The following is a 57,671-nucleotide window of genomic DNA, read 5'->3' on the forward strand; positions in this document are numbered from 1 at the left end:
TCAGTCTGGTTCTGTAAGTGTGGCTCAAAACCGAATCATTCAGCAGGATAGGGGCTTTTTCATTCAGGAGGAAGTAAACTTCAATGATATGGTGATTGCCACGGCCGGAGTGCGCGGTGATAAATCCTCTAACAATGGAGATGTAAACAAACTCTACTACTATCCAAAAGGCGCGATCGCCATCAATCTGCACAATTTCGATTTCTGGAATGTGAATTTTCTTCAGCAGACTAAACTGAGAGCAGCGTATGGAGAAGCGGGTAATTTCGCCGTTTTCGGTGACAAATTTTCCGCTCTGAATGCTGTGAATATTGACGGTTCCGGTGGTTTGATTATCAGCAATCTGAAAGGCAACAGAGAAATTGCCCCTGAGCGACAATCTGAATTTGAAACGGGAATAGATTTCGGTCTGATGGATGGAAAAATCTCCATTGACGCTACCTATTATGTGAAGAAAGTGGACGACCTGCTGTTGAGGGCACAAATCCCATCCTCTACTGGTCAGACCACTGCGGTGGTTAATGCTGCCACTATGGAAAACCGAGGTGTGGAAATAGGATTGAATATGAACCTGATAAGAAGAGAAAATTTCTCATGGTCAAGCACCACTTCTTTTTGGAGAAACACCTCTGAAGTGACCAGATTAGATATTCCTTCCTATACGGTGGGTGGTTTTGCTGATTTTCTCGGTCAGTTTAGGATCAAGGAAGGGCACAGTCCTACGGAGATTATTGGTGTAGGTGCCAATCCGGATGAAGATGGTTTGGTGGTCTTTGGCGATCAGCAACCTGATTTTCAAATGTCTTTTTTGAATCAGGTGAATTATGGTCCTTTGGAGTTCTCCATGCTTTGGCATTGGAAGCAGGGGGGTGAAAACATCAACCTGACGGCTTTGCTTTCTGACCTTAGTGGCACCAGTCCGGACTTTGATAAGGTGGATTTGGACCCTGAAGGTGAGCTCGGAAATGGAGATTATCGATTGAGTCAGCTTGGTGCCAATACTGCACCATATATAGAAAATGCCAGCTACGTAAGGCTGCGTGAAGTGGCGCTGTATTACAAGTTGCCGGTATTGCAGGACTATGCCAAGTCAGTGAAGATTGGAGTTTCGGCCAATAATTTGCTCAACTTCTTTGAGTACCGAAGCTACGATCCGGAAGTTTCTAATTTCGGCGGTCAGGGTTTGTCTTCCGGCGTGGAGGTCACTCCTTTCCCCTCTTCCAAAAGGTACAATTTTCACCTAATTGTTAAATTCTGAGAATCATGAAAAATTTCAAATACATACTTTTAAGCCTTCTTTTCACAGGTGTGTTTTCTTGTGAAATAGAAGAGATATCAGATCCGAACAATCCTAGTCTGGTGGATATAGAAGCAGATGCTACCAAGTCTGACATCCTTTTGCTGATCACTGGTACAGAGGAGCTGATGCGTTCGGAGATTGGCTTTTACTATGACGTACTGGGCATTTTGGGAAGGGAGTACTACTTCTTCACCAATTCTGATCCGAGATATACAGGTGAGCTCCTAGGTAAAGGAGATGCAGTGTTGGATGATGCCGGGTTTTACGGTACCAGGCCCTATGCAGGCCGGTATAAGGTGATCAGAAATGCGAACATTCTGATGACAGCTATGGCGAATACCAGTGAGACACTGACAGAAGCGGAACGAAACGGAGTGAAAGGTTTTGCCAAGACTTGTCAGGCCTACTCTTATTTGCTCGCCCTCAACCTGCAGTATCAGGGAGGTATTAGGATCGATGTGGCTGATACAGAGAATCTGGGAGCTTTTGTGGGTTATGATGCGGCTCTGGGAGCCATTGCCCAATTATTGGATCAGGCTTATACCGATCTGAATGGTGCGGGTAGTGAATTCATGTTTTCATTGTCCAGTGGATTTGCCGGATTTGATGACCCTGCCACTTTCGGCGAGTTTAACCGGGCCATCAGAGCCAGAGTGGCCCTTTATGCCGGTGATGAGGCTGGAGCTTTGGATGCTTTGGGAGACTCCTTTATGGATTTGAATGGTGACCTTAATGCAGGCCCGAAACACTATTATTCAGTAGTGGGAACAGAAGAGATCAACCCGATCTTCCGTGCTCCGGATCAAAGTGAAGCATTGATAGCTCATCCATCTTTCGTTACCGATATCAGAGCCGGAGACACAAGAATGTCTAAGGTGACTGAGCGCACGGAGACTGCCGTACTGGATGGACTGAGTGGTGATTATGATGTGACTGTTTATCCTTCCAATGCTTCGCCTATTCCGATTATACGCAATGAAGAACTCATCCTGATCTATGCTGAAGCCAACATCGGAACAGATAACCTTGAGGCTATAGACGCCCTTGAAGTGATTCGTGATGCCCACGGCCTTGGTGCGTACACAGGTGGATTTACGGATACCGATGTTCGTAACGAACTACTTTACAATCGCCGTTATTCGTTGTTTGGCGAGGCGCACCGTTGGATTGATCTGCGCAGGTATGACATGCTTCAGACACTGCCCAAGGATAGGGCCGGAGACGATGTGTGGACACAGCTGCCAAGACCAGTGAGTGAGAAAGAATAGTATAAATGAAGTAGAGAAAAGGGGTGTTCACCAGAGCACCCCTTTTTTATTCACAGATCATGTATTCGGTGTATCCTATGCCGAGTTCTTTGGCTTTTTCCCAGTCCCGGGCTGCACCTTCCCGATTTTCCAACATACATTTTGCTGTTCCCCGGCTTACATAGGCTTCTGCAAAGTTGGGCTTTAGTGCCAGGGTTTTATCAAACTCCTCGATGGCTTTTTGGGCATTTTGATCAGAAAGAAAAATGTATCCTTTTTCATAATAGGCGTCTGCATAGTCAGGATTGAGACTAGTGGCCATATCGAGATCATTGATTGCGGATTTTTTCTCTCCCAGCAACGACCTACACACTCCACGCAGATAATAGATTTCGGCATTATCAGGATTATAAGCTGCAGCTTTGTTGAAGTCCAAAATAGCACCCTTATAGTCTTCCTCCAGGTACTTGTCGTATCCCGCATTGAGGTATTCCTCGGGGTCCTGGGCCAGGGATAGATGCGTCAAAAAAAGGAAAATGATCGTCAGTGCTTTCATATGTCAAAATTACCGAACGGCAGAAGCTGCTTAAAGTTCGAGGAAATCCCTATTTTTTGGAGTTGTGGGCTACTGCGATAGATTTCATGGCCCACTCAGTAAGTAATGTTCTGTCTTCCAGCACATCCAATGGTACCTCCCAATAGGGGAGTCCTTTACTTTTGCTGCCCATCGTGAAAGGTGTCATGCCTCTGGTTTTATAGTCAGCCAGGTTGTTTTCATCCACCTTGAGTCTAAAAATGCCCCCTCCGATCATTCCAAACATTCTGTCCTGGTGAAAGAAGCCTATGCCTCCAAACATGCGTTTGTGACTGATTTCGGGGATTCCGGAGAGCTGATCAAGAATAAAGTTGAGGTCAGATTCGCTGTATGCCATGAGTAAGGTTAGTTAAGGTGCTTTTCCATGATGACCAATTCAAAACTTTGAATCCGGATGACTTCATCATTCATTAGTTGGTAGCCCAATTGTTCATAGAAGGATTGCAAATGTTTATGGGGTCTCAGAAAGACGCGCCTGGCATTTTTGGATCGGGCAATGTTTTCAAGATTTTCGATGATCATACGGCCAATCCCTAATCCACGGTAGGATTTTATAACAGCAATTCGTGCCAACTGCCAGCCCGAGGCGGGTACCTCAGTTAACCGACCAGTACCTATCAGTTCTTTGTCGGCATACGCGAGCAAATGTATACTGGTGGCATCATCGGCATCATGGTCCAGGTGCGGAGGGATGCCCTGCTCTTTCACGAAAACCTCTGACCGGATTTTTAATGCCCGATCGAGATCATTCTTCTCTTCAGCTATGACCATTCTGAGCTTCATACTTAAAGGTACAAAGCTTTTAGCTTTTGATTTTAAGACTGTTGTTTCCAATCAAAATTGGCTCATTGAAGCGGCCGTCTTCGTCCCTGTTTTCCAGGTTGAGCACTCCTCTTGGACATACGGACGAGCAGACTCCACAGCCTACACAGCTGGAGCGAACGATGTTTTGTCCCCGCTGGGCATACCAGCGTACGTCTATGCCCATTTCACAGTAAGTGGAGCAATTGCCGCATGAGATGCACTGACCTCCATTGGTGGTGATTCGGAATTTAGATTTGAATCGCTGCACCAGACCCAGATAGGCGGCCAGAGGGCAGCCAAAACGACACCAGACCCTGTTGCCCATCAACGGGTAAAAGCCCGTGCCTATCACTCCGGAAAAGATAGACCCAATGGCGAATCCATAGGGTTTCCTCAGAAAAGTATAGGTATCCAGCCCCAGGAGTGTGTTGGATCCGGTAATGAACGTATACAACACCCCGATGGTCATAATGACTGCAAAGACAAGTACACCATGCACCAGCCAGCGTTCTATTTTCCACGCTTTGAGTGATTTGTCCGAAAGCTGCCGAAAGGAGTCGCCTGCGGTTTCGGCCAGACCCCCACAGCCGCATACCCAGGAGCAGTACCACCGCTTTCCGAAAAAGAATACAAAAACCGGGACGCCGATCACAAAAAGGGTGATCCCCCAGGCAAACATGAAGATGCCCAATCCGCCTGCTGACGTAAGCGTATTGATATGCCAGGCATCGAAGAAGTCATAATCCAATGGCCACATGTTTTTGAAATCAAAATAGGGCTGATTGAGACGCACCAGAATTTCGGGAAGGAGAAAAGCAATGGCCAGCTGGAAAAACATAACCGAACAGGTCCTAACGATCTGGTACTTGCTGTGGCGGTATTTGATGATCATGCGTATGCCCATGACTAGCACTGCGAAAGAGTAGAGAAATCCATAAAGAAACCACTGGCTCGACTCTCCACCCGGATTGATCAGCTTCTGTATGGGATCCACCAGAATGATCCAGTTGGTAACATAGGCAGGATAAAAGTACAGCGCGATGTAAAACAGGATGAGCAAGGACCCTATGAGTATGCCCATCCAGCCCCGGTTATTCAGTGCGTGGTGGAAGATCCCATTGTTTTTGATACCAGCAGGGCCAGCCAGGGTGACCTGGGGGAGGATAAACATCAATGCGCCCAGTGTACCTATCCCAAAGATTAAGGCGAGCAGCAATGAGGTGTGAGTGGTTATGAGTCCGCTGGTGGAGGCTCTGGTGAGCGCCCCGGCATAGTCATCGTAAATGATTTTATCCCATTTTTGCTGCACCCGGTTTTCATCATTCACGGTTTCAATGGCCCCATTGATGGCATTGACGAAGGGAATGCTAAAATGGTATGTTTGGCCGAAGAGCGGTTCAAAACTGGCTTTCAATAAGGCCTGGTGCTCCGGTTTCACTTTTTCTGCAAAGGTGTCCTCTGAGAGTCGGTAAGAAGACATAAAAAAGAGCGAGAGAAAAAGTCCAAATGAAAAGAGGAATAGAATGAGGCCTGTATATCTGATTGCTTTCATTTTAACTTAGGATTTTTTCTAGAAATGACTTCTTCCTCACGCTGACTCTGAGGTTGGGAAACTCTGCATTAAACTTTTGCTGGATATCACCTTCCCAATGGGTAAAAAACTCCGGATCAAAATTGGCTTTGGGTAGGTTTTCCATTACAAACTGAATGGATTTCTCTTTGCTGATCCACTCGTCCCAAACTTCATGTCGGTTTCTGATGCCAAAAATATTCACACCTTTCACCGCTTTGGTACCGGTTTCGAAAATGACCTTGATGCATTTCTTTTTATCACTGGCTTCCCAGTAGAAGGCGGTACAATCAGCCGGGCACTGCGGTGGTACCACCCCGTAGTTTTGATATTCTATGTCGAAAAACTTGGCCGAGTTGAACCATACTCCGGGCTGATAGCTGGTCTTGGTGCCAGTAATGGTTTGGGCTACGGTTTCACCCATCATTCTTCCAGCGTACCATACGGCTTCTATGGCCCGGCGATGGGGGAGCGGATGCTTTAGTTGTGCACAATCCCCAATAGCATACACGTCGGGGATATTGGTTTGCAGGAATTCATCCACCAAAATGCCTCTGTCCGTATCGATGGCAGCACCTTTGAAAAGACTGATGTTGGGGCTTACACCCACCGTGAGGCCTACAAACTGACAGTCTATTATTTCACCAGATTTAGTTTTTACACCTTTTACCTGGCCCTGACCATCGTCCAGTATTTCATCCAGTTCTGTTTCAGGTCTCAGGTCGATCCCCTGCTCAGCCAGGTGATGGTCTATGAGCATTGCTTCCTCCTGTGGGAGCATGTTGTCCCAAAAGTGCTTTTCCCGGATGAGGTAAGTGACTGGAATGTGCCGGGAGTGTAGCATCTCCGCCATTTCTACCCCGATGAGCCCACCACCCAGAATCACCGCATGTTTGATCCCTTTGGTGTTTTCCTCCATAAGGTCCAGATCCTGCTTACTGTAAAGCCCCTGGACCCCCTTTAGGTCCTGACCCGGCCAGCCGAATTTATTCGAGACACTTCCGGTAGCGATGATGAGCTTATCGTAGGTCATGGATTCGGCTGAGTCGAAGTGAAGGCTTTTCTGCTCAAAATCAATACTTGATACCCAGGCTTTTTTAAGATCAATCCGGTTTTTCACCCAAAACCAATCTTCATAGGGCTTGGTGTGCTCATACTTCATATGCCCCATGTAGATGTACATAAGGGCTGTGCGGCTAAAGAAGTGGTCCGTTTCACCGCTGATCACGGTGATTCGATCATCGCTCCGTTTTCTGATGTGCCGGGCTGCTGTAATGCCGGCTATGCCGTTACCAAGGATTACGATATGCTGCATAGTTGAGTGTGTTGCGGTCTAAAAGTACGCTGTTCGGTTGATGCCCGGATATATCTTCTCTATTATTAGCCGGCCTATGTCAATTTGTTGACACTTGACTTTGAACAAGTGCCACTATATCACGTATTGAAGATAAAACATTCGCAATGAGATACTTCCTGATATTGACTATTTGTATGAGTTTTTTTGAAGCTTCGGCACAAACTTTTTTTGATCGCGCAGATGCTTTTTTCTCACAATATGTGGACGAAGGGAATGTGAACTATGCCTTGATCAGGAAGGAGCCTCGTACACTGAATGCGCTGGTGAAAGAAATCGCTGAGTTGGATTTGTCTAATAAGCGTGTCACAGCGGATTACCTGAAATCATTTTATATCAATGCTTACAATATCCTGGTGATCAAGCAGGTGGTGGACCGGTATCCCATTGCTGGCCCACTGAAGGTGGAGGGATTTTTCAATGGAATTAAGCATACGGTGATGGGGCAGGAGATGACCCTGGACGAATTGGAGAAGGGCACGTTATATAAACAGTTTCCAGATCCACGGCTGCATTTTGTTTTGGTGTGTGCGGCTAAGGGTTGTCCCCCGCTGGCGAGTTATAGTTATAAACCAACAGGGCTCGACAGGCAGTTAACTACCAGAACCAGAGAGGTTTTGAACTTAGATTGGTTTGTTCGGGTTAATAATGGTAAGGTACAAGTCTCTCAGATTTTTGAATGGTATAAGGGAGACTTTGAGAAGGATGGAGAAAGTGTAAAGACCTTTATTAACCAATACAGGAAGCCAGCAATAGAAGAGAATATGAAGCTCGGATCATATGAGTATGACTGGGCGTTGAATGAGCAATAAAGACATTGGTGGGTTACTGATAAATAAGGTTAGGTTAGGTTTTAAAATCCCATCAATAAAGAAGCCCCGCACGGATCAGCGGGGCTTTAATTTTTTGTACGGACTCATTTCATATGGGCGGCCCAAAACTTACATCCGGGTATAAGCTTCATCGGCTAATCGATTGAAATCAGCCCAGCGAGCGTTATCATCATTAAAGACCTGGTCTTCCGGGTTCTTCTTAGGGTCGAGTCGTTTGGCTGCCGGGATCTGCTCCTCAGAATTTTCACGAATGTCGCTTACTTTGAGTACCTGCTCTATTTCAAAAAGAGACTTTTCATTCTTCTCGAAAAAATGAATTTTAGTGAGTTCCAGATCCACATCGATGTGGAAGTACTCTGGATACCACGCGCCATTGAGGTATTGATAGCGGAGCGTTTTGGTGATGTTGGGATTGCTCACGGTGAGCCCAAATGCCAGCAGCACCGGTTCAACAGCAAACGGAATGACAAACTTGCCAGTGTAATCAATAGAGGCAAATGCATCTGATTGCAGGTCAATATAAATTCGCCCTTTGGTTTTGAGGTGATCCACTGTTCCTTTGGATTGGAAGCTGATGACCAGGAGTTCCCTGCCCTGATAGATCACCGGGTCGTCAAACCGGTATTTAAATTTTTTGAACTGGGTGCTGTCCAGAAATGGCTCCAGTTTTTTACTCAGATCCATGGAGAGGATTTCGTCAGGCCCACTAAAGGTTCCTTCTATAATGCCTATACCACTTTCATCACCTGCCTCTATTTCCTCACCTTTTTTCTGAGCCCTGCGCTTTCTGCGGTCGTCCTTTTTGTCAAAAGTAGATTTCATGAATTGTACTTCCTGCGGATTTTCAGCAGTTTCATAGAGCACCAGTTGATATTGGTTGGGGATGGTGTCCTGATAAGATGTATAGTAGGACTTGAAGACCCCTTCGGTAAATGCCAGGTATCCGCCGTTTTCAAGAAATTTTTCGCGGTAGTAAGACATGGAGGAAAATGGTTCTTTGGGCAAGGATTTGCCCATGTTTTTGACCACTCGCCGGATATAATCCTCAGGTGAAAGTGGGCGAAACACTAATTCTGCCAGAGTGAGCGTAGCGGGCTTGAGGAGGATAGTTTCGGGTGAGTCACTGTCTCTCCGGACAGGCATAGCAGCAGAGGAATAGCCCATATAGCTGATTTGGACATCCTTACCCACACAGCTAGCCGGAATATTGAGCTCAAAGTACCCGTCATTGTTAGATACCGTGCCGATGGACGTGCCGGCAAAATTAATAGTGGCAAATGGCAATGGATCTTTGGTTTCAGCATCTTTTACCAGGCCCTTTACCATCTGTCCATTGGCTTCCAGCAGGGTGAAGAGTACAAGGGTCCAAAGCACGGTCAATCGTTTCATAGTCGGCAGAATATTTACTTCTGCTCTATGATGCACAAAACAGGCCTTAAGTTTCAGGTGTTGTAAAATAATTTTTCAGGCTAATACCTGAAAGTGTTTTTTGAGTCATTGAGTGACCAGTCGTAATCATAGGTGGCTATGTCGTGATTGTCGGGGATCTGGATGATTCTGTACTTATTGATAAAAGTCTTGACACTGCCGGCATCATTCACAAAGTCAGGCAGGTACCAGTCGAATACTTTAGAGACGAGCGTCCGGTCTTTGTAAATACGCACATACCAGCTGATATTGAGCACCTCACGGGTTTTGGTTTCTATTTGGGTCTCGAGCGAGTCAGGCATGTAAGCATAATCCGCTATGGGTGGGCACCCGATGGCCGCACAAACGAGCACAAAATGAAGCCTCGGGTCTGGGAATGCCGCGAAAAGAATTTCTTTTTCCAGTTCGTCCAATGTTACATTTCTTCCGGCTACCCGATAAGTTTTCTGATTGAAAAAACCCGGAATGGTCATCGGTCCGTCGGTTGGGTAGTTTTCCACAATTTGTTTGATCACCAGCAGGTTATAGGCATTGGTGTAAAAGGCCTTTTGTTCATCCAGTGTTTTACCAGCTATCCGGTAATTCCCAATCTGACGCACCAGACCATCAAGTGGCACCGGATTGTTTTTGAGGCTGTCATAATTGATCAGCCCACTGGATACATAGCTCTCAAAGAAAGCCTGAGCATCGCTGAAAAAATCTTTTGGCTGACCCAGTAAGCCGGAGGAACATAAAAGGAGAGCGGAGGCGATTAAGATTTTCATGTTTTATATTAAGAAATTATTCCCGTAAAAACTAAGGAAGAAACAATCCTAAAGACAGTTTTCAGCCTGAATATTAAGGCAATTGTCCTGTGAGTTACTTTCCGGAAGTACTTACGATCTTGGATAGGGATTTGGATGGAAAGCCTATCGGAAGTAGGTGAGTAACTCTCCGATGCTTGTGTAATGTTGGCTGCTTTCTGAGCTGCGAACAATCCACTCTCTTTGAGAACAGGAAATGGTCGTATGTGCCGATTGGGATATTTTGATTCCATTTCGTCTCAGGGCCTGGGTCGTCCAAAATAGCACATCTTCCGGCCCTTCCAGTGCTACTGAAGTTCCATTTTCAGGCATACCGATATGGATGGAGCCATGGATCATGTCGTATCCATAATCCTGTAGATAGAGGGTTTTTTCCAAAGTGCCATCCAGAATCAGGTCCTCGGGTGCACCCTGCTGTACGGGCTCATTAAAATTGAACAGCCACAACTTGTCTGAGAGTTGTGTACTGATCTGCATGTCATGAGTGGAGATCAAAATGCCCTTTCCCTTTTGTGCAATGTTGCGGAGCAGGGTCATCACTTCTATCTTATTATACAAGTCCAGGTGGGCGGCAGGTTCATCCAGAATGATCAGGTCTGTTTCCTGAGCCAGCGCCCTGGCGATCATCACTTTTTGCAACTGACCGTCGCTGAGCTCATAGAGCTTTTTGTCCGCCAGGTAATTGATGTGGGTTTCATTAATGGCCCAGTCGATCGCTTCTTTATCCTGGGCGCGGAGTACCCCCATCCAGTTGGAGTATGGGTGACGGCCAATGGCAATCAGCTCCAGCACAGAGATGTTGTGGGAGTATGGCTTTTCGGTCAGGACAATACTCAATCTTCTGGCCAGATCATTTGCGCTCAGATGCTCCAGTTGATCATTTTGATAATAGACTTCTCCCCCCAGCTTGGGGATAAGCCCCGAAATGGTTTTGACAAAGGTGGTTTTACCCACGCCATTTTGCCCCATGAGTGAGATGATCTCTCCCGGATTGATGCTCAGACTCACGTCTTTTTGCAACACCTTCGGAGGAGCTGACTTTTGTGAATAACCTATGGATAATGACCTGGTTTCCAGCAAGCTCATGATTGATAGGCGTAGTTGAGGTTCTTCTTTCTGAGTAAAATGTAAATCACAAATGGTGCGCCAAAAAGTGCAGTCACGGCATTGATCGGGAGGGTCGCCTCCATGCCAGGCAGCTGGGCGATAAAGTCAAAGATGAGCATAAGGGCAGACCCAAAGAGAATGATCAGGGGGGTGAGCAGCAGGTGGTTGGAAGTATTGAAAAGCATCCGGGTGAGGTGCGGTAGGGCCACACCGAAGAATGCGATTGGGCCGCAGAAGGCGGTAACTGTTCCCGCAAGGATGGCCGTATTGATGATAATCAGCAAACGGATTTTTTTAATGTTGAGCCCAAGGCTTATGGCGTAATTTTCCCCCAGAAGGAGGGTGTTTAAGGGTTTGGAAAGCAGCACCGAACCGAGGAGTCCTATGAGGATTACCGGGATAAAAACGTAGAGCTCGCTCCAACTCAGACTACCCAGACTACCAAATGACCAGATGACATAAGCCTGGATGTTTTCTGCCTGGCTGAAAAACTGTAAAATGCTGACCAAAGCGCCCGCTGCTGCACCAAACATCAAACCGATAATCAGCAGTGTGATGCTGTCTTTGAGTCGGGTGGCTGCCAGTGAGATGATGAGCAAAACCAGAAACGAGCCTGCCCCTGCAGAGGCCACCAGCAGCCAGCTTCGACCTATTCCGGAGAGCTCCAGAAACCCACCCAGATAAAACCCCAGAAAGATGGCAATGGCTACTCCCAGGCCGGCGCCCGAACTGATTCCGAGAATGTAGGGCCCGGCAAGTGGGTTGCGGAAGAGTGTTTGCATCTGGAGACCGCTCACACCAAGTGCACTTCCTACGAGCATGGCTGTAATGGCTTTTGGTAACCTGAAGTTGCTCAAAATCATATCCCAGGAAGCCTGGCCCGAACTGCCGCTGGTGATAAAACTAATAAGGCTTTCGAAGGGAATGGTGACGGATCCTAGGGCCACGTTGATCAGGAAGCAAAGTACCAGGGCTACAGCAAGGCCTATTAGCACTTTGGTCCATTTATTTTGCGAAGCCTCCAGGAATTGAGTGATCATGGTAGTTTTTGGAAATAGTAGGTATCGTAATCCGGTAGCAGCTCCGGATGCAAAATAAAAATCAAATCGGCCAATACTCTGTCTGGTCTGGTGTAGGCAGATTCAAAGAAATCATATCCACCAGTAGGCCCCAGTCGCTTATTGTAATTATACACTTCATCCACTTTGAATGCTCTGAAATGGGTATAGCGGGTATCCTGTCCCGCAAGCTCTTTTTTGGTGTTGAAGGTACTGGTTCCTATCCAGAAGTCTGCTTCACCGGCTTTTTCGAAGACAGACTCAAAGCTTATTTCCAACCACCCACTTGTGGAGTCATTTTCCCAAAGGTACCGCCCGCCAGCATCCCGGTAGAATTCCGCAGCCCAGTTTTGCCCCCCGGGCAAAAACCAGGTATCTCCATACATTACGCCACTGACTATGGTGGGCTGATTTTGAGTATTAGCAGCCAGAGTCTTCAAAGAATCATACCGCTGTACGATGCTGGTGAAAATGGAATCCGCTTCCTTTTCTTTACCAAAGAAGGCTCCAAAAAACTTGATCCACTCGGCCCTTCCAAGAGAAGAAGTTTCAAGGAAATCAGCATTGTAAAAGACCGGAATTCCCGACTCTTCTATTTTGTCAAGAGTAGTGGATTCGCTACCCATGTCAAAGGCAAAAACGGCATCTGGTGCAAGTGAAATCAGGAGCTCCAGGTTCATGCTGCCATCCGGCCCCAGGTCTGTGATTTTACCATCATTCACCAGTTTCCGGATGACCGGAGAGGTGATGTATTGGGTGCTGGGAAATCCAACAATCCGATCTTCAACACCTAGCATTTCCAGATAAGCCAGGTGGGTGGTGGAGGTAACCACTACACGCTGTGGTGGGGTATCCGGTGCGTAGGAGATGGGAGCAACTGCCCCCGGCCAGGGCTCCTTTACGATGATGGCATTCTCTTCCACGGCGAATTTTTTGGCAAATTTCACCTGAGTATTCAGTGCCCGTCCCGTTGACTGCTCTTTTTCTTGAGGAGGTGTGCAGCCAGCGATGATGAGTATTGCCAGAAAATAGAAGCGCGATCCTTTCATGTGTTCAAAATTGATTAAAAAAAATCAGACGGACGGGAATTACCGGAGAGATACTATATTTGCTCACGATTGTGGTTTCTGAATGCACCGCGTGCATCAGGATTAAAAGGGAATCTCGTGAAAAACGAGAGCTGTCCCCGCAACTGTAATTCCATTCAAAGGCTTGTCACATCTTGCCACTGTTCCGAACATCGGGATGGGAAGGCGACAAGTCAGGAAGAGCCAGGAGACCTGCCAAATCATGTTGAATAGTTCCAAGCTTCGGTGGAAAGCAGAGAAATTTGATAACCTTTTGGTTTACCATACTTCTTACTTTTTCCGATGGCTTTGAATTGAATTTGAAATTTAATTCATGGTCTCGAGAATATTAATGTATGTGCTGACGGGCACCATTTCCCTCTGGGCAATGGCACAGGAGGATACCGTGTATCTGGAGGAGCTGCCAGTAGTTGGTGATTCGTTTCAGCGCTTCACTACCGGCACAGGATACCGAAGCATTGCCCTCACCAATAGTTCTTCCTCTCTGGAGGAGGCCTTGTCAGACGAAAACTCCATTTACTTCAAATCTTACGGCAATCAGCAATTGTCCAGTATTTCTTTCAGAGGCACTTCGGCGAGTCAGACCAGTGTGCTTTGGCATGGTATTCCGGCTAATTATCCCACACTAGGCCAGATGGATTTTTCTCAATGGCCGGCGTGGCTGATGGAGAGGGTGGCTATTCAGCCGGGCAGTGGCGGAGCGCTTTATGGAGGTGGAGCCATTGGTGGGACAGTACTCATCGATTCTGAGATGAACCTGACCGAAAGCCCTTTGCTAGAGGGAAAAATGAGTGTTGGGAGCTTTGGATACCTCTTTACAGGAATTAGAAGTGCCTATGGTCAGGGCCAATGGAGGGGAGCTACTAAAATATTTCGAAGTTTTCTTCAGAATGATTTCCCTTATGAATACGCGGGAAAACAAGTGCGTCAAAAGAATGCTTCTGTGCTCAACTATGGAGTGCAGCAGCAACTGAGTTATGAGGTTAGTCCGAATCAGAAGGTGTCCCTCGATGCGCAGTATACTCGCAATGATCGGGAGGTACAGCCCTCCAAAGTGAGCCCAAATCTGCAGGATGAGCTTCAAACAGGGAACGTTAGGCTGGCGGCGGGTTATCAATTGGAGCTTCCCAAAGGCAGTCTTACCAGTACTCTGGCCTTTCTTCAAAATGACCAGCAGTATAATCAGGATGATCGCACTGTTTCCAATCAGTATTCGGCTTTGGTGGCGTATTGGGGAGAACTTTCGGAGGTTCTGGCTGTTCGTTTGGGCGGCAATACCAATTTTTTCACTGCCCGCTCAGACAACTATGTAAGCCATTTTGTTGATCGCCAGACAGCACTTTTTGGTTCGCTTGAGATCAAGCCAACCACCTGGTGGACGGGAACTATCAACTTGAGGCAGTCATTTTATCAGGAGAACCGCCCGTTTACACCCTCTTTCAATCAGAAATTTTCAGTCTTAAATACAGAAAAGAACCGGGTAGCCATCAATAGTCAGTTGGCCTGGGGATTTCGCTATCCTACACTCAATGATCTCCACTGGTCCCCTGGTGGCAACCCCGACTTGAAACCCGAGGAAAGTTTCAACCTGGAGGGTGGCGTAGGCTGGACACATACTTGGCCAGCTTTCTCTTCTAGTTTGGATTTGACAGCATTCAATACATGGTCCGACAACTGGATCATCTGGCTGCCAGATGGATCTGGCATCTGGTCCCCACGCAACTTCCGTGCAGTGGAAATTACGGGAATGGAGTTCAGCGCGAAGATGAGCGGAAAGTGGATCGGACTCCTTCATAAGGTTGGTTCAGCATATTCCTACACTCAGTCACAAAATAAGGAGGGAACCAATCGAGGGAAGCAACTGCCATATACCCCGCTTCACAACGCTCACTTGTCCTTGAAGACCAGCTCGGATAAGGGGTGGTTTGGGAAAGCAATGGGAGATTTTACGGGGAAGAGGTTTACCACCCTGGATAATACGGAAATCCAGTCTGTCGATGGATACCTGTTGATTGATGTTCATATGGGAAAGACGCTTGCGGTATCAGACACATTTGATCTTGAGGTAAGCGTTGTTGTCAAGAACGTCTTCGATCAGCCTTACGAAAATCTTATCAATCGGGCCATGCCCGGAAGAAATTATCAATTCAACCTTTTAATCAAATACAATTGAAAACAACCATGAAAAATTATTTAAAGTGCCTGCTATTGATGTTGCCTTTTATTTTGGCGTCATGTGAAGAGGATGCCGAACCTCAGGTGGTCGGTCAGTTTGATTCCGGAGTTTTTATCTCCAACGAAGGAAATTTTGGAGAAGGGGATGGCTCACTTTCGTTTATCAGCTCATCGGGGGTGGTGTCCAACAATCTCTTTTCCACTGTGAATGGTGGTGCTTTGGGTGATGTGGTGCAGTCGCTTCATGTAGGTGCTGACCAGCTTTTTGCGGTGGTAAACAATAGCAATAAGGTAGAAGCGATGACTTTGGATAGCCTGAAGTCTGCCTACACCATCACGGATGTATCCCTGCCCAGGTACATGGTTTCACACGATGGAGTGGGCTATGTCTCTGAGTGGGTTAGTTTTAGTGATCTGGGTAGGGTCACTCTTTTTGATTTGGAAACCGGAACGGTCGATAAGTCCATCACCACCGACTATGGGGCAGAGGGCCTGATCATCACCCAGGGGAGGCTTTTTGTTACCAATAATTTCACCACTACAGTCAGTGTGATCGACCTGTCCTCTGAGGAGGTGGTGGCTTCTATACAGGTGGGCAATAGCCCGGCTGGTATGGTGCTGGATGCTGATGGTGATGTGTGGGTAGTCTGCTCTGGTGGATATGATACCAACTATGCGCCGCTCAATGATGGGAAATTGGTAGAGCTGAACCCTGCATCATATGAGGTGAAATCAGAAACGGATTTGAATGCCAATTTATCAGGCAAAATAGCTGTTGCTCCATCCGGGCAAACCATCTATTACCTCATGGGCAATCAGGTCTATTCGTTGTCTACAGATGCTCCGGAAGCAGGGCAAGTGTGGAAAGAGGAAGCGGCAGCAGTATCTTTTTATGGGATTGGTGTGGATCAGTCCGGCAATGTATATGCGGCGGATGCCAAAGGGTTTGCCGAAAACGGGGAAGTGTTTGTCTATAATCCGGCAGGTGAATTACAAAACAAATACACCGTGGGGCGCGGACCCAATGGTTTTGCTTTTAACTAAACAATGAGTTCACTGCGTGGCGAACGCCCAGTTCGCCCGCAGCTACCTTTTTCGTTATTTGGGTGATTTTATCTTTCATGGCAGGGTCTCCGAAGAAATTAGTTTCTAATCTCGCACGAATGAGCTCATGCATCCATTTTACATTTTGAGCTTCTCTTTGTCTGGTTAGATATCCACTCTCGGTCGAAGTAGACATGTAGGTTTCTATGGTAGACCAAATTTCAAGGATGCCTTCATTTTTTATGGCAGAGCAGGTTTTTACAGGTACGGTCCAGCCAGATTCGTGAGGAGGAAACAGATGAAGGGCATTTTCATAGGCTTTTTTGGCCTGGTTGGCGGGTTTGAGGTTGTTTCCATCTGCCTTGTTGATCACCAATGCATCGGCCATCTCCATTATTCCCCGCTTGATGCCCTGCAGTTCATCTCCACCTCCAGCGATCATCAGAAGCAGAAAAAAATCCACCATATCCCTCACGGCAGTCTCTGATTGTCCCACACCCACGGTTTCTACCAGGATTACATCAAACCCCGCCGCCTCACAAAGCAGGATGGATTCGCGGGTTTTCTGAGCCACACCGCCCAATGAAGTGCCGGCAGGAGAGGGGCGTATAAAAGCATTGCTGTTTTGAGAGAGGTGAGTCATCCTGGTTTTATCTCCCAGGATACTTCCCTTAGTTAAAGAACTACTTGGATCAATGGATAAAACGGCAAGTTTTTTCCCGAGAGCGGTCAGGTGAGTGCCAAAAGATTCTATAAAAGTACTTTTCCCAACTCCCGGAACTCCGGTGATCCCAATCCGCACGCTTTTTCCCGTTTTATGAATCACCGAATCCAATAGTTTAGTGGCTAACTGCTGATCAGAGGCCAATTTGCTTTCTACGATCGTAATGGCCCGGCTTAGCATCATCCGATCCGATTGGTCGATTCCATGGGTAAGTTCGTCTAATGAAGGTCGCTTAATTGATCGATCTTTCATTGATTAGTTTAGGATTAGTTGAAAAATTGATTAATTTCAATAAAAAATTACATTTTACTTATATTACATTTGATGTGTGGCTGAATGCTTATTACTTGCGGGTAAAGTAAAATCTTTTTTATTCACCCGCTAAAAACAAAGTCATGTTTAGAAAATTCTGGCTGGACGTAATTTTAGGTACTGCTTTCATATTTGGTATGATGGGAGTATTTCAAAGTTTCACCGCATTTAAGGTCTTTGACGTATTTGACCCTATCGGGCAGGCATTTGGAGATATGGAGTTTACAGATATTGTATTCTCTCAGCTCAGAGATGATCCTGTGGGAGATGATCGGGTAGTTCTGGTCAATCTCAGTAACCTTCAACGAGGCGAAATTGGCATGATGCTGCAAATCATTAGCCAGCATAACCCGGCAGTTATTGGTATTGACTCCTTTTTTTATACACCTAAGGAAGATACTTTGGGTGATATGATGCTGATGGAAGGCATGGCCAGTGTGGAGCACCTGGTACTCGCCTCCAAACTATTGCCAGATCCAACAGACCCTACAAAGGACACTATTGAGTACTCCTGGGAGTTGTTCAACTCGTTTGCAGAACGAACAGCTTTTGTAAATCTGGTGACAGATGCGGAAGTTCAGGAAGATTTGAAAATGTGCCGGGAGTTTTACCCGAAGTTTGATATTGGTGGTGAGCAGCAGATTGCTTTTGCGGTGCAGTTGGCCAGTTATCTGGATTCTGCGGCAGCCGCTGACTTTTTGGCTCGTAACAATGAGACTGAGGTCATCAACTACCGCGGAAACGTGCTGGATTATGGAGCCACGAAGTTTGGTAATAAATATTTTGCATTGGACGTGCCGGATGTTTTTGGAGAAAACTTTGTCCCTGACATGATAGAAGGAAAGATTGTCATGTTTTGCTATCTGGGCAAGCACTTGGGTGACAGGGAGTCTTTTGAGGATAAATTCTATACGCCATTAAATCAAAAATATATAGGCAGGGCGTTCCCTGACATGTATGGAGGAGTGGTTCATGCCAATATCATCTCCATGATTTTGAACAGGGATTACATCAACTCCATGAGCGAGAACATGGGATATCTTTTTGCCATTTTGATCTGCTTTTTGAATGTGGCACTGTTTTCGCTCGTTTATAAAAAGATACCTAAGTGGTATGATGGGATTACCAAGCTTTTCCAGTTGTTAGAAATTGGAGTTTTGGTATTTGGGGTCATTTACATTTTGGAACTGTATAGTTTCAAAGCTGACATAGCCGTAGGAATGGTTGCGGTGGCTCTGGCGGGAGATGCGCTGGAGGTTTATTATGGTGTAGTGAAAAATTCATTCACCAAAGAAGGACGAAAATCATTATTTAAAGTCGATAAATTATAACTTTGCAGTATAACTTCAATAAACGCTATATGATTATGAGAAAGTTTATTTCTTATGCTTTTGTGGTTGCAATGATACTCTCGTGTGGTTCTGTGAGTGCACAGGATTACGCATTTAGAGTGCTTGCAAACAAAGGCACAAACCAAGTAAAAAAAGCAGGAGCTGGCCAGGCTGAGGTCCTGAAAACCGGAGCAAAACTGAGTTCAGGCGATGAAATTATCGCATCTGATGATGCATATATTGGTTTAATGCACAAATCCGGGAAAACTACGGAAATACGAGGTGCAGGGACCAAGAAGGTATCTGAACTGGAAAAAAATATCAATACAGGTAGCAGCAGTATTGCTAGCAGGTATGCCAGTTTTGTGATGAACAAGATGAATGAGGAGGAGAACACCAATAACAGATCACGACTGAATGCTACAGGAGCTGTGTCGCGGGCTACGGGTTCTGCAGCTATCAATGTGATGGCCCCAAGTCAGGCAGATCTTTTGGGTGATTTGGCGATCCTTAGATGGGATGCTCCAGAAGGATTTACTGAGGACGATTCTTACGTTGTGAAAATTGAGAACATATTCAACGAGGAGATTTACTCAGAGGAGACCAAGAAAACATCAGTAGCTCTTGATTTCTCAGACGAAGATTTGGCATATGACATGGGCCTATATCTTGTGAAAATCTACAAGAAAGGTGATGATGAGATCGCTTCAGGTGAAGTAGGAATTAAGAAAGTAAAATCAGGTGATAAAGTGGAAGTGCAGGAAAATCTTGCCAATCTGAAGAGCGAGGTTTCTGACGATTCTCCATTGAACAAGATCATCTATGCCTCTTTTTATGAGGAGAACGGATTGATTCTGGATGCTTTGACCAAATACGAGGAGGCCATCAAAATGTCTCCAGACATTGATGATTTTCAGGAGCTTTACCAAAACTTCCTGATCAAAAATGGTTTGGCAGAATAATAAGAGCTTTTAAGCAACATAAAAAAGGGGGCTGAATCTTAGATTCAGCCCCCTTTTTTGTCATCACCTCCTTACTTTAAAAGCTCGATGAGTATCTCAGAGGCAGCTTTGGCGATGACTGTGCCCGGGCCAAAGATAAACGAAACCCCATGAGCTCTCAGGTATGCGTGATCGTTCTCAGGAATGATCCCTCCGGCGATTACCAGGATATCACTTCTGCCGATTTTGCGAAGTTCTTCGACCAGTTGTGGAACGAGGGTCTTGTGTCCACCAGCCAGTGACGAAGCCCCCACCATGTGTACATCATTTTCAGCAGCTTGTTTGGCTACTTCCTGGGGAGTTTGGAACAGCGGGCCTATGTCCACGTCAAAGCCCAGATCAGCGAAGGCTGTGGCGATTACTTTGGCGCCCCGGTCATGGCCATCTTGTCCCATTTTAGCGACAAGAATCCTGGGCCTTCTGCCCTCTGCTTCATCAAACTGATCGGCAAGTTTTCTGGCCTGTAGGAAGTCTGGATTTTGTTTGATCTCTGAAGAATACACTCCTGAAATAGTTTGGTTTGTTGCCTGGTACCTGCCGAAAACTTCTTCCATGGCGATGGAAATTTCACCCAAAGTAGCTCGTTCTCTGGCAGCGTCCACAGCTAAAGCTAATAAATTACCCTGATTCGTTTTGGCGCACATGGCCAAAGCTTCCAGCGCGTTTTCTACTTTTTGATAATCACGCTTTCCCTTCACAGATTTCAAACGTTCTATCTGTGAGTTTCTGACCGCTTCATTATCAACCTCAAGAAGGTCTATGACTGTTTTTTCTTCAGTGGTGTACCTGTTTACGCCCACGATCACCTCTTGTCCGGCATCTATTCTGGCCTGTTTGCGAGCGGCTGCTTCCTCTATTTTCATTTTAGGGAACCCTTCTTCTATCGCCTTGGCCATTCCACCCATTTCTTCCACTTCCTGTATGATGGCCCAAGCTTCCTGAATCAGTTCATTCGTGAGTTTTTCTACCACCTCCGAACCTCCCCAGGGGTCTACTACCTGCGTGATGTTGATATCATTTTGCAGATACTTCTGTGTTTCCCTGGCAATGGCCGCAGAGTAGTCTGTTGGCAGCGCAATGGCCTCGTCCAGTGCGTTGGTGTGTAGGGATTGCGTGTGTCCAAACGCTGCTGCAAGCGCTTCTATGGCCGTTCGGCCAACGTTGTTGTATGGATCCTGCGCAGTGAGGCTGTATCCGGAGGTTTGGCTATGCGTTCTTAGCGCCATTGATTTAGGGTCTTTCGGGTCAAATTGTTTGACCAGCTTGGCCCACAGAATTCTTCCTGCCCGCATTTTGGCTATTTCATTGAAGAAGTTCATACCGATACCCCAGAAAAACGAAAGCCTCGGCGCCAGAGAATCGATAGGGATACCCGCTTCCAGACCTTTGCGAATGTATTCCAGTCCGTCTGCCAGGGTAAAGGCCAACTCCAGGGCGGCCGTGGCACCGGCCTCATGCATGTGGTAGCCACTAATGCTAATGGAATTGAACCTGGGCATGTTTTGCGATGTATATCGAAAGATGTCCGCAATGATGTGCATAGAAGGCGCCGGAGGATAGATATAGGTGTTGCGTACCATAAACTCCTTGAGAATGTCATTTTGGATGGTTCCGGTGAGCTGTGCCGGCTCAACACCTTGTTCCTCCGCTGCCACTATGTAGAAGGCCATAATTGGGATCACAGCTCCATTCATGGTCATAGAGACCGACATCTCATCCAATGGGATCTGATCGAACAGGATCTTCATGTCCTCCACAGTGTCAATGGCTACCCCGGCTTTGCCTACATCTCCAGATACCCTTGGGTGGTCACTGTCATAGCCTCGGTGAGTAGCCAGATCGAAGGCAATAGAAAGCCCTTTTTGACCGGCGGCCAGGTTTCTTCTGTAGAAAGCATTCGACTCTTCCGCAGTAGAAAACCCCGCATATTGGCGAATGGTCCACGGGCGTACTGCGTACATGGTGGCATAGGGTCCACGGAGAAAGGGAGGTACACCGGCACCAAATCCGACGTGCTCGGGTAGTTGCTCAGCAACTACCTTTTTTTGAGTTTGGATCAGTTCATCGAAAGAAATATTCCTGAAGTCTTCTTTGACCCCTTCCCAAATAATTCTGGAAAGACGGTCTGTGAGGTGGTCTATAAAGTAGGATCCGTTGGCGGCACTCTGGATCTCTTCCAGTTTGGACTCGTGCCGGATGAGGTTGCCGATGTTTCTGCTGATTCTGTGTGATGCGCCAGTAGCCCATTCCGGTTTTCCGGGATGAAATGAAATGCTATCCGCCCCCGCAATAATCGCAGCGAGCCCCTGTGTAGTTTGTTTCAATAGGTGATCACCTTCGTTTTGTCCCGGCAAAGGGAAGGCATGTATCGGTAAAGCATAGTTTTTGACGCCCAGTGTTTCAGCACATGCCTGAATGAGCAGCTTCAGAGCTCTGATGCGGGCTATTTCATGAAAAAAGTCTGGACCTATATTCACGGCCACCTGAAGGTTTTGCAGGTATTCCCTGGTGTTGGCACCGGATAATTCCTTTAATACGGAGCGGAGTAATGAGACAGAACTACCGATGATGGTATGGTCTTCATTCGTACCGATGAGTAGATGGTTTTTGAATGCGGGAGCTTCACACTTTACCCGTTGTCCAAAACCTTTGATTTCTGAAACGTTCACCGGAAGTATCTCCTGAGAGTGATTAATGAAACCAATGTAGCAATGATCGGTATGAATGCCCTCCAAAAGTAAATTCAGGTGCGGGAGTGAGGTGATCTCAAACAGCACGCCTTCACATCCGGACAGCAGTGCGGTTTTGGCCTGAGAATTGGCTTCTTTTTCAGTGATAACTTCAATCCGCTCAAATTGAGTCCAGGTCTTTCTTCCGTTAATATTGTGTAGATTGAAGGTCCTTAGATACTTCAGGTGGTCAGACGTGGAGGGGTCATAGTAAGCATTCAGAGGGAGATCACTTTCGGAATGCCACTTGAGAGCGTCATCTGGGTCTTTCCCTTTAAGCAGTTTGGTAGCTTCGGCATGCCAATCCGCGTAGCTGGTTTGGTTAAATTCTGTGAAGTTGGGCTTATGTTTATTCATGGGTGTTCAAAGGTACTTTTTATAACTTTGAAATAGTAGCACGATGGAGATACTTCAGAATAATTGGTTTGTATTTTTTAAAGAATATTTCCATCGAAGGGGTTAATTCTGTGAGTATTCAAGGATTTCAAAAAGTCAAGAGCAAATGTCATTTTTTTCTTAAAAATTTTATCCTCAATTTTGATGTCCCTCTTTTTTCGGGGAGTCTCTTTTTGGGTCTAATTTCCAAATAAAATATAAATCGCCGATGCATGTAGAAACATGGGAAAAATGCCTCCTGTTTATTAAGGAGCGCATTCCTGCTCAGAGTTTTTCCACATGGTTTGAACCTATTACTCCATTGAGTATGAATAATCAGGTTTTGACCATCCAAGTGCCCAGTCAGTTTTTTTATGAGTGGTTGGAGGAAAACTACGTGCACTTGCTCAAACAGGCGATTAAGTCAGAAATTGGAGAAGGCGGCAGATTGGAATATTCTGTTGTGGTGGATCGTGGAGATGAGCAGACCAAGCCGGTAACGGTGAATGTCTCCGGGGCTAGTCACAGCCAGAATAAGAATCGGGTGAATGGATATGATGCTTATAAAAACCCTGATTTTCATCAGGAGTTGAAGCGCAACTCCAACCTTAATCCTTCCTATCGATTTGAAAATTTCATTGAAGGTGATTGTAATCGATTGGCAAGATCTGCAGGTTATGCCGTGGCTCAAAAGCCGGGGATCACTTCATTTAACCCACTCATGTTTTATGGTGGGGTAGGACTGGGCAAAACGCATTTGGTGCAGGCCATAGGCAATGAGGTGATCAGCGCAGATAATTCTAAGAAAATTATCTATGTGGCGTCTGAGAAGTTTACCAATCAATTCATCGAGGCACTTAAGAACAACAATCTTCAGGACTTCATCAACTACTATAAGGAAGTAGATGTACTCATCCTGGATGACGTGCAGTTTCTGAAAGAAAAGGAGAAGACTCAGGAAATCTTCTTCCATATTTTCAATCATCTGCACCAGAGTGGCAAGCAGATTATCATGACCTCTGACTGTGCTCCTAAGGATCTCAAAGGACTACAGGAACGTCTGGTATCCAGGTTCAAATGGGGCCTTACGGCTGATCTTCAGGCACCGGATTTTGAGACCAGAATGGCCATTATACAGACCAAAATGCAGGCAGATGGGATTGATATCCCTGAGCAGGTGATAGAATATATTGCGTATACTGTAGATACCAACATCAGAGAGTTGGAAGGTGTGGTGATTTCGCTGATCGCTCATGCATCTCTCACCAAAAAAGAAATGGATCTGGAGCTGGCCAAGCAGATCCTCAAGAACATTGTCACCGATATAGATTCTGAGGTAGGGATAGACTACATCCAAAAGACGGTTTCTGATTATTTCAATGTGGCTCAGGATGACCTGAAAGCCAAAACAAGGAAGAAGGAGATTGTGATTGCACGTCAGGTGGCCATGTATTTCTCAAAAGACTACACCAATCACTCACTGAAGTCAATTGGCTACCATTTTGGAGGCCGTGATCACTCCACAGTCATCCACGCAGTGCAATCAGTGAATGATATGATTGACACCAACTCCAAGTTTAGGTTCTCTATTGACGAGCTCAAGAAGAAGCTCAAAATCAGAACAGCTGTAGCTTAAAAGAAGTAGGGGTAGTAGACGTTTCTGCCGTGCTTGTCAATGCCGGAAATGATTACCCTGCCCTTGATACGCTCCAAAATTTCTGAGAATTCCGCTGGACTTTCCACGGTTGTGTTGTTGATGTGGGTAATGATGAATCCCTCTGCGATTCCCAGCTTGGCGAAAATACCTGTCTTTTTGTAATCCACTACCTTCACTCCGCTTTTGATTCCCAATAGATCACGCTCTACTTTGGGCACGGATTCAAAGGTGGCATCCAGCCATTCTGAGGCGTACACATCCCTGCGGATAATACCTGTCGTACCTTCTCTGTTCGTAAGGGTCAGCTTCTTTTCTTTTTTGGTACCCTCGCGTTCTATGAGCACTTTGATCTCCTCTCCCGGATACATGTTGCCCATATACTCTTCCAGGAACGCCTTACTGTCTATCTTCCTACCATTAATTTCCCTGATGACATCACCTTTTTCGAGGTTGCCTTTGGCGGCAGCACCTTCGCGCTGTACGTTGGCCACAATGACCCCTGACAGGTCTTCCAGATTCATCTTAGTGGCAAGTTCACTGTTGATGTCAATGAATTCGGCTCCAATAAATGCCTTTTGTACCTCACCATAATTCTTAATGTCTTCAAATACCTTCTTGACAATATTGGAAGGAACCGCAAATCCATAGCCCGTATAAGAACCTGTCCGTGATAAAATAGCGGTATTGACCCCGATGAGGTTCCCCTGAGTATTGACAAGAGCGCCACCACTGTTTCCAGGGTTGATGGCGGCATCCGTTTGGATGAAGGATTCAATTGGAAATTTATCCCTCAGAATATTAATATTCCGGCCCTTGGCACTCACTATGCCGGCTGTCACAGTGGAGGTGAGGTTGAAGGGATTGCCCACTGCCAGCACCCATTCGCCTACGTTTACGTCATCCGAATTTCCAAATTTGATGGCAGGCAGATTTTGCTGATTGACCTTGATTACCGCCAGGTCTGTGCTGGGGTCGGTACCCATGAGCTTCCCGTCATAGGTTTTTTTGCCATGTACTACTTTGATTATGTCTGCATCATCCACCACGTGATTGTTGGTGATGATATATCCATCTTCGGAGAGGATCACACCCGACCCGCTACTGATCTGCTGAGAAGCACGTGGCTCAAAAAACCAATCCAACCAGCTCCCGGTGCGGTATTCATACTCGCTAAGGGTCTGGATAAACACGACGCTTGATTTGCTCTGCTCAGATGCAAATACAAAGTTATCTTCCGCATTGATCACCTCTGGTCGAATCTCAGAATACTGAGGCGTGAAGCCCAGATCGGGTGTTTCGTGATTGAGCGAGATCAGAGATGCATGCTCAGTGCTCAGAAAACCCTCCTTTTTCAGGAGCGTAAAGGTGAGCAGGCTTCCGATGATCCCCGACAAGATACTTACACAACCCACAATAACGATGGTCTTTTTCATGGCTTTTGAGTCTGATTTTTGCAATGCAATAACTACACTATAATATGTATTTGGTGGAAAAAAGTTTTGTTAAAAAACCTAAAAAAATCACCTGATTCAGTGAGGTTTGCTCAGAAGGGCAAGGAGGCACTGAAAGTAGTTTTTGGAATTTAGGATTTCGGAACTGCTTTAATTTACTTTGGTCTGGATATAAACAGATTATGGGTATACGATCAATACTGAGTAAGCCATTTGCCGCTTACATTGCCAGAGAGACTAAGAAATGGACGGGTTCTGCAGGGGCATTTCAGGACAAAATCCTGAAGGAAATAGTGACCAAAGCGCGGGACACCCAATTTGGCAAGGATCATGGGTTCGGAGAAATAGAAAGTTATGAGGATTTCAAAAAACAGGTTCCCATCCGAGATTACGAAGGACTTTCGCCTTATGTGAAAAAGATCCTGGCCGGTGAATCGGATGTCCTGTGGTCAGGCAAACCTGCTTACTTCGCCAAAACTTCCGGTACTACCAGCGGTACCAAGTACATCCCTATTACCAAAGATTCCATTCCCAATCACATCAATTCAGCCAGAAATGCACTGCTCTCCTATGTGCATGAGACCGGGAATGGTGGGTTCCTGGATGGCAAGCTCATCTTTCTTTCGGGTGCGCCCACGCTGGATCAAAAGGCGGGGATCAATACCGGACGCCTTTCGGGAATTGTGAATCACCACGTGCCTGGCTATTTGCGCACCAATCAGATGCCTTCTTATGAAACCAATTGTATGGAGGATTGGGAGAAAAAGGTGGATCAGATCGTAGAAGAGACCTTCGACCAGGATATGACCCTGATTTCGGGTATTCCCCCGTGGGTACAGATGTACTTTGATCGGCTCAAGGCCAAAACAGGAAAGCCCATCAAGGATATTTTCCCAAATTTTGAAATGTTCGTATACGGGGGCGTGAATTTTGAACCCTACAGAGCCAAACTTTTTGAAACCATCGGAAAAGAGATCCCTTCTATAGAAACATATCCGGCTTCCGAAGGGTTTATCGCCTATCAGGACAGTCAGAAGGAGCCGGGCTTGCTGCTTCTTGCCAATAGTGGGATCTTTTTTGAGTTTATTCCTGCCGATGAATACTTCAACGAAAACCCTACCCGCTTGAAAATTGATCAGATTGAGTTGGGGGTAAATTATGCACTCATACTCAATAGCAATGCTGGACTTTGGGGATATTCTATTGGCGATACTGTGAAGTTTATCAATAAGAACCCCTACCGACTTTTAGTAACCGGGCGCATCAAGCATTTCATCTCTGCGTTTGGTGAGCATGTGATTGGAGAGGAAGTGGAGCAGGCGATGAAAGCTACCTGCGCGCTATTCCCAGAGGTAGAGTTGGTGGAGTTTAGTGTGGCCCCCAATGTAACACCGGCGGAAGGCCTGCCCCTGCACGAGTGGTATGTGGAGTTTGCTACTCCTCCAAAGGACAAGCTGGGTTTTCAAAAAGAGTTAGATTTGCAACTTCGCAAAAGAAACACCTACTACGATGATCTGATTTCAGGATCAATTTTACGACCGCTGGAGGTGATTGACTTAAAGCAAAACGCATTTATAGAATATATGAGGTCTATAGGGAAGCTGGGAGGCCAGAATAAAGTGCCGAGGTTGTCAAACGACAGGCAGATAGCCGATGCGATGCAGCAGTTCAGAGGATAATGGGAGAGGAGCAAAAGAAAAGAGGAATTGCCATACTGGGGTCTACTGGCTCCATAGGAACTCAGACACTGGAGGTGATCGATCGTCACACGGACAAATTCGAAGTGGAGGTGCTTACCGCACAAAACAATGCGGACCTGCTCATCCGGCAGGCACTAAAATACAAGCCCAACACGGTAGTTATTGGTAATGAATCTCTTTACGATCAGGTTTTTGAGGCCCTGGATTCTGCCAATATCAAAGTGTATGCCGGTCAGAATGCGCTGGCAGATGTGGTGAAAATGGAGAGCATTGATATTGTCCTCACCGCATTGGTAGGCTACTCCGGGCTGGTGCCTACCATCAACGCCATCAAGGCAGGTAAGGACATTGCCCTTGCCAATAAAGAAACCCTGGTGGTGGCTGGTCAGCTGGTGACCAGACTGGCGATGGAGCACCGATGCAATATCCTGCCGGTAGACTCTGAGCACTCCGCCATTTTCCAATGCATTGTGGGGGAGTTGAATAACCCCATTGAAAAAATCATCCTGACCGCCTCGGGAGGGCCGTTTAGAGGTCAGGTGCGAGATCAGCTTCTGCAGATCAAAAAAGAACAAGCGCTCAAACATCCTAATTGGGATATGGGGGCTAAAATCACCATCGACTCAGCCACCCTCATGAACAAAGGGTTAGAGGTCATTGAGGCCAAATGGTTGTTTGGTGTGAAGCTAGATCAGATAGAGGTGGTGGTGCACCCTCAGAGCATTATTCATAGCATGGTGCAGTTTGAGGATGGTTCTATTAAAGCTCAACTTGGACTTCCCGATATGAGGTTGCCCATACAATATGCGCTGAGTTTCCCCGAGCGGTTCAAATCCGATTTTCCCCGGTTCGACTTTATAAATTACCCGGAACTCACATTTGAAAAACCCGACACCAAGACTTTTCGTAACTTACAGCTCGCCTTTGATGCCATTGATAAAGGAGGCAACACTCCCTGTATACTTAATGCGGCGAATGAAATAGCGGTGGCGGAATTTTTACAGGATAACATCGGTTTTTTAGAAATATCAGACGTCATAGCGGCTTGCATGCAAAAGGTGAGCTACATTAGCGAGCCTGAGTTAGACGATTATATTAATACAGACATAGAAACAAGGATCATAGCAAAAGAATTAATCAAATAGATGGAAGGTTTAATCATGACGGCTCAGCTTCTGCTGGGCTTATCAATTTTAGTTGGGTTGCACGAGTTGGGACATTTGTTGGCGGCCAAGGCATTTGGAATGCGGGTAGAAAAGTACTCTATCGGTTTTCCACCCAAAATATGGGGAAAGAAATTTGGTGAGACAGAGTATTCCATTGGGGCGATCCCATTGGGCGGTTTTGTGAAAATATCTGGTATGATCGATGAGTCACTCGATACCAAAACCCTGAGTGAGGAGCCTGAGCCATGGGAGTTTAGAGCCAAGCCGGCATGGCAGCGCCTGATAGTGATGCTCGGCGGTATTATAGTGAATGTAATCACCGGGATCGTTATTTTCATCGCACTTGTGTACTCCAATGGAGAAGATTTTCTTTCCAAAGAGGAGTTAAACAAGCATGGCATTGTGGCTTATGACCTTGGTCAGCAGCTCGGACTACAAACCGGAGACCGCATTCTTAATATCAATGGCAAGGATTACGAAACATTCAGTGACCTGAGGAGCCCCAATGTACTGTTGGGAACTGACGGATTTTACACAGTGGATCGTGGAGGTAAAACCATTACCATTCCTATTCCCAATGACTTTATTGATAAGTTTTCTGATAAAAAAGCGGCATTTTTCAGACCTAGAGAATCCTTTAGTGTAGGGCAGGTGCGAGAAGGTAGCAATGCTGATAAAGGAGGCCTGAAAGAAGGCGACCGGATCGTGGCAGTGGCTGGTGTGCCGGTAAAGTACTTTGATGAGTTCAAAACCGCCCTGGATTCCGTACCGGGTGGTCAGCTCAATGCTACTGTGCTACGAGATGGACAAGAATTGGCCCTGACGTTTGATATTGCCGAGGATGCTACCATTGGTTTCTACCCAAGCATGGAATTGAACTATTCACATCGTGATTTCACTTTTGGTGAGGCTGTCGTGAATGGCACCAGTCAGGCATTCAATGTGGTGTTTTATAATGTAAAAGCTTTCGGAAAGATGTTTTCGGGAGATGTATCTCCATCAAAATCACTTTCCGGACCGATAGGCATTGCTCAGTTTTTTGGGGGCACCTGGGATTGGAATAATTTCTGGAGGATCACAGGATTGATCTCCATGGTGTTGGCTTTTATGAACCTGCTTCCTATTCCAGCTTTGGACGGTGGACACGTGGTTTTCCTGACCTGGGAAATTGTAACTGGCAGGAAGCCTAGTGATAAGTTTTTGGAGAACGCTCAGAAAGTAGGAATGGTCTTGCTTTTGGGGCTGATGAGCTACGCCATCTTCAACGACGTATACAAACTGTTTTAAGAATCAACTTAATCTTCTGATGGAGGCTGAGGCGCCGGGCGGTAGATTTCAAACTCTACCCGCCGGTTGATGGCCTTGGCTTCTTCGTTGATCTCTTCCACGATGGGGCGGGAGCTCCCATACCCCTCCCAATCCACTCTTTCCGACGCTAGCCCGGCAAAATCCACCATGTAATCCCTGATGTTGCGTGCGCGTTCCTGAGACAGCCGCAAATTGTGCTCATCAGATCCGTAGGAGTCCGTGTGGCCCGATATTTTAAGCTTGAAGTCCGGGTTGTCGTAGAGGAAGTTCACGATCTTATTGAGGTCACTGTACATTTCCTTTTTCAGGGCAGACTTTCCGTTATCAAATTCTATGGATTCAAATTTCACACGGCTGGCCAGTGGCTCAGTCACTTTTTTGAGCTCCCGGGTGCCATCCAGAAAGAAAGAATCCTCGATTCTGAAAAAGTCATCCCCCTGTATCACCAGCAAGTAATTTCTCTGGTCAATCAGATCAAACTCGAAACTTCCATCTGGTCGCAAATACCGTGGGGCCACTTCCACACCCTCATCCAGATCTATGATGGATACGATGCCCCGAAAGGCTTTGCCCGTCAGTGAATCGGTCAAGGAACCTGTGACTTTGGTGGTGGCCAGAGGTTGTGCATTCATTGGTAGCGGGAATGAGTAGATGTCCTGCTTATTCAGGTCCCGGCTAATAGACCTGGCGTAGAAAAGCAGCTCTGATTTGGAGTCAATGGTAAAGTAGTATTCGCTCCCTTTTCCATTCACCAGCGGACCTATATTGTAAGGTTCAGACCAGTTGCCGCCTACCTGATAAGACTTGTAGATGTCGTATTCCCCGAAATTATACAGTTGTCCATTGGATCCAAAGTAAAGCACATTGTACACTGGATGATAAAAAGGACTTACATCATTGTTTCGGGTGTTGATTACGGGTCCCAGGTTTTTGGCAGAAGACCACTCTCCGTTTTTCATTTTGTAGGTATAGTAAATGTCTGACAAGCCGAATCCACCCAGCCGATCCGATGCAAAGTAGAGGGTATCTTCACTGTGTGAAAGCGAGGGGTGCGAATCCCAGCTCAGGCTATTGACACGGGTACCGAGGTTTTTCACTTCGCCCCAGGTGCTGTCTGACTGTAGCTTGGCTGAAAAGAGGTCACAATCTCCAAAGCAGTCCAGACAATCACACCTCGAAAAGTAGAGAGTTTTTCCATCACGGGTGAGAATGGCCGACCCTTCCTTATATCGGGAATTAATTTCCTTGAATTCCTCTGCCTTGCTCCATGAGCCATATTCATCTTTTCGGCTAAAAAAGAGATCTTCGTTGAATGTACGTCGAATGCTCAGGTCCAGGTCATTACGTTGCGATGTGAAGATTAGTACATCATTTTGTACATTCAGCGAAGGAGCATAGTCCGCCTTGGCACTGTTAATTTCCTGTCCCATATTGAGCAGAATACCCCTCGGGGGGCGCAGGGTATCGATCAACGTTCGGTATTCTACCAGTTCATAGTAGTAGTCCAGAGGTACATATTGGGCAGCTTCCTGGTCATTGAGAGAGTCATAGTAGAGCTCAATCTCCTTCATATTGATGCCGGAATGATGATGCCTCAATACCAGCCGATAAAGGTTTTTGGCCTCTTCATCATCCCCAAAAAGTTCTGTGAGTTTGGCCAGGCGCCAAATGAGCTTGGTGTCTTTGTAGAAATTTTGAATGCCAAATTTGCTTACATAAGCTTTGAGGGCTTTGTAGAGCCCTTCCCAATCTTCCTCCTGGTCCAGTTTGTTGATCCTTTTGAGCTGCTCAGCGTTATAATAGTCAGGTAGCTTATTGATGTTCTTAAAATCATAGATATTTAAGTGCACATCTTCTGGTACCGAGTCGGTACTGATACGCTTAGTGGTTATACGCTGGGCGTTTAACGGCGATGTGCCGTAAACGAGGATAAAGAATAAACAAAAAAGGCGGATTTTTTCCCCATTCATATAAGCATGTCTTTTCGACAGACTCTCAAACAAATCAGGTTAAAGATAATACCATTTCTGGCACAGTAGCTAATTTGGCACAGCTATTGACATTTGTCTACCTGATTCTTTTGAAAGTAGATTTTTGAGGTAGTTACTGCCATATTGACACGATATTTATGTTTGAAGATAATATTACCAACCGTTTATATTTTTCAGAGTTTTTAGAGGATGAATCAGGAGAGCTTATTCAGCTGGTGGCTGATGAGGACGGAGAGGAGATGACCGACGATAATTTGCCGGATGAGCTTCCTATTTTGCCTATTAAAAACACCGTACTGTTCCCCGGAGTGGTTTTGCCGATTACTGTTGGCAGGACGAAATCTATTCGTCTGGTGAAAAAGGCCTATAAAGGTGACCGGATCATAGGGGTGGTGGCACAAAACAATACCAAGAAAGAGGAGCCGGTTTTCAATGACCTTTATAAGATTGGCACAGTGGCCAAAATCCTGAAAATGCTGGTGCTTCCTGATGGGAATACGACGATCATTATACAGGGACAGCAGCGTTTCGAACTGGGAGAGCCTGTGAAGGAAGAACCATTTTTGAAAGCGACCTTCCGAATACTCAAGGAAAGTGACGAGATGAGCGAGGATGAAATTAACGCGATCACTTCATCACTGAAAGAAGCTGCCTATAAGGTACTGAAGCTGAATCCCGAGATTCCGAAAGAAGCTCAGGTGGCACTGGAGAATATCCAGAGTTATACATTTCTGACTCATTTTCTTTCGTCCAATATTAATGCTGAGGTGAGTGATAAACAGAAGCTGCTGGAAACCAACAATCCGAAGGAGCGTGCGGAGCTTTTGCTGAAATACATGCTGAAGGACATTCAGATGCTTGAGCTGAAGCATGAAATCGCCAGCAAGGTACATTCTGACATTGACCAACAGCAGCGGGATTATTATTTGCGACAGCAGATGAAAGTACTCCAGGATGAGTTGGGGCAGGATGGTCCTGATCAGGAGGTGAATGCTCTTAGGGACAAAGCAAAAGATAAGAAATGGCCTGATGAAGTCAAGAAGCATTTTTTGAAGGAACTGGATAAGATTGGTCGGATGAATCCGGCCGCAGCGGAGTATCCCGTGGCTATGAACTATGCTGAACTTCTGGTGGATCTGCCATGGGAGGAGGGCACTGAAGATAATTTTGACCTGAAAAATGCCAAGAAAATCCTGGATAAGGATCATTTTGGATTGGACAAAGTGAAGGAGAGGATCCTTGAATACCTGGCGGTGAGGAAACTAAAGAATGACCTCAAAGGGCCTATTTTGTGTCTCTATGGCCCTCCCGGTGTAGGTAAGACTTCTCTGGGCCGGTCTATAGCCGATGCTCTGGGCCGAAAGTATGTGCGCATGTCTCTGGGAGGAGTGCATGACGAGGCTGAAATCAGAGGACATAGAAAAACTTACATTGGCGCTATGCCAGGTAAGATCATTCAGAACATTAATAAAGCTAAAAGTTCTAATCCGGTATTTATATTGGATGAAATAGATAAGGTGAGCTCCGACTTTCGTGGAGATCCTTCTTCTGCCCTGCTGGAGGTATTGGATCCTGAGCAGAATAGCACGTTTAAGGATAACTATCTTGAAGTGGACTATGACCTGTCAAAAGTGCTTTTTATCGCCACGGCCAATTCTCTGGATACCATTCAGGCTCCGCTGCGTGACCGAATGGAAATCATCGATGTGACGGGGTATACCCTGGAAGAGAAGGTAGAGATCGCTAAAAAGCACCTCATCCCCAAGCAGCGAACAGAGCACGGTTTGAAAGCCAAGCAGATCACTTTTGACAAGTCGGCCATTGCCAAGCTAATCAATGACTATACTCGCGAGTCGGGTGTCAGGAGCCTGGAGCGCAAGTTAGCTGCCGTGATTCGAAATGTGGCCAAATCCATTGCCATGGAGGAGGAGTACCAGCCCAAAATAACAGAGGGTGAGGTAAGAAGAATTCTGGGGCCGGAGGACTTTGACAAGGATGCTTATGAAGACAACAAGCTGCCAGGTGTGGCCACGGGTCTTGCCTGGACGCCTTCTGGTGGAGATATCCTCTTTATTGAGGCCAGCCTGAGTCGTGGAAAGGGCAAGTTGACCCTTTCCGGTCAGCTGGGAGATGTGATGAAAGAGTCCGCCATGACCGCACTTTCTTATCTCAAGACCAATGCCGCATCACTCAATATAGATTATCGTGTGTTTGAGCATTATGATCTGCATGTGCACGTACCGGCAGGTGCCATCCCGAAAGATGGACCTTCGGCAGGGATCACCATGCTCACTGCACTGGCGTCTGTGTATACGCAGCGCCTGATCCGAAGTAAACTTGCCATGACTGGTGAAATCACCCTGAGAGGTAAGGTGCTTCCTGTAGGCGGGATCAAAGAAAAAATTCTGGCTGCCAAGCGGGCCGGGATTAGAGAGATCATCATGTGCGAGCGAAATCAGAAGGATCTGGAGGAGATCAACGAACTTTATATCAAAGACCTGAAAATTCATTTTGTAAAGACTGTACAAGAGGTGACAGAAATTGCGTTATTGTCGCAAAAACCCAAGGAGCCTATGAATTTCATCCTACCCGAAACAGCCAGGGATTAATTGAAGTGGTTGATAGCCATATTGACCCTTCTGACCTTTTCTGCTTCTGCTCAGTTTGATCAGTATCAGAGTTTGCAGACTCCGTTTGGCGCTCGCAATGCTGCACTGGGTGGGAAGGTAGTGTCTTTGGCTGATGGTGACCTGATGCAGTTTGTACACAATCCGGCAGTTTTGGACTCTGTGGCACGCACTGATGTAGCCATCAATTTCAGTCCAATGTTTGCAGGGGTGTACTCCTTTTCAGGGGCCTATGCTGCGGAATTTTCTAAAGTGGGTAGACTTGCTTTTGGGGTGAGCTACCTCGATTATGGAGACTTTGTAGAGACCGATCCCGATGGTACGGTAACCGGGAGTTTTCAGGCGCAGGATCTTGTTTTGACAGTAGGGAAGAGCCATCGCATCGGATCTTTTGCCCTGGGAGGTAATATAAAGTATGCCTCCAATGGCATTGCTGGTTATGGTTCCTCGCTTTTACTGGGAGATCTGGGCGGAGTGTACCGCGCCCCTGATACCGATTTCACTGTAGGATTGGTCTTTAGAAATTTTGGTTTTGTTCTTGCGGATTATACAGGATCGGGCGCCAATCACGTCCCATTCGACGTGCAGATCAGCACATCGGTGAAGCCAACTTATATGCCTTTCAGGTTTAGCATCTCTGCTTATAACCTTGTGCGGAATGATATGTATTTTTCATTGGATGAGGGGATCAGTAAATCAAAAACCATTGAGATTGCCGATCGAATATTTCGTCATGTGAATGTGGGTGCTGAGTTTATCATTCACCAAAACGTTCAGTTTTTGTTTGGCTATAGCCACCTGATGCATCAGGAATTGAAAGTAGGCGAAGAAGCCTACGGCGCAGGTTTGAGCTACGGACTGGCACTTGGAATCAGGCAATTTCAGATCAGGTATTCACATGCCACCTATCATGCCGCCGGAGGGACGGATTTCTTTACCATCCAATCCAATCTAAATTCGTTTAAGAAGATTTTATAGCACTATGAATAAGAATTTGACACCAAGGCAGATTGTTGCCGAGTTAGATAAATACATCATTGGCCAAAACGATGCTAAACGCAATGTGGCAATTGCCTTGAGAAACAGGTGGCGCCGAATGAATGTAAAGGAAGAAATTCAGGGAGAAATCGTCCCAAATAACATTCTGATGATAGGGGCGACCGGGGTAGGTAAAACTGAAATAGCCCGAAGGCTGGCTCATTTGGCAGAAGCTCCCTTCACCAAGGTGGAGGCTTCTAAGTTTACGGAAGTGGGCTACGTGGGCCGCGATGTGGAGAGTATGATCAGAGATCTGGTGGAGCAGGCGGTGGACATGGTGAAGACCACCAAGAAGGAGGAAGTGAAGGAGCGTGCAAAGGAAATAGTAGAAGGGATAATCCTTGATGCGTTGATCCCTCCGCTCAAAGGTTCGCCCACGCCTCATGCTACAGGCATGGGGAAGGATCAGCCGGAGGATGAGCGTGAGTTGAACGAGAAAACCAGAGACCGTTTTCGGGAGAAGATCAGAGATGGGGAAATGGATGAGCGAAAGATTGAGATCGATGTGAAGCAGAACAGTACTCCAGGCATGGGAATGATTGGCGGGGGCATGGATGAGGCTTCTATGATCAATATTCAGGAGATGCTGGGAAGCATGATGCCTAAGAAGACCAAAAAGCGTAAAGTAACGATCGCGGAAGCCAGAAAAATTCTCCTGGAAGAGGAGTCCTCGAAGCTCATTGATATGGATGAGGTGAAGGAAGAGGCCCTTCAGAAAGCCCAGAATACGGGCATCGTATTCATAGACGAAGTGGATAAGATAGCCGGTGGTAGCAGAGGTGGTCAGGGCGGTCCGGATGTGAGTCGTGAAGGGGTGCAGCGTGATCTGCTACCCATTGTGGAGGGGAGTGCCGTCAATACAAAATATGGAATTGTGCACACAGATCATATTCTGTTCATTGCTGCCGGGGCCTTTCATTTTAGCAAGCCTTCTGATTTGATTCCGGAGCTTCAGGGTAGATTCCCCATCCGTGTAGAGCTAGATAACCTTACCAAGGAGGATTTCCTGAGTATACTCAAAGAGCCTAAGAATGCATTGACCAAGCAATACATCGCCCTGGTGGGTGCCGAAGATGTGTCATTGAGCTTCCAGGATGATGCTCTGGAACGATTGGCTGAGATAGCTTTTCAGATCAATGAGGAGGTTGAAAACATCGGTGCCAGGAGGTTACACACGGTCATGAGCAAGCTGCTAAACGAGATTCTTTTTGAGATTCCCGATACCATAGGGCAGAATGCCAGGATCGTGATTGATAAGGCGCTGGTGGAGGAGAAGCTTGCCGGACTGGTCAAAAACAAAGACCTCAGTCACTATATTTTATAAATTCAGGACAGTTTCTTTAGCTGGCACCCGACGAGTGGCAGCCCGGTCATATGCGTCATCATAGTCTGTGCGCAGGGTGCCAAAGACCCGATCCCATATGAGGGTGTAAAGGCCATAATTGCCCTGAAACTTGTGATGGTGCTGATTGTGAGCCACTGAGGTATTCACATACTTGCCGATCCAGGTCTTATTGAATCCTCTGGGGTAAAGCTCATAGCCCAGATGACCATATACGTTGTAAAAAATCTGGAAAATCATAAATAGTACGATTATAGCTGCATGCGTGGGTACCGTAAAGCACAGGATCGTGATGATCAAAGCTTCGATCACCGCCTCAAACGGATGGAATGCGTAGGCAGTCCAAGGTGAGGGGTTGGTAGACAGATGATGTACTTTATGCACCTGCTTGAAGAGTTTGGGGTGGTGCATGAGTCTATGTGCCCAGTAGAAGTAAAAATCGTGAATGAAAAACATCGGGATCACCGTAAGGGGCCAGTACCACGCCGGCATGGACTCAAACGAATCGAAAAGCAGATGGTAAGGCTTGAGCACCTTAAAAGACCATATGGATATAACTGCAAAAATGGCTACTGTAATGAGCGAATAGCCCGCATCTCTCAGGTAGTCCTTGGCTTTTGGAAATCGCTCCTGTATTTTCCTGAGGGGCATTCTTTTCCTGAAAATCACATAGAACACCAAAAAAGCCAGCCCCGCAGCTACGAAATAGCGCAGCGCAATGTGATAATAAGCAAAAGGAAATTTTTCTAAAATAGCCTCCATAGTCCTCTCATAAAGTTAATAGAAAGAAAAACAATCCCCTTGGACTGGGAAAGTTATCGATGTAACCTTTTAGGGATCAGTAGAAATTTCTTGGTGGCATCAGCGGATTTCAGGTCTTTCCAGTTGTCGATATTGAGCTCCAATGCATAGATACCACAGGTGGGGAGATTGTCTACATAGTCCTCTGCAAAGTGATTGACCAGATCAGTGAACCCTGGATTATGTCCAACAATGGCCACTGAGTCCGCCTCCCTGATATTGGAAAGTACCTCCAGGAGGTGCTCGCTGGTGGCATGAAAAAGTGATTCATCCAGTCGGATTTGCTCTTCGGGATAGCCCCAGTCATCAGCGATATACAGGGCTGTGTTGAGTGCCCGGCTGGCCGTGCTGCTGATCATCAGGTCTGGAGTCAATTCATTTTCGCTCAAATGCTTGGCGACAATAAGCACATCCCGCCGGCCTCTTCTGCCCAGGGGGCGGTCATGATCAGGGAGGTCAAAGCTCCATGACGATTTGGCATGTCGGATGATATATAGGGTCTTCATTTTTTATGAGTTAATCGGGTAAGTAAAAATCAAACGAAACTTCATTCATGCATTTGAAATGTCCTTTTGGGCATTTGTCAAAGCCGAGTTTCGAGCAAGGTCGACAGTCCAATTTTTTATTTTCGAAAATAGTGAATTTTGTGCGATAGGGATACATGCCAAATTCTGGCACTGTACTGCCCCAGATACAAAAGATTTCCTTCTTATATGCCGCCGCTATGTGCATGAGCCCGGTATCGTGCGTAAATACCCAACGGGACTGACGGATTAAAGATGCCGATTGATTCAGGTTAAATTTACCGCAGGCATTGAACACAATGGCCTTTTTGCCCAAAGCTTCAAGACCTTCTGTGAATTCATTCTCTTTTTCGCTTCTCTGGAAAAAACGCTCTACGCTTTCACCGGTTTCGGCGTCCTCTTTCCCGCCAAGGAGCACTATTGGCTTATTGATGCGGTCACAGAGTTCTATGATCCGATCTTTCGGTAGCTTTTTGGTGGCAAATTTCCCGCCTATGGCGAAAGCCACAAAGCCCCCCTGATAGGCCTCCGGGAGCCAGTTCAGTTCCACCTCGTCTTTATCCGCAATGAAGTAGTCCAGCCCGAGGTTATCCATTTTCACTCCCAGGGTGGTCACCGTATCCATGTACCGATCTACCAGATGCGTATTGGGCAGTTTGTTGATTTTCAGGTTGGTATAGAGCCACTTCTGCAGATTGAGCTTATTGAATGAAAAAGATTTCACACCCAATTGATTTTTGATGGCCAGCGTGCGCAGGTTGTGGTGCAGGTCTACAATGAAGTCGAATTTTTCTTTTTTCAATTGAGAAATGAAGGGTGAAAGCCCGCCTTCCAAAAGATGGAGCTGATCCAGGTATGGGTTTTCCTCAAGTACGGGCAAATACTCCTTTTTGGTAGCGAAATGTAACTCCACGTCGCTCAGTTGGGTTTTGAGCGTACGTATGACGGGGGTAGTAAGCACGATATCCCCAATCGAAGAAAAGCGCAAAATCAAAATTTTCATAGGAGTAAGCCGATAGTACTGGCTGTAATAGTTTTAGTAAATTTAAAGGACATGAGGCCTTGAATTGTTTTAAACTCATGAACTAATTTTTTATTTACCATCTTAACGGAAAGACCAGCCGTTTAACTATGGAGTGTTCAAAACAAATAAGCTCATGTCAATGAAAGGCTCCTTTTTTGTCTGCTTCCTGTTGATATCCTTTCTGGCGATGGCCCAGAAAAAGGCTCCCGATACAAGTTCGCGGATCGATCAGCCAAATCGGATAGAATTTGAAATGGATGATTATGGCATGGACTTCAACCTGATCAATGGGGAAGAAGCGGGCCTGCTGGTGGCCGTGGAAACCGAAAAAAGGACACCGGAGGGGTTTAACTGGACCTTTCATAGCCTGGATACGCTGCTGGATATCGTCTGGACGCGTATCTATTCCATTCCTTTTGATAGCTACCTGGCCGGCACAGAGTATCACAATGGCAAATACTACCTTCTGTTCAATGTATCCAGATACAGGAGTCAGGAGTTTTTGCTTGTGGAGATTGATGCCCTCACTGCCACGCATCGACGAATTGAGATCAACACCGTTTTCCCGATCCAGCTGACTTTTTTTGAAGTGATCGATCATAACATAGTTTTTGCTGGCTACACCAACCTTCGGCCTGTTTTGCTCACCTTCGATCTGGAGGAGCAAAAACCCCGTGTGGTTCCAGGCTTTTATGACAACAACAGTGATATTTTGGACATCATCATTGATGACGAAGCGCTGATGTTTACGGTGATTCAGCAAGATCGGATGCCCAATAGAAAATACACCATAAGAGCCAAAACCTTCACAGCGGCCGGAGATCTCATCCAGACCAATGTGATTACTCCCGGAGATAAAAAGAATCTGATCGATGGGGCCAGCACCATCTTTTATGGTGGGTTTCAATACATGGCTGGCACGTATTCCAAGAAAGCTTCGCAATACAGTCGTGGACTGTATCTCTCCAAGTTTGTAAACGGTCGTCAGCAGTTTGTTAAATATCATGAGTATGCCGATTTGGATAATTTTTTCGGATACATGAATGAGCGCCGACAGCAGCGCATCAGAGAAAGAATAGAGCGGAAGCGTTCTAAAGGGAAGAATACCCAGTTTAGTTACCGTTTGTTGGTGCATGATATAATCCAGCGGGGAGATGAATACCTGATGATTGCTGAAGCCTATTATCCCCGGTATTCCAACTATTCTTCCAATGTGGGTAGATATGGATGGAATAGTCCTGCCAGGTTTAATCCAAGTTTCATGGGCTACCAGTATACTCACGCGGTGGTGGTGTCATTTGATCGAAATGGAAATATTATTTGGGACAATAGCTTTGAAATCAATGACATAGAGACTTTTTCCCTGGAGGAATTCGTGGCGGTAAGTAACTATGAGGATAAGACAGTATTGATGTATCTGGAAGAAAATACCATTCGCTCAAAAATCATTCAAGGCAATGAGATTTATGAGGGGAAGACCTTTAACCCTGTTCGTCTGGCCTATGTGGATGACGAAGTGAAAACCAAAAACCCGGAAGTGGAAGGCCTAAAAGTATGGTATGATCGTGCCATGTATGCCTTTGGTGAGCAGCGCATCCGCAACGAGAATGGCACTGGGGGCAAAATTAGCAGACGGGTTTTTTATATTAATAAAATCCAGTACCACCTGGATGATAAGTCTAATTAAGGTCTAACCTGTTATTTCTATTTTATTATCTGACGGATTATTTGGGTTAAGGGAGATGCTCTTATATTTGCAGGAAGCCTGATCATGCAAAAAAGACTCCTGTTCAACAGTAAGCTCCTTCAGATCACAATCAGCCGGTTGTGTCAGCATCTCATCGAGAACCATGGTGATTTTTCTGATTCTGTGATTTTGGGCATGCAGCCTCGAGGAATCTATCTTGCCGAGCGCATTCGCAAGCGCCTGGAAGAAATGCTCAACACCAAAATCCAGCTTGGATACCTCGATACCACGTTTCATAGAGATGATTTCAGGAGGCGGGAGAGCCCCAAGACCCCCAATCAAACCAAGGTGCCTTTCATCATTGAAGATAAGAAGGTCATTCTAATTGATGATGTGCTTTTCACTGGCAGATCGGTACGGGCAGCCCTGGACGCTATGACCATGTTTGGCCGGCCAGCAAAGGTGGAGCTACTGGTGCTCATAGATAGAATGTATACCCGGCACATCCCCGTAGAAGCTAACTACGTGGGGCGCAGAGTGAATACCATGACTTCTCAGCGAGTGCTCGTAGAGCTGGAGGAGCAGGGCAAAAAAGACAACATCTGGTTAATCAACGAAACTGAATGAGCCAATTAAAGACAAAGCATCTCCTGGGTATCAAAAACCTCGATCGTGATGAAATCGAATTGATTTTTGAAACTGCTGATAATTTTAAAGATGTTTTGAACCGGCCGATCAAAAAAGTGCCCTCTCTCAGGGACGTCACTGTGGCCAACGTTTTTTTTGAGAATTCTACGCGTACCCGTCTTTCCTTTGAATTGGCAGAAAAACGCCTCTCAGCTGATGTAATTAACTTTTCCTCTTCCTCTTCTTCTGTGAAAAAGGGCGAGACACTACTGGATACGGTCAATAACATTCTGGCCATGAAAGTGGACATGGTGGTCATGCGCCATAGCAGCCCTGGGGCACCTCATTTTCTGGCCCGCCACATTAAGGCCAACATCATCAATGCGGGAGATGGTACCCATGAGCATCCTACTCAGGCATTACTCGATACTTTTTCCATCCGAGAAAAGACCGGCGGAGTGGAAGGCAAGAAAGTGGTGATCGTGGGAGATATTCTCCACTCACGTGTGGCCCTGTCTAACATCTTTGCCCTACAGAAACTCGGAGCAGAAGTGATGGTCTGCGGACCTGCCACGCTGTTGCCAAAGCATATCGCCTCCCTGGGGGTGAAAGTGGAGCTGGATATCCGAAAGGCGCTGGAGTGGTGCGACATTGCCAATGTACTTCGCATCCAGCTGGAGCGCCAGAAAATGCGCTATTTTCCCTCACTGCGTGAGTATTCGCTTTACTATGGCATCAACAAAGAGCTGCTCGATTCTCTGAATAAAGAAATTGTCATCATGCATCCGGGCCCCATCAATCGTGGCGTGGAGATCACCAGTGATGTGGCAGATTCGGAGCATTCTATCATACTGGATCAGGTGGAAAACGGGGTAGCCATCAGAATGGCCGTGCTTTATCTGCTCGCTGGGAAAGTGGATTAAAAAGGCTCCTCCGGTCTAAAGGGATTCTATAAACTTAACAGCCTGATCTTCTGAGGTGAAAATTTTGGTAGGAACCGTGGGTTTATTTACCATGAGATAGAAGTCTGTCATGATTTTCAGACCCGGTGAAGCTACAATCAGTGCTACTACTTTCACTTTTTCAGACCCTTCATTAGCCAGATAATCCCTTGCCGCCTTATTGGCACCCTTGAGCCCCCGGATATCGCATACTACGGGGTAGGTTTCTTCTCCCTGGAGTTTGAGTCGATCAGCGACTATCCGTTTGGCACCATCCAGGTCAATCTCAATATCAGGCTTGTAGGTAAAGAACATCACTCCATCCCTGATGTGAAACTGAGCAAAATCATTTTCTATGGATGAAAAGTTCATTTCTGAAAACCTCTGATTAAATGGATAGTTAATCAAAGATAGTCATCTGTATAAAACAATCATAGATAGGTGCAACGGAGTGATTCGTCGATAAGTTCTTCCAATCGAATTTTCGGCGCGCTAAGAAGAGTATTTTTGATAAGTATGGCAAAAATCCGACACAATAATTATATCGATACAGTTGTTGAAATTTCGCGAAATGCATCGGAGAAGGGTGTGGTGGATTTGTACACTGAGGATGATCACTTTACCGGTCGTCACATTAAAGTCAACGGGAAGGACCTTTGTCACTTTGGCACTACAGGATACCTGGGGCTTGAGCAGGACATCAGGATAAAGAAAGCCGCAGTAGACGCGATCATGCGATATGGTACGCAGTTTCCTCTTTCCAAAACCTTTATCTCACATTCGGCCTATAGTGAACTGGAGGATAAGCTGGAAAAAATGTACGGCTATCCTGTGGTGGTCACCAAAAATAGCACCTTAGGACACCTGGGCACTATCCCCACAGTGGTGCGGGATGAAGATGCCATTATTCTGGATCAGCAAGTGCACTGGAGTGTACAGAATAGCTGTCAGATAGCCAGAACTCGAGGTATTCCGGTAGAAATGATCAAACACAATAACATGGAAATGCTGGAGGCGAAGATCAAAGACCTCAGCTCCGTGGCGGATAAGATATGGTATTTTGCTGACGGAGTGTATTCTATGTATGGCGATGAAGCGCCCATAGGGCGATTAAAGGAACTATCTGCCAAGTACCCTCAGCTATGCCTCTATTATGACGATGTGCACGGTATGAGCTGGGTGGGTAAGAATGGTACTGGCTATGTGATTAGTCAATACGGAGAATTACCCCAAAACGTCATTGTCTTTACCACATTGAGCAAAACCTTTGGGGCCAGTGGTGCTACCATGGTCACGGCCAATAAAGATTTTTATACAAGGGTGAAGCGCTTTGGAGGGCCGCTTACATTTTCAGCTCAGCTGGAACCCAGTTCGGTAGCTGCAGCCATTGCTTCGGCAGATATCCACCTGTCAGACGAGATCTATGACATGCAGAAGGAGCTGGCCGATAAGGTAGCTTATTGTAATGCGTGTCTTGCGAAAACCGACCTGCCTTTGATTGAAGAAAATAACTGCCCTGTATTTTATATTGGAACAGGCGCACCGGCCGTAGGTTACAATTTTGTGAAAAAGCTCATGGATGCGGGCTTTTATGTGAATATGGGGGTTTTCCCTGCAGTCGCGGTGAAACGCACTGGAGTGAGGTTTACGGTGTCCAGACATAACCAAAAGGAAGATATCAAGGCCCTGGTAGAGGCCATGGATAGGTTGTATCCTGTGGCTCTGGCAGAGGAAACCACCACCAAAAATCAAGTCAGGAAAACATTTGGGTTGCCTCTGTTGGACAAAGGGCAATCAGCACCAATCAAAATGCCAGCATCCTTTCGGGTATCCGTATATAAGAGCACCGATGAGTTGCCAGCCAAGGAATGGGATGATATTTTCAAAGGGAGAAACGTCTTTGATTTTGCAGGGCTGCAATTTCTGGAGCAGGCCTTTGATGCTTCGCAGGCACCAGAACATCAGTGGGATTTCAGGTTTGTGCTGATCAGAGATAAGGCTGATAAGATTGTGCTGGCCACCTTTTTGACCAAAACACTGTGGAAGGATGACATGTTGGCACCGGCTTCCGTTTCTATGGCTTTGGAGAAAAAGAGGCTCAGTGACCCGCTGTACCACTCTAGTCAGGTGCTGGCCATGGGGTCATTGTTTACAGAGGGGGATCATTTGTATCTCGATCAGGAGCACCCAGACAAAGACGCCATTCTGAATTTATTTTTCCAGACGCTCACCAAAATTGATGAGGAGCTTCAGCCGGATGTGATTGCCTTACGGGATTTCACCCTTTCCGATGATTTTCTTAAGGCACATTGCGATGGTCAGGGCTACGTGAAGGCTGCTTTGCCCGATTCTTGTGTGATGGAGGACTTGTCATGGTCCACGCAAGATGATTATATACAGCGGTTGTCGTCCAAATCCAGAAAGCATTTCCGTCAGGATATAGAGAAGTACACAGATCGGGTTCAGGCGGAGGTGACTAACGACTTATGTGCGGAAGAACTTAGCAAAGCCTATTCGCTTTACCGTAATGTCTGGGACAAGAATTTCGATATGAACACTTTTGCTTATCCTCAATCTGTCTTTGAGGTGATGAATGCGGATTCAAATTGGGAATTCATCAAAATGTATCCTGCCGGAGGAGAGAAAAGTCCTGAACGACTCATAGGTGTGATGTTTTCTTACAAGAACCTGAATTTGACCTATGTGCCTTCACTCATCGGATTGGATTACGATTATTCGGATGAGTTTTCGGTGTACCGCCAGATGTTGTTTCAGACTGTATTGAGGGCGAGAGCACTTGATTTTAAACGAATTGATTTTGGTTTTTCTGCGTCTTTTGAGAAACGGAAGGTAGGGGCCGAATCTATACAGAAGATCGCCTACATACAGGCGAAGGATAACTTTGCTATGGAAATGATGGAAGTGGTCCAGAATGAAACGATTAGTTCCTAACCCGGATTTTCGTTGATCACAGAGGTGATTTTGTTGAAAATGCCATCCACGGTAAATGGTTTCCCAATATGTCCGTTCATTCCATTTTCGAAGCAGGTTTTGATTTCTTCGGGGTAAACATTGGCCGATAGAGCAATGATGGGTGCCTGATATCCAGCTTTCCGAAGCGCAGTGGAGGCTTCAAATCCATCCATCACGGGCATCTGTATATCCATCAGAATGACATCAAACCTTTGCTCCAGGGCCAGATCTTGGGCTTGTTTTCCGTCACGAGCCAAAGACACATTGGCATTTAGCTTTTCCAGTACTTTCTGCGCCAATAGGATATTGATTTCATTGTCATCTACAATGAGCACCCTGAAGCCCTTGGGAAAGGCCGGTGTTTCTTTGGTGGCAGCAGGATCATGCTCGGAACGCTCCGGGGAGGTAGGTACTTTCAGGGGTAGCTCCACAAAGAAGGAGGTACCATTGTCCTGATTTTTGGATATCGGAGGGCATTCGAATTTGATGGTGCCACCCATGAGGGCCACCAGGTGTTTGGTAATGGCCAGTCCAAGTCCGGCACCTCCAAATTTCCGAGTGGTGGAGGTATCTGCCTGAGTGAAACTATCAAAAATAGATGCTCGCATCTGCTCGGGAATCCCTACTCCAGTATCTGTGACCTCAAGTAATAGATCCAGGTGGTGATTATCCTTCCTACTTCCTGATACTCTGATGAATACACTGCCTTCCTGGGTAAATTTGAGTGAGTTGCCTATCAGGTTAGTCAGGATCTGGGTCAGCCGTGAGGGATCTCCAATGACTATTTCAGGTAGGTCTGGCTCAACGTCCAGAATAAAGTCCAGGCCTTTTTCTCTGGCCAGATAGCTATAGGTTTGAAAACTGGGTTGGATGGAGCTTTTAAGGTTGAAAGGCACATGCTCAATGTTCAGTTTGCCATTTTCCACCTTGCTCAGATCCAAAATGTCGTTCAGTAGTTTGGCGAGGGATTGTCCGGAGGTTTTGATCATATCCAGATACTCTGTCTGGTCAGTATCAAGCGAAGTGCCGCCGAGTAACTCCAGAAAACCAAGCATTCCGTTCAACGGAGTTCGAATTTCGTGACTCATATTGGCCAGGAAGTGCGATTTGGCCTTGTTTGCCGCCTCAGCTTTTTCCTTGGCCTTTTTGAGTTCCCGCTCAGTTTCCTTTATATGTGTGATGTCTTTGGCTATGACTATGGTGCCAAGGTGATTCTTTTGGTTGTCAAACAGGGAAGAAAAGGAAGCCGAAGTTTCCAGGCGCGATTTATCCTTTCGGAGCAGCCTGAGTTCAGCGTTATGATATGCCCCGTTGGAGGCCAGGTGCTGCTGTATGTCCTGAAGAAAGGAGAAATCTTCTGTCGAAAGGAGCGTTTTGAAATCACGGCCTATCAGGTCCTGGGGTGAGTATCCCAGGTGGTCAACGACCGCATCATTGACCCTATCAATGGTTTGATCCGGGGTGATAATGATCAGGATATCCACCACACCCTTATAGATGCTCTCCATAAAGTCTCTGGAGACTGTGCTGGCTTTCAGTTCTTCACCCAGCATATTGATCCCTCCAATGAGACCTTCCAGTTCACCTTCTACGTCACGTTGTTTGAGCTTGTAGTCGAAATTGCCCGCAGCTACCTCATAGATGAGCTTGCTGATGTCATCAACTCTTTTTCTTATATACTCATCATTGGTGTTGTCCTTCGCTGGCATAGGTCATGGGGTCATCCAGTGACTCATTTTGCTCTAATATAAGGCATTCACAATTTTAAAAAGCTTTTTTCCTACTGAGAGTAGTTCTGGCTCGATGAATAGGCAAAATGCCCTGCTCAATAACATTTAGTCTACCTCAAATTTTGCTCGAAAAATTTCCTATATGAATCCCTGATTACCTCCCAGTGTAGTTGAAAGGAGTGATTTGCATCAGTTCTGCTTTGATCTCATCAGACACTTCCAGTTGCGTAATAAAAGCATGTAAGGTGTCTTTGGTGATCTTGTCGCCGGTTCTGGTCAGTGCTTTGAGTGCTTCATAGGGGTTAGGAAAAGCTTCTCGTCTCAAAATGGTTTGAATGGCTTCAGCAGCCACAGCCCAGTTGTCATCCAGATCTTTATGAATGGCCTCCTTATTAACCTCCAGTTTACCTAAGCCTTTCTTTAAAGAAGACAGCGCTAGCAGGGTGTGGGCTACCGGCACACCAATGTTTCTAAGTACAGTGGAGTCAGTGAGGTCTCGCTGCAGTCTGGAGACAGGCAGTTTGGAGCTGAGGTGCTCAAACATTGCATTGGCAATGCCCAGGTTACCCTCCGCATTCTCAAAGTCGATAGGGTTGACCTTGTGAGGCATCGCGGAAGAACCTACTTCGTTGGGATTGATGCGCTGTTTGAAGTAGTTCATGGCCACATACTGCCATACATCTTTGCTAAAGTCGAGCAGGATGGTATTCACCCGTTTGATGGCATCGAAAAGAGCCGCAAAATAGTCATAGTGCTCTATCTGGGTGGTTGGGTAGCTGCGCTTTAGCCCCAGTTTCTGACCTACGAAATCATTTCCGAAGGTATGCCAGTCGTTATCCGGGTAGGCCACATAGTGCGCATTGAAGTTACCAGTGGCTCCCCCAAACTTGGCGGCATATGGCACCTGCTCAAGCCCAGACAGCTGCTCGTTTAGTCTGCTCACAAATACCGCTATCTCTTTGCCCAACCGGGTAGGAGAGGCTGGCTGACCATGCGTCTTGGCCAGCATGGGAATGTCTTTCCATTCTTGCGCCACTTTGTCTATTAGCGCGATGGTTTCCTTCAGGTAAGGGATAAAAACGTCTTTGAGTGCCTCCTTGGTAGAAAGCGGAATGGAGGTGTTGTTGATGTCCTGAGAGGTAAGGCCAAAGTGGATAAACTCTTTGAATGTCCCCAGCCCCAGCAGGTCAAATTTCTCTTTGATAAAGTACTCCACCGCTTTCACATCGTGGTTGGTCACCTTTTCTATGTCTTTTATCTTGAGGGCATCGGCTTCTGAAAAATTTTCATAGATCGCCTTCAGGTCTGCAAACTTTCCGTGATCCACTTTGGTTAACTGCGGGAGAGGAATCTCACAAAGAGAGATAAAATACAAAATCTCCACTTTCACCCGATAATAGATCAGGGCATATTCCGAAAAATAGGGAGCCAGGGAAGCTACCTTGTTTCGGTACCTTCCATCAATGGGGGATATAGCAGTCAGATCGTTCAGCTCCATGGTCATGATTTTTTTGAAGGTGCAAAAATAGGTCATTCATATAAACTTGTGGAGGAAACCTGTAGGATTTACCTTTGCGGGACTTTAAAAAAAGGGACTCAAATATGGCGTTTGGATTATTCAAGAAGAAGAAAAAAGAAGTAGCAGCAGATACGCGTTTTCAGACGCTCAAAATAAAAGAAGTAATAGAAGTGGCTAAAGAGGCTGTAAACGTGGTTTTTGAAAAACCAGAAGCCGGTTTTCAGTACAAGCCAGGTCAGTTTATTACCATCATTAAAGAAGTAGGGGGTAAAAAAATCAGAAGAGCTTATTCGCTTTGCACCACCCCATTCGAAGATGAGTATCCTGCCGTCACCGTAAAAAGAGTCCCGGGTGGGTTGATGTCCAATCACATCAATGATCATTTCAAAGCCGGAGATACTGTAGAGATCATGGAGCCCATGGGGATGTTCACGACCGAATACAGTGCCTCTACTTCCAGAAAGGTTGTTTTTTTGGGAGGCGGAAGTGGAATCACTCCACTCTTTTCTTTGATGAGATCTGTACTCATCAAAGAACCATCCAGTAGTGTGGCCCTTATCTATGGCAACAGGAGTGAAGAATATGTGGTTTTCAAGGATCAGCTCAATGCATTGAAAGCGCAGTATGGCCATCGTTTTGAGTTGGTTCATATCCTGGAAGAGGATGCCAGTGGATTCGCTCAATATACAGGAAGACCCACCGCATCTATGATTGGTGAAATCACTAAGGGACTGGGGACCGACGATAATACCGAGTTTTTTATCTGTGGCCCTGCCCCCATGATGGAGATTGCCAATGAAGGATTGCTCGAAATCGGGATCAGGGAAGAGAAGATTAGAAAAGAAAGCTTTGAGGCGGGCAAGACTTCTCCTGCAGACATTATTGCACCAGAGGCACCTGCAGGTTCCAGCGAAGTGACGATCCTTCTTGATGGCGAAGAGCATGTGGTGAACGTAAATAAAGGAGAGGCCATATTGGATGCTGCCCTCGATCAGAATATCGATATGCCATATTCTTGCCAGAGTGGCCTCTGTACCGCATGCAGGGCGATGTGTCTGGAAGGTAAAATAGATCAGGAAAATGCAGAAGGTCTGTCCGAGAGCGAAACAGCAGAGGGGTATGTGTTGCTTTGTATCGGTAAGCCAATGAGCGATACCGTGAAAGTGGAAGTAGGTTGATCTTCATAATTTCATCATCTGACTCTTTTGTCAAACCATAGCTGACTGAGTAACTTCAGTACGAAATAGTAATTTTCATGAAAAGTCTCTCATCCTTTCTAATTGTCCTGGCTGTGCTGATAGGGTGCAGTCCAAAATCTACTGATGTAAAAGAGCAAACGGATCCAGGACCGTTTCTTCATGGGGTGGCTTCCGGTGACCCCTTGTATGATCGTGTGATTATCTGGACTCGGGTGACCCCTGAATCTCCTGCGGACAGTGTGGTGGTCTTTTGGGAAGTATCTGAAAATCAATGGTTTAAGTCATCGCTGATTTCAGGTCAGGTAGTGACTGATGCAGGTAGAGACTTCACCGTCAAGGTAGATGTGGCCAACCTTCAATCAGGGACTCCATACTATTACAGATTTAAATCAGCGGGAAGCTTTTCACCCATTGGCCGCACCAAAACAGCCGCACAAAATGCCGATTCACTGAGGTTTGCTGTGGTCAGTTGCTCCAACTATGAGTGGGGTTATTTTACAGCCTACCAGAAGATCGCTGAGAAGGAACTGCTGGATGCAGTGGTGCACCTTGGGGATTACATTTATGAATATGCTCCTGGAGGGTATGGAGATACTACTATTGGCAGAAAGCACGAACCGCCGCATGAACTGCTTACCCTCAGTGACTACCGTACCCGGTATGCGCAGTATCGGTCAGATCCGGACTTGCAGGCTATGCATGCGAGTCATCCCTTCATTGCCATCTGGGATGATCATGAAATTGCGAATGACGTGTACACCTCTGGTGCTCAAAATCACCAGGCAAATGAAGGGAGTTTTGAAGAGAGAAAAAGAGCCGCAGTACAGACATATTATGAGTGGATGCCTATCAGGGAGGCTGATAAACTTTACCGGTCTTTTGAGTTTGGGGAGCTGGCCGAGCTCATCATGCTGGATGAACGCCTGGAGGGCCGTACGGCACCTGTTGCAAGTATCTCTGACGAGAATTTTAACTCTCCGGACCGCAGCATGCTGGGGGCAGATCAGCTATCGTGGCTGAAAAGCACCATTGAGGGTAGTGAGGCCAGGTGGAAGGTAATAGGCAATCAGGTGATCTTTTCTGACATCAACCAGACAATGGTGTTTCCGGATAACCCCAAAAACCTGGATAGCTGGGATGGCTACCCGGCGGAAAAGAAAGAGGTGGCCAGGTTTATTAAAGACTTTGACAACATCCTGTGGGTGACTGGGGATACCCATGCCAGTTGGGTGATGGAAACCATAGTAGCAGATGTATCGCTGGCTCCGCTGGGAGTGGAATTCGGTACACCCAGTATTAGTTCGGCCAATTATGATGAGTATTCAGGATTGGATACCGCCAGGATGTACGAGAATCTCTTTCAGAATTTTAATCCTCATATTAAATATGCCAACCTGACAGAGCACGGATATTTCCTTTTGACCTTGCAAAAGGAGCGCGCCACAGCCAGGTATTACTTCGTAGAAAACATTCGAGTGCCGAATGCCGCGGAAGGTAAGCCGAAGGAGTTCTGGGTGAATGATGGGGCTCCGGTGATCAAGCAGTATAATGTATACGGTTTTTAAGAAGGGTCTTCTTTTTTGAGTCGGCCAGCGTCTTTGAGGGCTTTGTGAATCATCCATTCCAGCTGCCCATTAGTACTGCGAAACTCATCAGCAGCCCATTTTTCAATGGCCTTGAAAGTCTCTTCATCTATTCTTAATACAAAGGGTTTCTTCTTGGCCATATCCTACTCACTTCCCCAATTTTGCTTTAGTCTATCCACTACTTCCTGCATTTGATCAGGCTTTTGTGTGCCCAAAAGTAACTGCTTTCCGTTTGCCAATTCAAGCTGTAGCCCCCATTTTCCACTTACAGTAAGGGCTCTCCCGCTGCGAAATCTAAATCGGTAGCCCCAACCACCATACTCGGCGATAGGATGATACTTTCTTACCACCACCTTGCGGACATCCCACTTTTGTAGTGATCGGAATGATCTGATGAATGGAAAAAAGGAGTACCGGATGATTCCTTCGTCTATTTCTACCGTTAATTTCATAGACTGGAATAACCACATCAATCCTATCATCAGTACGCTGGTTGATACTCCAATGATGAGCAACCCTGTATCACTCGCCGGGTGATCGCCAAATGGCTCTCCCAGATAAAGCTGAATATAAAAAGCATACAATATGCCACCGACCATGATTAGGGTGCAAATAAGCAGTACCCACCATGACCAGGTGTATTTAAAATATTGTTCTTCCCGAAAGGTAACCTTGCCTCTCATGCCACTAGTGGTGTAAGGTGCCGGAGTTTACCACGGGAGTAATGTCCTTGTCTGCGCAGAGTACCACCATTAGGTTGCTGACCATAGCGGCCTTTCGTTCATCGTCCAGGTCTACGATCTCTTTTTTACCGATTTCCGCAATCGCCATTTCCACCATGCTTACAGCTCCTTCCACTATTTTATGTCTGGCCGCTACGATGGCAGTGGCTTGCTGCCTTCTCAGCATGGCCCCGGCGATTTCTTCGGCATAGGCCAGGTAGCCAATGCGGGCTTCCAGTATTTCTATCCCTGCTATCGAAAGCCGCTCCTCAATCTCTTTCTCCAGGTGTTCATTCACACTGTCCAGACCAGAGCGAAGCGTGATCTCAGCTTGCTCATCATCAAAATTGTCATAAGGGTAACTTCCAGCCAGCTTTCTCACTGCAGCATCGGTCTGTACTCGTACAAAATTCTCGTAATCATCCACCTCAAAAGCCGCAGCAAACGTATCTCGCACCCTCCATACCAGAATGACCGAGATCATAATCGGGTTACCGATGTTGTCGTTTACTTTCACTCGTTCGCTATCAAAATTCCTGGCTCGCAGTGAAATTTTTTTTCTGGTATAAAAGGGATTGACCCAGAAAAAGCCGTTTTCCTTGACCGTACCGACATATTTACCAAAGAGCACTAAGACTCTGGATCCATTGGGGTTGACAAAGAAAAATCCGGGAATAAAAGCAATGCCAAGTACTACCCCAAAAACAAAGTGAGGAATGCGGAGTCCAATCAATAATAGGATGGAAGAGAACAGCACGATCAGGCAAAGGGCCAGAATAGTGTATCCAGAGATGGGGGAGTAAAGTTTTTCTTGTGAGTCCATGGTTTTTAGTTTGGTGAATTTAATATGATATCATATTGATATCATTATAAATACGAGAAGAATGAAGAAAGGTTCTATGAATCTTTGTTTTTAACTTTGGAAAATAACTTATTGGATAAGGATGTCTGAACCCTACAATAACTGGGAGCGATTTTATCATCGTTTCAATTTGATCTTTCATGGAATCATTGCGGGGTCTCTACTCCCGTTTGCCTTTGTCTTTCTCGAAACCCAAAAGGAGTTTCCGGATGCTCCATTGATAGAAGGCATGGAGAGCATGGTCATAAAGATGCTTTTGGTCGTACTGGCCGGTGTGTTGATTTTTTTGGCTCAGAGCTATAGGAAGACGGTAATCAGTGAGGTGCAGGCGCTCAGTGATATCAAGGAGAAGCTCGATCTGTATCTCTCGAAGAAGTTGATTCAGTATGGTATACTGGCGGGTGCGGCCGTGGCTGGACTACTAGGGTTATACCTGACCAAGGATCAATTGTTTTCCTTTGTTTTTGTAGTGGTTCTGTTCGTTTTTTCTTTGGTCAGACCCACTTTTGATCGAGTGTCTGCGGAAATTGGGGTAGGATCGAAGGACCTCCAGGAGTGGGGACGTGGCTCTGTTGAAAGTGACGATAAAAGCTGAGCGATGAAATATTGGAGCCTTATTCTTATTATATTATTCCAATGCCAATCCAGACCTCAGAAATCCGTCCCCATCGAAAGAACTCAAAGCTCCCCTGATTATCGTCTCCATCCGGATCAGTGCCTGGTCTTAGCTCATGCACTTTCGTCGGAGGGTAACTCATCTGTTTTAGTGATTGAGGAGATTTTGGGGCGGGGCTTTGGCTTTAAAGAAAATCTAAATGCCGGCGATACCATTTCGGCCGAAGGAGAAACTCAGCCAGGTGTTGACACTTTGGTTTTAGATTTTAGACCCCAGATGGGTGGTGGGAAATACCTTATTGGACCAGGAAATTCTGGTAATTGAGGTTTGTGTAAATTTAAAGCTTATTACCGCGGTACTGGTTTTATTAAGAACCTATTGGGGGTTTTTGAGAAGGTGCCCGTTACACTTTATGAATTCAAAACAGTCTGATGGTATTTCAGACAATCACCAAAACATAACCCTAACATGCTGTCTAAGAAAATTTTATACCTGGCCTTATGCACCCTGATAAGCGGTGCTGTTTCAGCACAAAATCGGTCAATCGGGAAACTCATCAAAAAGCCCGTTTTTCATGGCCAGGAGGATAATCCGAATGATCGGATGGCGTTTGAAGTACTAAGAACCCAAGATCCCGTTACCGGAGAGATTCCTTCGCAGATCTACGAGAAACAACTCACTTACTACAATGAAACCCTTAAGCCCCAGGGAAGGCGTTTCATGGCTGATAATCTGATTAGCTGGTCTAGCAGAGGACCATTCAACGTGGGCGGGAGAACCCGGGCACTGGCCATAGATGTGAGTGACGAAGAGGTGATTTTGGCCGGAGGAGTGTCTGGTGGAGTCTGGAGGTCTGCGGATGGGGGAGCTACCTGGTCCAAGACCACTGGAAGTAACGAGCTACAAAGTGTGACCGGAATCGCTCAGGATACCCGCTCCGGGCAGACCGATACCTGGTATTACATCACCGGGGAGTATGCTGGCAACTCCGCTGGAGCCACCGGAGCTTCTTACAGAGGAGATGGAGTGTATAAGTCAACTGATGGCGGGCTCACATGGACCTTGTTGTCATCTACCTCTACGGAGATGCCACAGACTTTTGATCAGTATTTCGATTACAATCACGAGGTGGTGGTGAGTCCTGACAATGGCAACGTAATTGTAGCCAACTATGGAGGAATTCACGTTTCTGCCAATGGAGGGACAAATTGGACTCGGACGCTGAACTCCACAGGTTGGTCCGATGTAGTGATAGGGACTGGTGGAAATGTCTATGCCCACAATACTTCGGGAGTTTATAAATCCACCGATAATGGTGCTAATTGGACAGACATCTCAGATTCTGGTTTCCCCTCTTTTGGTAGAGGAGAGTTGGCAATGGCTGCTTCCAATGAGGACATTGTTTATTTACTGGCGGAGGCTTCGGCTAACACCTCCGGGCATGCACTTTGGGTATACGACGATGATACGGGTTTGTGGGCAGACAGAAGCGCATCGATCCCCCAGGAGGGCGGACAAACAGGAGACTTCTCATCACAAGGGGGGTATGATTTATTGATTAAAGTGAAACCCGATGATCCTAATTTTGTCATTATTGGGGGCACCAACCTTTACCGTTCGTCCGATGGCTTTGCCACGACTACTAATACTGACTGGATAGGGGGGTATACCCCCGCTAATAATAGCTACGCTCTATACACCGATCATCATCCGGATCAGCATTCTTTTGTTTTTTATCCCTCTGATCCTGATCAGGTGATCTCCGGAAATGACGGAGGCCTTCAGTACACCGCAGATGTACAGTCTACTGATAATGCTACCTACCCCATTACCTGGACTCCCCTTAACAATGGTTATCTCACCACGCAGGTTTATGCGGTTTCAGTGGGTCCGCAAGATCAGATTTTGGCTGGTCTGCAGGACAATGGCACCTGGCTAACTCTGAGTACAGATTCTGAAGTAGACTGGACGTCACCTTTTAGTGGAGATGGGGCGTATAGTGCTTTTGCAAGTGATGGGGCTACGCGGTATATGTCTTCACAAAACGCAAATATCTATAGGATCGGACATACGGATGCCGATGATCCAACTCCTAACTCATACACACTATTTACTCCGAATTCTTATTCCACAAGCCTTTTCATCACCCCGTTTTATCTCGATCCCAATGACGATGACATTTTTTACCTGGGAGGAACCAGCGCCTTATGGGTAAATACCTCAGCCAGTACGGGTACAGCCTCTACCGGGTGGAAGACCATCTCATTATCAGGAATAAGCGGTGTGGTATCAGAATTTGGTGTGGTGGGTTCTGGTACTACCTATCTGGGTACATCAGGAGGTCAGATCTACAAAGTAGAGGACGTGACTGCTGCCACCCCTGTGGTAAGCAATATTAGCCCTTCGGGTCTGTCGGGGTATGTGTCAGGGATAGGTGTCAATGAAGAAAATGCTGACGAATTGTTGGCAGTGGTGTCCAATTACTCTGTCAAGAGTATCTACCATACAACAGATGGTGGAGCCAACTGGACCCATGTCAGTGGTAACCTGGAGGAAAATACAGATGGATCAGGAAGCGGTCCTTCTGTGAGAACCGCCAGAATACTGGGCGATGGCAGGCTCTATCTGGTGGGCACCAGTGTGGGGATGTTTACCACCGGGGATCTGGATGGAGATGACACATCCTGGGAGCAAGAGGATATTGATCAATTGGGTGCTGTGGTGGTAGATCACATTGTGGTTCGAAATTCAGACAATCTGGTGGTAGCTGGTACGCATGGCAATGGTGTATACTCAGCTTATATGCCGGCAGCTCCTATTGACCTGGCCATTGCATCTATCGATGGGCCTGCTGGTGGTGTGCTGGGAACGGAATCTGTAGTGGTAACTGTGAGCAACAATGGTACGGCCACCCAAAGTACCTATGAGGTATCTTATTCCATCAATGATGTCCTGCAGCAGACCGAAACCGTGAATTCATCATTGATTTCCGGGGCCACTTACCAGCACACTTTTACTGCAACTTATGATTTTTCCTCACCTGGTACTTACAGTATTTCAGCAAGTGTATCTGTAGCTGATGATGAGATTTCTTCTAACAATACCCTCACTGCATCCGTGGAGAGCGTCACTACCATCAGTGATTACCCATATACGGAAGGCTTTGAGGATGGGACACATCAGTGGACACTCAGTGGCGTCTGGGAACAGGGCACTCCCGCTCAGACCAATATCTCTTCGGCTTCATCCGGATCGGGAGTGATCATGACGGATTTAGATGCTAACTACGGCACCGACCTGTATGATGTTGCCGAGTCACCTGTTTTTGATTTGAGTGCCATGGATGGTGCCGAGTTGAGCTTTGACATATTCTACCAAACAGAAGCGGACTATGATGGGGTAATCCTGGCTTATCGCACGGATCTTTCGGAGGATTATACCATTATCGAATCGGGCACTGCCAACTGGTACAACGGTGTTTTTGATGCACTGGGTGTCAGTGGGTGGAATGGGTCTTCCGGTGGATACCTCACGGCTTCCACAGACCTCAGCTTTCTGGCCAGTGAGCCCATCGTTCAATTGGCTTTTTACCTGATTTCGGATTATACAGTGGGGGATGAGGGGGTGGCTATTGATGAGTTTGTGATTACCCCAATCTATGATCTGGGGAGCATAGAACTCACCGCTGAAGCTATTGATGAG

The 57,671-nt window shown here is 46.3% G+C and carries 46 protein-coding genes, 1 pseudogene and 1 riboswitch (2 of these 48 cut by a window edge); of the genes and pseudogenes, 22 read left to right on the plus strand and 25 right to left on the minus strand.

The window, feature by feature from the left end:
• Positions 1–1,258, plus strand: partial view of a SusC/RagA family TonB-linked outer membrane protein gene (locus ACHKAR_RS11685; RefSeq protein ID WP_395417524.1) — the 3' end only. 1,694 nt of this gene lie to the left of the window's left edge; the window shows 1,258 of its 2,952 coding nt (coding positions 1,695–2,952); its start codon lies beyond the left edge, outside the window; its stop codon occupies positions 1,256–1,258.
• A gap of 5 nt (positions 1,259–1,263) precedes the next feature.
• Positions 1,264–2,568: a RagB/SusD family nutrient uptake outer membrane protein gene (locus ACHKAR_RS11690; protein WP_395417525.1), complete on the plus strand. Its 1,305-nt coding sequence runs from the start codon at positions 1,264–1,266 to the stop codon at positions 2,566–2,568.
• A 46-nt stretch (positions 2,569–2,614) separates the two neighbouring features.
• Here ACHKAR_RS11690 and ACHKAR_RS11695 read toward each other — a convergent pair whose 3' ends face one another.
• From ACHKAR_RS11695 to ACHKAR_RS11715, 5 genes are read right to left on the minus strand one after another with little or no spacing between them, the layout of a single operon-like run.
• Positions 2,615–3,103, minus strand: coding sequence for a tetratricopeptide repeat protein (locus ACHKAR_RS11695; RefSeq protein ID WP_159585115.1), 489 nt, complete (start codon positions 3,101–3,103; stop codon positions 2,615–2,617).
• Positions 3,104–3,152: 49 nt separating this feature from the next.
• Positions 3,153–3,479, minus strand: a complete 327-nt coding sequence (locus ACHKAR_RS11700; protein WP_395417526.1) for a TfoX/Sxy family protein — start codon at positions 3,477–3,479, stop codon at positions 3,153–3,155.
• Positions 3,480–3,487: 8 nt separating this feature from the next.
• On the minus strand, positions 3,488–3,925 hold the full coding sequence (locus ACHKAR_RS11705; protein WP_395417527.1) for a GNAT family N-acetyltransferase: 438 nt from the start codon (positions 3,923–3,925) through the stop codon (positions 3,488–3,490).
• 19 nt (positions 3,926–3,944) lie between these two features.
• Positions 3,945–5,498 (minus strand): 4Fe-4S binding protein, encoded by a 1,554-nt coding sequence (locus ACHKAR_RS11710; RefSeq protein ID WP_395417528.1) that lies wholly within the window; start codon positions 5,496–5,498, stop codon positions 3,945–3,947.
• A gap of 1 nt (position 5,499) precedes the next feature.
• Positions 5,500–6,831, minus strand: coding sequence for an NAD(P)/FAD-dependent oxidoreductase (locus tag ACHKAR_RS11715; RefSeq protein WP_395417529.1), 1,332 nt, complete (start codon positions 6,829–6,831; stop codon positions 5,500–5,502).
• Between the two features lie 146 nt (positions 6,832–6,977).
• Between ACHKAR_RS11715 and ACHKAR_RS11720 the strand changes: the two genes are divergently transcribed.
• Entirely contained in the window at positions 6,978–7,682 is a 705-nt protein-coding gene (locus ACHKAR_RS11720) for a DUF547 domain-containing protein (RefSeq protein WP_395417530.1), read from the plus strand.
• A gap of 129 nt (positions 7,683–7,811) precedes the next feature.
• Here ACHKAR_RS11720 and ACHKAR_RS11725 read toward each other — a convergent pair whose 3' ends face one another.
• From ACHKAR_RS11725 to ACHKAR_RS11745, 5 genes are all read right to left on the minus strand, one after another.
• A complete protein-coding gene (locus ACHKAR_RS11725) occupies positions 7,812–9,092 on the minus strand; it encodes a carboxypeptidase-like regulatory domain-containing protein (protein ID WP_395417531.1) in 1,281 nt (426 codons plus the stop codon).
• A gap of 80 nt (positions 9,093–9,172) precedes the next feature.
• Positions 9,173–9,895: a DUF547 domain-containing protein gene (locus ACHKAR_RS11730; protein WP_395417532.1), complete on the minus strand. Its 723-nt coding sequence runs from the start codon at positions 9,893–9,895 to the stop codon at positions 9,173–9,175.
• Positions 9,896–10,039: 144 nt separating this feature from the next.
• Entirely contained in the window at positions 10,040–11,020 is a 981-nt protein-coding gene (locus ACHKAR_RS11735; RefSeq protein WP_395417533.1) for an ABC transporter ATP-binding protein, read from the minus strand.
• Positions 11,017–12,081, minus strand: coding sequence for an iron chelate uptake ABC transporter family permease subunit (locus ACHKAR_RS11740; RefSeq protein ID WP_395417534.1), 1,065 nt, complete (start codon positions 12,079–12,081; stop codon positions 11,017–11,019). The genes ACHKAR_RS11735 and ACHKAR_RS11740 overlap by 4 nt, the downstream gene beginning before the upstream one ends.
• Positions 12,078–13,148, minus strand: coding sequence for an ABC transporter substrate-binding protein (locus ACHKAR_RS11745; protein ID WP_395417535.1), 1,071 nt, complete (start codon positions 13,146–13,148; stop codon positions 12,078–12,080). Before ACHKAR_RS11745 ends, ACHKAR_RS11740 begins: the two co-directional genes overlap by 4 nt.
• A 54-nt stretch (positions 13,149–13,202) precedes the next feature.
• Positions 13,203–13,401: riboswitch (cobalamin riboswitch) on the plus strand.
• A 99-nt stretch (positions 13,402–13,500) separates the two neighbouring features.
• Between ACHKAR_RS11745 and ACHKAR_RS11750 the strand changes: the two genes are divergently transcribed.
• Positions 13,501–15,360 carry a TonB-dependent receptor domain-containing protein gene (locus ACHKAR_RS11750; RefSeq protein WP_395417536.1) on the plus strand — a complete coding sequence of 620 codons (1,860 nt, stop codon included), beginning with the start codon at positions 13,501–13,503 and terminating at the stop codon, positions 15,358–15,360.
• Between the two features lie 8 nt (positions 15,361–15,368).
• Positions 15,369–16,406: a DUF5074 domain-containing protein gene (locus tag ACHKAR_RS11755; protein ID WP_395417537.1), complete on the plus strand. Its 1,038-nt coding sequence runs from the start codon at positions 15,369–15,371 to the stop codon at positions 16,404–16,406.
• On the opposite strand, the gene meaB is transcribed toward ACHKAR_RS11755, so the two are convergent.
• Entirely contained in the window at positions 16,399–17,382 is a 984-nt protein-coding gene (gene meaB / locus ACHKAR_RS11760) for a methylmalonyl Co-A mutase-associated GTPase MeaB (RefSeq protein ID WP_395417538.1), read from the minus strand. The genes ACHKAR_RS11755 and meaB overlap by 8 nt on opposite strands.
• Before the next feature lie 143 nt (positions 17,383–17,525).
• Here meaB and ACHKAR_RS11765 point away from each other — a divergent pair, with 143 nt between their 5' ends.
• Both ACHKAR_RS11765 and ACHKAR_RS11770 read left to right on the plus strand, forming a co-directional pair.
• Positions 17,526–18,773, plus strand: coding sequence for a CHASE2 domain-containing protein (locus ACHKAR_RS11765; protein ID WP_395417539.1), 1,248 nt, complete (start codon positions 17,526–17,528; stop codon positions 18,771–18,773).
• A gap of 35 nt (positions 18,774–18,808) precedes the next feature.
• On the plus strand, positions 18,809–19,735 hold the full coding sequence (locus tag ACHKAR_RS11770) for a hypothetical protein (RefSeq protein WP_395417540.1): 927 nt from the start codon (positions 18,809–18,811) through the stop codon (positions 19,733–19,735).
• Between the two features lie 71 nt (positions 19,736–19,806).
• Here the strand turns inward: ACHKAR_RS11770 and scpA are convergent, their stop codons facing one another.
• Together scpA and ACHKAR_RS11780 are read right to left on the minus strand one after the other, a co-directional pair.
• Positions 19,807–21,849, minus strand: a complete 2,043-nt coding sequence (gene scpA / locus ACHKAR_RS11775) for a methylmalonyl-CoA mutase (RefSeq protein ID WP_395417858.1) — start codon at positions 21,847–21,849, stop codon at positions 19,807–19,809.
• Positions 21,850–21,879: 30 nt separating this feature from the next.
• Positions 21,880–22,860, minus strand: a pseudogene (locus tag ACHKAR_RS11780) (methylmalonyl-CoA mutase family protein); the annotation flags it as partial.
• Between the two features lie 247 nt (positions 22,861–23,107).
• On the opposite strand from ACHKAR_RS11780, the gene dnaA reads away from it, so the two are divergent.
• A complete protein-coding gene (gene dnaA / locus ACHKAR_RS11785; protein WP_159585098.1) occupies positions 23,108–24,514 on the plus strand; it encodes a chromosomal replication initiator protein DnaA in 1,407 nt (468 codons plus the stop codon).
• On the opposite strand, the gene ACHKAR_RS11790 is transcribed toward dnaA, so the two are convergent.
• Positions 24,511–25,968: a trypsin-like peptidase domain-containing protein gene (locus tag ACHKAR_RS11790; RefSeq protein WP_395417541.1), complete on the minus strand. Its 1,458-nt coding sequence runs from the start codon at positions 25,966–25,968 to the stop codon at positions 24,511–24,513. The genes dnaA and ACHKAR_RS11790 overlap by 4 nt on opposite strands.
• 200 nt (positions 25,969–26,168) lie before the next feature.
• On the opposite strand from ACHKAR_RS11790, the gene ACHKAR_RS11795 reads away from it, so the two are divergent.
• The 3 genes from ACHKAR_RS11795 to rseP are packed head-to-tail and all read left to right on the plus strand — an operon-like array spanning position 26,169 to position 30,139.
• Positions 26,169–27,665, plus strand: coding sequence for a GH3 auxin-responsive promoter family protein (locus ACHKAR_RS11795; protein ID WP_395417542.1), 1,497 nt, complete (start codon positions 26,169–26,171; stop codon positions 27,663–27,665).
• On the plus strand, positions 27,665–28,831 hold the full coding sequence (locus tag ACHKAR_RS11800; protein ID WP_395417543.1) for a 1-deoxy-D-xylulose-5-phosphate reductoisomerase: 1,167 nt from the start codon (positions 27,665–27,667) through the stop codon (positions 28,829–28,831). Before ACHKAR_RS11795 ends, ACHKAR_RS11800 begins: the two co-directional genes overlap by 1 nt.
• Positions 28,832–30,139, plus strand: coding sequence for an RIP metalloprotease RseP (rseP, locus tag ACHKAR_RS11805; protein WP_159585094.1), 1,308 nt, complete (start codon positions 28,832–28,834; stop codon positions 30,137–30,139).
• Between the two features lie 8 nt (positions 30,140–30,147).
• On the opposite strand, the gene ACHKAR_RS11810 is transcribed toward rseP, so the two are convergent.
• Positions 30,148–32,130 (minus strand): OmpA family protein, encoded by a 1,983-nt coding sequence (locus ACHKAR_RS11810; protein WP_395417544.1) that lies wholly within the window; start codon positions 32,128–32,130, stop codon positions 30,148–30,150.
• Positions 32,131–32,288: 158 nt separating this feature from the next.
• Here ACHKAR_RS11810 and lon point away from each other — a divergent pair, with 158 nt between their 5' ends.
• Genes lon through hslU form a run of 3 tightly spaced genes read left to right on the plus strand, consistent with a single transcriptional unit; the run spans position 32,289 to position 37,140 of the window.
• Entirely contained in the window at positions 32,289–34,760 is a 2,472-nt protein-coding gene (gene lon / locus ACHKAR_RS11815) for an endopeptidase La (RefSeq protein WP_395417545.1), read from the plus strand.
• Complete coding sequence (gene porQ, locus ACHKAR_RS11820; RefSeq protein ID WP_395417546.1) at positions 34,761–35,756, plus strand: type IX secretion system protein PorQ; 996 nt, start codon at positions 34,761–34,763, stop codon at positions 35,754–35,756.
• 4 nt (positions 35,757–35,760) lie between these two features.
• On the plus strand, positions 35,761–37,140 hold the full coding sequence (hslU, locus tag ACHKAR_RS11825) for an ATP-dependent protease ATPase subunit HslU (protein ID WP_159585090.1): 1,380 nt from the start codon (positions 35,761–35,763) through the stop codon (positions 37,138–37,140).
• On the opposite strand, the gene ACHKAR_RS11830 is transcribed toward hslU, so the two are convergent.
• The 3 genes from ACHKAR_RS11830 to ACHKAR_RS11840 are packed head-to-tail and all read right to left on the minus strand — an operon-like array spanning position 37,135 to position 39,486.
• A complete protein-coding gene (locus ACHKAR_RS11830; protein ID WP_395417547.1) occupies positions 37,135–37,920 on the minus strand; it encodes a sterol desaturase family protein in 786 nt (261 codons plus the stop codon). The two genes, hslU and ACHKAR_RS11830, sit on opposite strands and share 6 nt — an antisense overlap.
• Positions 37,921–37,973: 53 nt before the next feature.
• Complete coding sequence (locus tag ACHKAR_RS11835) at positions 37,974–38,465, minus strand: SixA phosphatase family protein (protein ID WP_395417548.1); 492 nt, start codon at positions 38,463–38,465, stop codon at positions 37,974–37,976.
• A 10-nt stretch (positions 38,466–38,475) separates the two neighbouring features.
• Positions 38,476–39,486: a glycosyltransferase family 9 protein gene (locus ACHKAR_RS11840; protein ID WP_395417549.1), complete on the minus strand. Its 1,011-nt coding sequence runs from the start codon at positions 39,484–39,486 to the stop codon at positions 38,476–38,478.
• A gap of 154 nt (positions 39,487–39,640) precedes the next feature.
• Here ACHKAR_RS11840 and ACHKAR_RS11845 point away from each other — a divergent pair, with 154 nt between their 5' ends.
• The 3 genes from ACHKAR_RS11845 (at position 39,641) to ACHKAR_RS11855 (ending at position 42,744) form a co-directional block, all read left to right on the plus strand.
• Entirely contained in the window at positions 39,641–41,194 is a 1,554-nt protein-coding gene (locus tag ACHKAR_RS11845; RefSeq protein WP_395417550.1) for a hypothetical protein, read from the plus strand.
• 84 nt (positions 41,195–41,278) lie between these two features.
• Positions 41,279–41,821 (plus strand): bifunctional pyr operon transcriptional regulator/uracil phosphoribosyltransferase PyrR, encoded by a 543-nt coding sequence (pyrR, locus tag ACHKAR_RS11850; protein ID WP_395417551.1) that lies wholly within the window; start codon positions 41,279–41,281, stop codon positions 41,819–41,821.
• The gene (locus ACHKAR_RS11855) at positions 41,818–42,744 is read left to right on the plus strand and encodes an aspartate carbamoyltransferase catalytic subunit (RefSeq protein ID WP_159585085.1); all 927 of its coding nucleotides are present in this window, start codon (positions 41,818–41,820) and stop codon (positions 42,742–42,744) included. Before pyrR ends, ACHKAR_RS11855 begins: the two co-directional genes overlap by 4 nt.
• A gap of 15 nt (positions 42,745–42,759) precedes the next feature.
• On the opposite strand, the gene ACHKAR_RS11860 is transcribed toward ACHKAR_RS11855, so the two are convergent.
• Positions 42,760–43,134 carry a DUF7793 family protein gene (locus ACHKAR_RS11860; RefSeq protein ID WP_159585084.1) on the minus strand — a complete coding sequence of 125 codons (375 nt, stop codon included), beginning with the start codon at positions 43,132–43,134 and terminating at the stop codon, positions 42,760–42,762.
• Between the two features lie 144 nt (positions 43,135–43,278).
• Here ACHKAR_RS11860 and ACHKAR_RS11865 point away from each other — a divergent pair, with 144 nt between their 5' ends.
• Positions 43,279–45,714 carry an aminotransferase class I/II-fold pyridoxal phosphate-dependent enzyme gene (locus tag ACHKAR_RS11865; protein WP_395417552.1) on the plus strand — a complete coding sequence of 812 codons (2,436 nt, stop codon included), beginning with the start codon at positions 43,279–43,281 and terminating at the stop codon, positions 45,712–45,714.
• Here ACHKAR_RS11865 and ACHKAR_RS11870 read toward each other — a convergent pair.
• Both ACHKAR_RS11870 and purB read right to left on the minus strand, forming a co-directional pair.
• Complete coding sequence (locus ACHKAR_RS11870; protein ID WP_395417553.1) at positions 45,711–47,444, minus strand: PAS domain-containing hybrid sensor histidine kinase/response regulator; 1,734 nt, start codon at positions 47,442–47,444, stop codon at positions 45,711–45,713. The genes ACHKAR_RS11865 and ACHKAR_RS11870 overlap by 4 nt on opposite strands.
• Before the next feature lie 175 nt (positions 47,445–47,619).
• Entirely contained in the window at positions 47,620–48,963 is a 1,344-nt protein-coding gene (gene purB, locus ACHKAR_RS11875) for an adenylosuccinate lyase (protein ID WP_395417859.1), read from the minus strand.
• A 104-nt stretch (positions 48,964–49,067) separates the two neighbouring features.
• Between purB and ACHKAR_RS11880 the strand changes: the two genes are divergently transcribed.
• Complete coding sequence (locus tag ACHKAR_RS11880) at positions 49,068–50,162, plus strand: 2Fe-2S iron-sulfur cluster-binding protein (RefSeq protein WP_395417554.1); 1,095 nt, start codon at positions 49,068–49,070, stop codon at positions 50,160–50,162.
• A gap of 77 nt (positions 50,163–50,239) precedes the next feature.
• Positions 50,240–51,748: an alkaline phosphatase D family protein gene (locus ACHKAR_RS11885; RefSeq protein WP_395417555.1), complete on the plus strand. Its 1,509-nt coding sequence runs from the start codon at positions 50,240–50,242 to the stop codon at positions 51,746–51,748.
• On the opposite strand, the gene ACHKAR_RS11890 is transcribed toward ACHKAR_RS11885, so the two are convergent.
• The 3 genes from ACHKAR_RS11890 to ACHKAR_RS11900 are packed head-to-tail and all read right to left on the minus strand — an operon-like array spanning position 51,745 to position 53,314.
• Positions 51,745–51,909, minus strand: a complete 165-nt coding sequence (locus ACHKAR_RS11890) for an Arc family DNA binding domain-containing protein (protein ID WP_159585079.1) — start codon at positions 51,907–51,909, stop codon at positions 51,745–51,747. The two genes, ACHKAR_RS11885 and ACHKAR_RS11890, sit on opposite strands and share 4 nt — an antisense overlap.
• A 3-nt stretch (positions 51,910–51,912) precedes the next feature.
• On the minus strand, positions 51,913–52,452 hold the full coding sequence (locus tag ACHKAR_RS11895; protein ID WP_395417556.1) for a hypothetical protein: 540 nt from the start codon (positions 52,450–52,452) through the stop codon (positions 51,913–51,915).
• A gap of 4 nt (positions 52,453–52,456) precedes the next feature.
• Positions 52,457–53,314 carry an SPFH domain-containing protein gene (locus tag ACHKAR_RS11900; RefSeq protein WP_159585077.1) on the minus strand — a complete coding sequence of 286 codons (858 nt, stop codon included), beginning with the start codon at positions 53,312–53,314 and terminating at the stop codon, positions 52,457–52,459.
• 121 nt (positions 53,315–53,435) lie between these two features.
• On the opposite strand from ACHKAR_RS11900, the gene ACHKAR_RS11905 reads away from it, so the two are divergent.
• Positions 53,436–53,948 (plus strand): hypothetical protein, encoded by a 513-nt coding sequence (locus ACHKAR_RS11905; RefSeq protein ID WP_159585076.1) that lies wholly within the window; start codon positions 53,436–53,438, stop codon positions 53,946–53,948.
• Positions 53,949–53,976: 28 nt separating this feature from the next.
• On the opposite strand, the gene ACHKAR_RS11910 is transcribed toward ACHKAR_RS11905, so the two are convergent.
• Positions 53,977–54,111, minus strand: a complete 135-nt coding sequence (locus tag ACHKAR_RS11910; RefSeq protein ID WP_395417557.1) for a hypothetical protein — start codon at positions 54,109–54,111, stop codon at positions 53,977–53,979.
• Positions 54,112–54,437: 326 nt separating this feature from the next.
• On the opposite strand from ACHKAR_RS11910, the gene ACHKAR_RS11915 reads away from it, so the two are divergent.
• On the plus strand, positions 54,438–57,671 hold the 5' end (the start) of the coding sequence (locus ACHKAR_RS11915) for a cadherin domain-containing protein (RefSeq protein WP_395417558.1). 4,413 nt of this gene lie beyond the right edge of the window; the window shows 3,234 of its 7,647 coding nt (coding positions 1–3,234); its start codon is at positions 54,438–54,440; its stop codon lies off the right edge, out of view.

Source organism: Marinoscillum luteum, assembly GCF_044005705.1.
Taxonomy (GTDB): domain Bacteria; phylum Bacteroidota; class Bacteroidia; order Cytophagales; family Cyclobacteriaceae; genus Marinoscillum; species Marinoscillum luteum.

Excerpts from the sequence above, each read along its gene's own strand:
- ACHKAR_RS11885 (WP_395417555.1), top strand. The coding sequence starts at position 50,240 with ATGAAAAGTCTCTCATCCTTTCTAATTGTCCTGGCTGTGCTGATAGGG.
- ACHKAR_RS11715 (WP_395417529.1), bottom strand. The coding sequence starts at position 6,831 with ATGCAGCATATCGTAATCCTTGGTAACGGCATAGCCGGCATTACAGCA.
- ACHKAR_RS11895 (WP_395417556.1), bottom strand. The coding sequence starts at position 52,452 with ATGAGAGGCAAGGTTACCTTTCGGGAAGAACAATATTTTAAATACACC.
- ACHKAR_RS11700 (WP_395417526.1), bottom strand. The coding sequence starts at position 3,479 with ATGGCATACAGCGAATCTGACCTCAACTTTATTCTTGATCAGCTCTCC.
- ACHKAR_RS11755 (WP_395417537.1), top strand. The coding sequence starts at position 15,369 with ATGAAAAATTATTTAAAGTGCCTGCTATTGATGTTGCCTTTTATTTTG.
- ACHKAR_RS11910 (WP_395417557.1), bottom strand. The coding sequence starts at position 54,111 with ATGAGTTACCCTCCGACGAAAGTGCATGAGCTAAGACCAGGCACTGAT.
- ACHKAR_RS11690 (WP_395417525.1), top strand. The coding sequence starts at position 1,264 with ATGAAAAATTTCAAATACATACTTTTAAGCCTTCTTTTCACAGGTGTG.
- ACHKAR_RS11810 (WP_395417544.1), bottom strand. The coding sequence starts at position 32,130 with ATGAATGGGGAAAAAATCCGCCTTTTTTGTTTATTCTTTATCCTCGTT.
- ACHKAR_RS11695 (WP_159585115.1), bottom strand. The coding sequence starts at position 3,103 with ATGAAAGCACTGACGATCATTTTCCTTTTTTTGACGCATCTATCCCTG.
- dnaA (WP_159585098.1), top strand. The coding sequence starts at position 23,108 with ATGCATGTAGAAACATGGGAAAAATGCCTCCTGTTTATTAAGGAGCGC.
- lon (WP_395417545.1), top strand. The coding sequence starts at position 32,289 with ATGTTTGAAGATAATATTACCAACCGTTTATATTTTTCAGAGTTTTTA.
- ACHKAR_RS11830 (WP_395417547.1), bottom strand. The coding sequence starts at position 37,920 with ATGGAGGCTATTTTAGAAAAATTTCCTTTTGCTTATTATCACATTGCG.
- hslU (WP_159585090.1), top strand. The coding sequence starts at position 35,761 with ATGAATAAGAATTTGACACCAAGGCAGATTGTTGCCGAGTTAGATAAA.
- rseP (WP_159585094.1), top strand. The coding sequence starts at position 28,832 with ATGGAAGGTTTAATCATGACGGCTCAGCTTCTGCTGGGCTTATCAATT.
- ACHKAR_RS11860 (WP_159585084.1), bottom strand. The coding sequence starts at position 43,134 with ATGAACTTTTCATCCATAGAAAATGATTTTGCTCAGTTTCACATCAGG.
- ACHKAR_RS11745 (WP_395417535.1), bottom strand. The coding sequence starts at position 13,148 with ATGAAAGGATCGCGCTTCTATTTTCTGGCAATACTCATCATCGCTGGC.
- ACHKAR_RS11890 (WP_159585079.1), bottom strand. The coding sequence starts at position 51,909 with ATGGCCAAGAAGAAACCCTTTGTATTAAGAATAGATGAAGAGACTTTC.
- ACHKAR_RS11720 (WP_395417530.1), top strand. The coding sequence starts at position 6,978 with ATGAGATACTTCCTGATATTGACTATTTGTATGAGTTTTTTTGAAGCT.
- ACHKAR_RS11800 (WP_395417543.1), top strand. The coding sequence starts at position 27,665 with ATGGGAGAGGAGCAAAAGAAAAGAGGAATTGCCATACTGGGGTCTACT.
- ACHKAR_RS11730 (WP_395417532.1), bottom strand. The coding sequence starts at position 9,895 with ATGAAAATCTTAATCGCCTCCGCTCTCCTTTTATGTTCCTCCGGCTTA.
- ACHKAR_RS11735 (WP_395417533.1), bottom strand. The coding sequence starts at position 11,020 with ATGAGCTTGCTGGAAACCAGGTCATTATCCATAGGTTATTCACAAAAG.
- ACHKAR_RS11855 (WP_159585085.1), top strand. The coding sequence starts at position 41,818 with ATGAGCCAATTAAAGACAAAGCATCTCCTGGGTATCAAAAACCTCGAT.
- ACHKAR_RS11840 (WP_395417549.1), bottom strand. The coding sequence starts at position 39,486 with ATGAAAATTTTGATTTTGCGCTTTTCTTCGATTGGGGATATCGTGCTT.
- ACHKAR_RS11845 (WP_395417550.1), top strand. The coding sequence starts at position 39,641 with ATGTCAATGAAAGGCTCCTTTTTTGTCTGCTTCCTGTTGATATCCTTT.
- ACHKAR_RS11710 (WP_395417528.1), bottom strand. The coding sequence starts at position 5,498 with ATGAAAGCAATCAGATATACAGGCCTCATTCTATTCCTCTTTTCATTT.
- ACHKAR_RS11870 (WP_395417553.1), bottom strand. The coding sequence starts at position 47,444 with ATGCCAGCGAAGGACAACACCAATGATGAGTATATAAGAAAAAGAGTT.
- ACHKAR_RS11795 (WP_395417542.1), top strand. The coding sequence starts at position 26,169 with ATGGGTATACGATCAATACTGAGTAAGCCATTTGCCGCTTACATTGCC.
- ACHKAR_RS11835 (WP_395417548.1), bottom strand. The coding sequence starts at position 38,465 with ATGAAGACCCTATATATCATCCGACATGCCAAATCGTCATGGAGCTTT.
- ACHKAR_RS11905 (WP_159585076.1), top strand. The coding sequence starts at position 53,436 with ATGTCTGAACCCTACAATAACTGGGAGCGATTTTATCATCGTTTCAAT.
- ACHKAR_RS11725 (WP_395417531.1), bottom strand. The coding sequence starts at position 9,092 with ATGAAACGATTGACCGTGCTTTGGACCCTTGTACTCTTCACCCTGCTG.
- pyrR (WP_395417551.1), top strand. The coding sequence starts at position 41,279 with ATGCAAAAAAGACTCCTGTTCAACAGTAAGCTCCTTCAGATCACAATC.
- purB (WP_395417859.1), bottom strand. The coding sequence starts at position 48,963 with ATGGAGCTGAACGATCTGACTGCTATATCCCCCATTGATGGAAGGTAC.
- ACHKAR_RS11880 (WP_395417554.1), top strand. The coding sequence starts at position 49,068 with ATGGCGTTTGGATTATTCAAGAAGAAGAAAAAAGAAGTAGCAGCAGAT.
- ACHKAR_RS11865 (WP_395417552.1), top strand. The coding sequence starts at position 43,279 with ATGGCAAAAATCCGACACAATAATTATATCGATACAGTTGTTGAAATT.
- ACHKAR_RS11740 (WP_395417534.1), bottom strand. The coding sequence starts at position 12,081 with ATGATCACTCAATTCCTGGAGGCTTCGCAAAATAAATGGACCAAAGTG.
- ACHKAR_RS11900 (WP_159585077.1), bottom strand. The coding sequence starts at position 53,314 with ATGGACTCACAAGAAAAACTTTACTCCCCCATCTCTGGATACACTATT.
- ACHKAR_RS11770 (WP_395417540.1), top strand. The coding sequence starts at position 18,809 with ATGAGAAAGTTTATTTCTTATGCTTTTGTGGTTGCAATGATACTCTCG.
- ACHKAR_RS11750 (WP_395417536.1), top strand. The coding sequence starts at position 13,501 with ATGGTCTCGAGAATATTAATGTATGTGCTGACGGGCACCATTTCCCTC.
- ACHKAR_RS11705 (WP_395417527.1), bottom strand. The coding sequence starts at position 3,925 with ATGAAGCTCAGAATGGTCATAGCTGAAGAGAAGAATGATCTCGATCGG.
- ACHKAR_RS11790 (WP_395417541.1), bottom strand. The coding sequence starts at position 25,968 with ATGAAAAAGACCATCGTTATTGTGGGTTGTGTAAGTATCTTGTCGGGG.
- meaB (WP_395417538.1), bottom strand. The coding sequence starts at position 17,382 with ATGAAAGATCGATCAATTAAGCGACCTTCATTAGACGAACTTACCCAT.
- ACHKAR_RS11765 (WP_395417539.1), top strand. The coding sequence starts at position 17,526 with ATGTTTAGAAAATTCTGGCTGGACGTAATTTTAGGTACTGCTTTCATA.